General features: G+C 61.4%; 44 protein-coding genes and 3 tRNA genes. 25 read left to right on the top strand and 22 right to left on the bottom strand.

Annotated elements, in window-relative coordinates:
• Both Q8L50_RS05210 and Q8L50_RS05205 read left to right on the top strand, forming a co-directional pair.
• Positions 1–113, top strand: a 113-nt coding sequence (locus Q8L50_RS05210) for a transposase (protein WP_305347601.1), incomplete at its 5' end; no start/stop codon positions are given.
• A 66-nt stretch (positions 114–179) separates the two neighbouring features.
• The gene (locus Q8L50_RS05205; RefSeq protein WP_305347598.1) at positions 180–776 is read left to right on the top strand and encodes a hypothetical protein; all 597 of its coding nucleotides are present in this window, start codon (positions 180–182) and stop codon (positions 774–776) included.
• A 106-nt stretch (positions 777–882) separates the two neighbouring features.
• Here Q8L50_RS05205 and Q8L50_RS05200 read toward each other — a convergent pair whose 3' ends face one another.
• The 3 genes from Q8L50_RS05200 to lexA form a co-directional block, all read right to left on the bottom strand.
• Complete coding sequence (locus Q8L50_RS05200) at positions 883–1,890, bottom strand: D-2-hydroxyacid dehydrogenase family protein (protein WP_305347597.1); 1,008 nt, start codon at positions 1,888–1,890, stop codon at positions 883–885.
• A gap of 139 nt (positions 1,891–2,029) precedes the next feature.
• Entirely contained in the window at positions 2,030–2,479 is a 450-nt protein-coding gene (locus Q8L50_RS05195) for a hypothetical protein (protein ID WP_305347596.1), read from the bottom strand.
• 145 nt (positions 2,480–2,624) lie between these two features.
• Complete coding sequence (gene lexA / locus Q8L50_RS05190; RefSeq protein WP_305347595.1) at positions 2,625–3,314, bottom strand: transcriptional repressor LexA; 690 nt, start codon at positions 3,312–3,314, stop codon at positions 2,625–2,627.
• A gap of 138 nt (positions 3,315–3,452) precedes the next feature.
• Between lexA and Q8L50_RS05185 the strand changes: the two genes are divergently transcribed.
• From Q8L50_RS05185 to Q8L50_RS05175, 3 genes are read left to right on the top strand one after another with little or no spacing between them, the layout of a single operon-like run.
• The gene (locus Q8L50_RS05185; RefSeq protein ID WP_305347594.1) at positions 3,453–4,424 is read left to right on the top strand and encodes an asparaginase; all 972 of its coding nucleotides are present in this window, start codon (positions 3,453–3,455) and stop codon (positions 4,422–4,424) included.
• A gap of 11 nt (positions 4,425–4,435) precedes the next feature.
• Positions 4,436–4,855 (top strand): hypothetical protein, encoded by a 420-nt coding sequence (locus tag Q8L50_RS05180; RefSeq protein ID WP_305347593.1) that lies wholly within the window; start codon positions 4,436–4,438, stop codon positions 4,853–4,855.
• A gap of 11 nt (positions 4,856–4,866) precedes the next feature.
• Positions 4,867–5,346 carry a DUF6152 family protein gene (locus Q8L50_RS05175; RefSeq protein ID WP_305347592.1) on the top strand — a complete coding sequence of 160 codons (480 nt, stop codon included), beginning with the start codon at positions 4,867–4,869 and terminating at the stop codon, positions 5,344–5,346.
• A gap of 63 nt (positions 5,347–5,409) precedes the next feature.
• Here Q8L50_RS05175 and adk read toward each other — a convergent pair whose 3' ends face one another.
• From adk to Q8L50_RS05145, 6 genes are all read right to left on the bottom strand, one after another.
• Positions 5,410–6,066: an adenylate kinase gene (gene adk / locus Q8L50_RS05170; RefSeq protein WP_305347591.1), complete on the bottom strand. Its 657-nt coding sequence runs from the start codon at positions 6,064–6,066 to the stop codon at positions 5,410–5,412.
• Positions 6,067–6,175: 109 nt separating this feature from the next.
• Positions 6,176–6,934, bottom strand: coding sequence for a 3-deoxy-manno-octulosonate cytidylyltransferase (kdsB, locus tag Q8L50_RS05165; RefSeq protein WP_305347590.1), 759 nt, complete (start codon positions 6,932–6,934; stop codon positions 6,176–6,178).
• Positions 6,935–6,980: 46 nt separating this feature from the next.
• A complete protein-coding gene (locus tag Q8L50_RS05160; RefSeq protein ID WP_305347589.1) occupies positions 6,981–7,163 on the bottom strand; it encodes a Trm112 family protein in 183 nt (60 codons plus the stop codon).
• The gene (lpxK, locus tag Q8L50_RS05155; RefSeq protein WP_305347588.1) at positions 7,144–8,184 is read right to left on the bottom strand and encodes a tetraacyldisaccharide 4'-kinase; all 1,041 of its coding nucleotides are present in this window, start codon (positions 8,182–8,184) and stop codon (positions 7,144–7,146) included. The genes Q8L50_RS05160 and lpxK overlap by 20 nt, the downstream gene beginning before the upstream one ends.
• Positions 8,185–8,186: 2 nt before the next feature.
• Positions 8,187–8,615, bottom strand: a complete 429-nt coding sequence (locus Q8L50_RS05150; RefSeq protein ID WP_305347587.1) for a biopolymer transporter ExbD — start codon at positions 8,613–8,615, stop codon at positions 8,187–8,189.
• Positions 8,616–8,700: 85 nt separating this feature from the next.
• Positions 8,701–9,339, bottom strand: a complete 639-nt coding sequence (locus Q8L50_RS05145) for a MotA/TolQ/ExbB proton channel family protein (protein ID WP_305347586.1) — start codon at positions 9,337–9,339, stop codon at positions 8,701–8,703.
• A gap of 339 nt (positions 9,340–9,678) precedes the next feature.
• On the opposite strand from Q8L50_RS05145, the gene xseA reads away from it, so the two are divergent.
• Both xseA and Q8L50_RS05135 read left to right on the top strand, forming a co-directional pair.
• On the top strand, positions 9,679–10,974 hold the full coding sequence (xseA, locus tag Q8L50_RS05140; RefSeq protein ID WP_305347585.1) for an exodeoxyribonuclease VII large subunit: 1,296 nt from the start codon (positions 9,679–9,681) through the stop codon (positions 10,972–10,974).
• An 81-nt stretch (positions 10,975–11,055) separates the two neighbouring features.
• Positions 11,056–11,637, top strand: a complete 582-nt coding sequence (locus tag Q8L50_RS05135; protein ID WP_305347584.1) for a superoxide dismutase — start codon at positions 11,056–11,058, stop codon at positions 11,635–11,637.
• Between the two features lie 75 nt (positions 11,638–11,712).
• Here the strand turns inward: Q8L50_RS05135 and Q8L50_RS05130 are convergent, their stop codons facing one another.
• Both Q8L50_RS05130 and Q8L50_RS05125 read right to left on the bottom strand, forming a co-directional pair.
• A complete protein-coding gene (locus Q8L50_RS05130; RefSeq protein WP_305347583.1) occupies positions 11,713–12,198 on the bottom strand; it encodes a DUF192 domain-containing protein in 486 nt (161 codons plus the stop codon).
• Positions 12,199–12,291: 93 nt separating this feature from the next.
• Positions 12,292–12,648 (bottom strand): cell envelope biogenesis protein TolA, encoded by a 357-nt coding sequence (locus Q8L50_RS05125; RefSeq protein WP_305347582.1) that lies wholly within the window; start codon positions 12,646–12,648, stop codon positions 12,292–12,294.
• A 205-nt stretch (positions 12,649–12,853) separates the two neighbouring features.
• On the opposite strand from Q8L50_RS05125, the gene icd reads away from it, so the two are divergent.
• From icd to Q8L50_RS05095, 6 genes are all read left to right on the top strand, one after another.
• A complete protein-coding gene (icd, locus tag Q8L50_RS05120) occupies positions 12,854–14,107 on the top strand; it encodes an NADP-dependent isocitrate dehydrogenase (protein WP_305347581.1) in 1,254 nt (417 codons plus the stop codon).
• 195 nt (positions 14,108–14,302) lie between these two features.
• Complete coding sequence (gene clpS, locus Q8L50_RS05115) at positions 14,303–14,671, top strand: ATP-dependent Clp protease adapter ClpS (RefSeq protein WP_305347580.1); 369 nt, start codon at positions 14,303–14,305, stop codon at positions 14,669–14,671.
• A gap of 82 nt (positions 14,672–14,753) precedes the next feature.
• Entirely contained in the window at positions 14,754–17,090 is a 2,337-nt protein-coding gene (gene clpA, locus Q8L50_RS05110) for an ATP-dependent Clp protease ATP-binding subunit ClpA (RefSeq protein ID WP_305347579.1), read from the top strand.
• A gap of 163 nt (positions 17,091–17,253) precedes the next feature.
• The gene (sbcB, locus tag Q8L50_RS05105; protein WP_305347578.1) at positions 17,254–18,723 is read left to right on the top strand and encodes an exodeoxyribonuclease I; all 1,470 of its coding nucleotides are present in this window, start codon (positions 17,254–17,256) and stop codon (positions 18,721–18,723) included.
• A 58-nt stretch (positions 18,724–18,781) separates the two neighbouring features.
• Positions 18,782–19,489 carry a DNA polymerase III subunit epsilon gene (gene dnaQ, locus Q8L50_RS05100; protein WP_305347577.1) on the top strand — a complete coding sequence of 236 codons (708 nt, stop codon included), beginning with the start codon at positions 18,782–18,784 and terminating at the stop codon, positions 19,487–19,489.
• A gap of 33 nt (positions 19,490–19,522) precedes the next feature.
• Positions 19,523–19,597: transfer RNA gene (locus Q8L50_RS05095), tRNA-Val, on the top strand.
• Positions 19,598–19,668: 71 nt separating this feature from the next.
• Here Q8L50_RS05095 and Q8L50_RS05090 read toward each other — a convergent pair.
• Positions 19,669–20,451, bottom strand: coding sequence for a 3-hydroxybutyrate dehydrogenase (locus tag Q8L50_RS05090; protein ID WP_305347576.1), 783 nt, complete (start codon positions 20,449–20,451; stop codon positions 19,669–19,671).
• Between the two features lie 97 nt (positions 20,452–20,548).
• Between Q8L50_RS05090 and Q8L50_RS05085 the strand changes: the two genes are divergently transcribed.
• The 5 genes from Q8L50_RS05085 to rimO all read left to right on the top strand — a co-directional run bounded on the left by Q8L50_RS05085 (position 20,549) and on the right by rimO (position 26,100).
• Positions 20,549–21,448 carry an alpha/beta fold hydrolase gene (locus tag Q8L50_RS05085; RefSeq protein ID WP_305347575.1) on the top strand — a complete coding sequence of 300 codons (900 nt, stop codon included), beginning with the start codon at positions 20,549–20,551 and terminating at the stop codon, positions 21,446–21,448.
• A 26-nt stretch (positions 21,449–21,474) separates the two neighbouring features.
• Positions 21,475–23,730, top strand: coding sequence for a bifunctional (p)ppGpp synthetase/guanosine-3',5'-bis(diphosphate) 3'-pyrophosphohydrolase (locus Q8L50_RS05080; protein ID WP_305347574.1), 2,256 nt, complete (start codon positions 21,475–21,477; stop codon positions 23,728–23,730).
• A 71-nt stretch (positions 23,731–23,801) separates the two neighbouring features.
• Positions 23,802–23,878: transfer RNA gene (locus Q8L50_RS05075), tRNA-Val, on the top strand.
• 212 nt (positions 23,879–24,090) lie between these two features.
• Positions 24,091–24,627 (top strand): polyhydroxyalkanoate synthesis repressor PhaR, encoded by a 537-nt coding sequence (gene phaR, locus Q8L50_RS05070; RefSeq protein ID WP_305347600.1) that lies wholly within the window; start codon positions 24,091–24,093, stop codon positions 24,625–24,627.
• A gap of 63 nt (positions 24,628–24,690) precedes the next feature.
• A complete protein-coding gene (gene rimO, locus Q8L50_RS05065) occupies positions 24,691–26,100 on the top strand; it encodes a 30S ribosomal protein S12 methylthiotransferase RimO (protein ID WP_305347573.1) in 1,410 nt (469 codons plus the stop codon).
• A 102-nt stretch (positions 26,101–26,202) separates the two neighbouring features.
• Here the strand turns inward: rimO and Q8L50_RS05060 are convergent.
• Positions 26,203–26,287, bottom strand: a tRNA-Leu gene (locus Q8L50_RS05060).
• A 278-nt stretch (positions 26,288–26,565) separates the two neighbouring features.
• Between Q8L50_RS05060 and rnr the strand changes: the two genes are divergently transcribed.
• Together rnr and Q8L50_RS05050 are read left to right on the top strand one after the other, a co-directional pair.
• Positions 26,566–28,863, top strand: coding sequence for a ribonuclease R (rnr, locus tag Q8L50_RS05055; protein ID WP_370869752.1), 2,298 nt, complete (start codon positions 26,566–26,568; stop codon positions 28,861–28,863).
• 11 nt (positions 28,864–28,874) lie between these two features.
• Complete coding sequence (locus Q8L50_RS05050) at positions 28,875–29,423, top strand: YggT family protein (protein ID WP_305347572.1); 549 nt, start codon at positions 28,875–28,877, stop codon at positions 29,421–29,423.
• Here the strand turns inward: Q8L50_RS05050 and Q8L50_RS05045 are convergent.
• Both Q8L50_RS05045 and Q8L50_RS05040 read right to left on the bottom strand, forming a co-directional pair.
• On the bottom strand, positions 29,394–30,959 hold the full coding sequence (locus Q8L50_RS05045) for an NAD(P)H-hydrate dehydratase (RefSeq protein WP_305347571.1): 1,566 nt from the start codon (positions 30,957–30,959) through the stop codon (positions 29,394–29,396). The genes Q8L50_RS05050 and Q8L50_RS05045 overlap by 30 nt on opposite strands.
• A 101-nt stretch (positions 30,960–31,060) precedes the next feature.
• Positions 31,061–31,447 carry a M15 family metallopeptidase gene (locus tag Q8L50_RS05040; RefSeq protein ID WP_305347570.1) on the bottom strand — a complete coding sequence of 129 codons (387 nt, stop codon included), beginning with the start codon at positions 31,445–31,447 and terminating at the stop codon, positions 31,061–31,063.
• A gap of 98 nt (positions 31,448–31,545) precedes the next feature.
• Between Q8L50_RS05040 and Q8L50_RS05035 the strand changes: the two genes are divergently transcribed.
• A complete protein-coding gene (locus Q8L50_RS05035) occupies positions 31,546–31,800 on the top strand; it encodes a hypothetical protein (RefSeq protein WP_305347569.1) in 255 nt (84 codons plus the stop codon).
• Between the two features lie 43 nt (positions 31,801–31,843).
• Positions 31,844–32,395 (top strand): hemerythrin domain-containing protein, encoded by a 552-nt coding sequence (locus tag Q8L50_RS05030; protein ID WP_305347568.1) that lies wholly within the window; start codon positions 31,844–31,846, stop codon positions 32,393–32,395.
• 100 nt (positions 32,396–32,495) lie between these two features.
• On the opposite strand, the gene Q8L50_RS05025 is transcribed toward Q8L50_RS05030, so the two are convergent.
• The 7 genes from Q8L50_RS05025 to dapC all read right to left on the bottom strand — a co-directional run bounded on the left by Q8L50_RS05025 (position 32,496) and on the right by dapC (position 40,456).
• Complete coding sequence (locus tag Q8L50_RS05025; RefSeq protein WP_305347567.1) at positions 32,496–32,999, bottom strand: hypothetical protein; 504 nt, start codon at positions 32,997–32,999, stop codon at positions 32,496–32,498.
• 58 nt (positions 33,000–33,057) lie between these two features.
• Positions 33,058–35,079 carry an ABC-F family ATP-binding cassette domain-containing protein gene (locus Q8L50_RS05020; protein ID WP_305347566.1) on the bottom strand — a complete coding sequence of 674 codons (2,022 nt, stop codon included), beginning with the start codon at positions 35,077–35,079 and terminating at the stop codon, positions 33,058–33,060.
• Positions 35,080–35,144: 65 nt separating this feature from the next.
• Positions 35,145–36,035: a 50S ribosomal protein L3 N(5)-glutamine methyltransferase gene (gene prmB / locus Q8L50_RS05015; protein ID WP_305347565.1), complete on the bottom strand. Its 891-nt coding sequence runs from the start codon at positions 36,033–36,035 to the stop codon at positions 35,145–35,147.
• Positions 36,032–37,225 carry a succinyl-diaminopimelate desuccinylase gene (dapE, locus tag Q8L50_RS05010; protein WP_305347564.1) on the bottom strand — a complete coding sequence of 398 codons (1,194 nt, stop codon included), beginning with the start codon at positions 37,223–37,225 and terminating at the stop codon, positions 36,032–36,034. Before dapE ends, prmB begins: the two co-directional genes overlap by 4 nt.
• A gap of 2 nt (positions 37,226–37,227) precedes the next feature.
• Entirely contained in the window at positions 37,228–38,373 is a 1,146-nt protein-coding gene (locus Q8L50_RS05005; protein WP_305347563.1) for a PilT/PilU family type 4a pilus ATPase, read from the bottom strand.
• Between the two features lie 45 nt (positions 38,374–38,418).
• Complete coding sequence (gene dapD / locus Q8L50_RS05000; RefSeq protein WP_305347562.1) at positions 38,419–39,246, bottom strand: 2,3,4,5-tetrahydropyridine-2,6-dicarboxylate N-succinyltransferase; 828 nt, start codon at positions 39,244–39,246, stop codon at positions 38,419–38,421.
• 10 nt (positions 39,247–39,256) lie between these two features.
• Entirely contained in the window at positions 39,257–40,456 is a 1,200-nt protein-coding gene (dapC, locus tag Q8L50_RS04995; protein ID WP_305347561.1) for a succinyldiaminopimelate transaminase, read from the bottom strand.
• Positions 40,457–40,792: 336 nt separating this feature from the next.
• Between dapC and smc the strand changes: the two genes are divergently transcribed.
• The 3 genes from smc to ligA all read left to right on the top strand — a co-directional run.
• The gene (gene smc / locus Q8L50_RS04990) at positions 40,793–44,326 is read left to right on the top strand and encodes a chromosome segregation protein SMC (protein WP_305347560.1); all 3,534 of its coding nucleotides are present in this window, start codon (positions 40,793–40,795) and stop codon (positions 44,324–44,326) included.
• 17 nt (positions 44,327–44,343) lie between these two features.
• Positions 44,344–45,399 (top strand): cell division protein ZipA C-terminal FtsZ-binding domain-containing protein, encoded by a 1,056-nt coding sequence (locus Q8L50_RS04985; RefSeq protein ID WP_305347559.1) that lies wholly within the window; start codon positions 44,344–44,346, stop codon positions 45,397–45,399.
• Between the two features lie 18 nt (positions 45,400–45,417).
• On the top strand, positions 45,418–46,925 hold a 1,508-nt coding region (gene ligA, locus Q8L50_RS04980), incomplete at its 3' end, for an NAD-dependent DNA ligase LigA (RefSeq protein WP_305347558.1).

Below are 46,925 nucleotides of genomic sequence, written 5' to 3'. Positions count from 1 at the left end.
TCAACAGCGCCATCCAACTCATCAAGGCCAATGCCCGTGGGTTCCGTAATTTCACCAACTACCGGGCAAGAATTTTGTTTCATTGTGGCAAGTTGAATTTGGCGATGGCCTAGAAATTCACAGTGAATTCAACGAAGCTCCTCAAGATGCATGTTGCACCGTTCCGGAGCTTTGGAGGTGTGGCCGCAGGCACCAAGGCTTACGCGGCCGTGTTGCTTCGGGTGCAGGCCGTCTGGCCAACCCGGCAGGTTTTTCATGTGCTTGAAGATGCCCTGTTTCGCGACCCCGGCAACCCGGCGGAGGTGCTGACGCTCGAAGAGTACCGCGAACTGCTGCTGCTTCATGCCGTAGGTCGGGAAATCATTGACAGTGAAGCAGGACCGAGCGGTGCCGATGCGGTTACGCGAGGCGCTGAACTTGCGATGCAGCCACGCTCTTCGCCGCGCCTCGGGCTGGACATCGACCTGAGTCAGCTTTCTGGCGACGATGCGCGATCTGCCAGACCTTCGCCCCAGGATGCCCGAGCGGGGGCTTCTGCCAGAGAGCGCGAGTCGCGGCGCAGTCTGGACAGAAGCGAAACGCAGTCCGGGCTGGCCGACCTGTTGCATACCGCCAGGCGCAAGGAGAGTGAACGCGCCGGGGCGGCTTCGATTTCCGCGCCGCTGTATATGCCGCGCAACTCAAAGCGACCGACGGGCCTGGATTCGCTGGTGGACTTTGACGACTACGACACCGGCTACAGGCCGGATGACCTGGACCGGCCTGGCCGGACATAAGCCCTCGCGGATTTTGGCGGTCTGGCCCGGTGAGCCTGCCGGACACCAGGATGATCCAAAACCCGCAAAACCCGCAAAACCCGCAAAAGCGGCTCAGCGCCGCCCGTCAGCGCCTGACCTGCAGGGCGCCGGGGTTGACGATGTTGGTCGGTGTGCCCTTGATGAAATTGACCACATTGTCAAACGCAGAGCCAAAATACATCTCATAACTCTCCTGCTCGACATAGCCGATGTGCGGTGTACAGATGCAGTTTTCCAGCCGCAGCAGTGCGTGGCCTTGCAGGATGGGCTCGGACTCGAACACATCCACTGCGGCCAGTCCGGGGCGACCGCGGTTCAGTCCCGCTATCAGGGCTTCGGGCTCCAGCAGCTCTGCGCGTGAGGTATTGACCAGGATGGACGATGTTTTCATGCGCGACAGGTCCTCCAGCGTGACAACGCCCCGGGTCTCTTCCTGCAGCCTCAGGTGCAGGCTCAAAATGTCACTGTCCTGAAAAAATTCGTTTTTGGACAGAGCGACCTCATAACCATCGGCCTGGGCGCGGGCGCGCGAGGCCTGGCTGCCCCAGACCAGCACCCGCATGCCAAAAGCCCGCCCGTAAGCCGCTACGAGCTGACCGATCTTGCCGTAGCTCCAGATACCCAGGGTTTTACCCTTGAGTACCGATCCGACACCAAAATTGGCCGGCATGGACGCATTTTTCAGCCCGGCCTGCTGCCAGGCGCCATGTTTGAGATGCGATACGTAGTGTGGAATGCGGCGCGCGGCCGCCATGATCAACGCCCAGGTCAGTTCTGCCGGTGCTATCGGTGAACCAGCCCCTTCGGCCACCACGATGCCGCGTTCGGTACAGGCTGCCACATCCACATGGGCGCCAACGCGGCCCGTCTGGGCAATCATCTTCAGGCGCGGCAGTTTTTCTATCAGCTGGCGGTGCAAAGGAGTCCGTTCGCGGATCAGCACCACTACGTCAGCGTCCTTGAGTCGCACGGAAAGCTGGCCGATGCCCTTGACGGTATTGGTGTAAACCTTGGCTTGGTAAGCATCGAGTTTGGCTGAACAAGCCAGCTTGCGCACCGCATCCTGATAATCGTCAAGGATCACAATATTCATGCCGATATTGTGCCTGCAAGTTCTGCCAACGCCCGCCACAAGAATGGTCGCATAGCGGCAACATGTACCGGAAAGCAACCGGGGCATCTGCCGCCAAAGGGCGAAGTGCCGCGCGCGGTGATGGCCTGCTCACCCGCGCTCAACCAGGCTGTGCAAGCGATTCCTTCTGGGCCATGCGCTCCAGTTCGGCACAGACATCGGCCATGCGGCCTGAAATCACCATGCGTCCGGCGCATGACGGGCTGATGCCCGCTTCAAACTCACGAACCACCTTGAGGCGCCGCGGTGAGCTTGCCTTTAGCACCGTTTGGCAATGTTTCTGGCCGTTGGCCGTTGCGTGGATTGCGTGAACTGCTACGGTTTTTATGGAAAGTGGCGGTGTCGCAGGTGCGCCGGATACGCCAGGCGCGAGACGTTGTGCTGCTACAGCGAGCATAAAAGGGACGGGCACCGGTGTCGGCGGAGCCGGGCGAAACCGCGCGGCTATCGATTGCCAGACAGTACGAACTGCCGCAAGGCTGCTGCCAGCACTGCTTGCGGTGGTGATGGCCCCGATGGCGGCTGAACGTGAAAAAACGGCGATTCCCATGAGAACTCCTGATAGAGGTAACACAGGCAGGATTGCAAACAGAACATCCGCCACAGCAGGGTGTTGGTCCACGCGACCAAACGCCCGCCACCTGCTGCACGGAAAGACCTTCGGCGGATTCCCCTGGTGGGGCTCCCTGTATGGCTTACATCAGCATGGTGTTGCGGATCAGGCCGACCGCAAGGCCCTCGATCTCGAAGGCTTCTCCGGGTTCAACCACGATGGTTTTGAAATCCGGGTTTTCAGGCAGCAGCTCAATGAGGTTTTTGGTGCGGCGAAAACGCTTGACCGTGACCTCATCACCAAGGCGTGCCACCACAATCTGGCCATTTTTGGCCTCTTTGCTTTGCTGCACGGCCAGCAGGTCTCCGTCCATGATGCCGGCGTCACGCATGCTCATGCCGCGTACCTTGAGCAGGTAGTCGGGCTGGCGCTGGAACAGGCTGCTTTCGAAGTAATAAGTGCGGTCTACATGCTCCTGCGCGAGAATGGGGCTGCCAGCAGCAACCCGCCCCACCAGCGGCAGGGCGAGTTGGGCCAGGCTTTGCAAGGGCAGGGAAAACTGTTTGATACGGGACTCGTGGATGGAGCGCAGGGTATCGCTGCGCAGGCGAATGCCGCGCGAGGTACCGCTGACCAGTTCGATCACGCCTTTGCGGGCCAGTGCCTGCAAATGCTCCTCGGCTGCATTGGCCGATTTGAAACCCAGCTCGTTGGCAATTTCCGCGCGGGTCGGGGGCGCACCTGTGCGGGCGATGGCGCTCTGGATCAGCTCGAGGATTTGCTGCTGGCGCGCGGTGAGTTTGGGCATTTCGGGGAAAACGTTGAAGTTCATGGCGGTGACTCCTTGGGGTAACACAGCGGACTTGCAAACTGGAACAAGGCAAATTCGGGGCAGCTGTTTTAATATCCAGTAGCTGTATTTTCATCCAGTTTTTTGCCGAACGCAAGAAAAATTGAGAAGGAGGTGTGAATGGACAGGAAAAAGATCGTGGTTCTGGGTACCGGCGGCACGATCGCAGGCACCGCTGCAAGTGCTTCAGATCACCTTGGCTACACCGCTGCGCAGTTGGGCGTAGTCCAGCTGGTGGCGGCGGTCCCGGCACTGGCCGCCGGCCCCTGGGAGTTGTTAACGGAGCAGCTGGCCCAGGTCGACAGCAAGGACATGGACTTTGACATCTGGGCGCGTCTGGTGCGGCGGGTCAGCCATCATCTGGCCCAGGCCGATGTGCAAGGCATGGTCATCACCCACGGCACCGACACGCTGGAGGAAACCGCCTGGTTTTTGCAGGCCCTTTTGGGCCCGGACAAACCAGTAGTGCTGACCTGTGCCATGCGCCCCGCCACCGCGCTGGCGCCGGACGGGCCGCAAAACCTGCTGGATGCAGTGGCTGTTGCGTCGCATCCGGGTGCGTGCGGAGTACTGGCCGTCTGCGCCGGGGTCGTGCACGGCGCCAGAGAGGTGCAGAAGGTGCATACCTACAGGCTTGACGCCTTCAGCTCCGGCGATGCCGGGCCACTGGCCTATGTCGAGAACGGCGGTTTGCGTTTGTTGCGAAATTGGCCTGCAGCCCCTGCTGGGCAAGCGCAAACAGCTATGAAAAACATAGCAAATTTGGGAGAGAAGCGGCGCTGGCCGCGGGTGGACATCGTTTTGAGCCACGCGGGCGCGGACGGGGCGGTGGTGCGTGCGCTGGTGGCCGACGGGGTGAGGGGTCTGGTGGTGGCGGGTACCGGCAACGGCTCGCTGCACCATGCACTGGAGTCGGCACTGCTGCAGGCGCAGGCGGCGGGCGTCAAGGTGGTACGTGCTACCCGCTGCCTGGAAGGACGGGTTCTGTCCAGTCCGGATGACGCGCTGGCGGACTCGCAAGGCCTGAGCCCGGTGAAGGCACGGATCAGCCTGCTGCTGGAGTTGCTGGCCGCGTCAGACGCTCCGGCTTGACGACTTTGAGCATGTTTGCAGCCCTGCGCTCTCACCTGTGGGCCTATCCGGCGCTGGAGATCGTGCACATTTGCGGCATTGCCTTGCTGCTGGGCAATCTGGTGCTGCTGGAACTGCGGGTTTTTGGTCTGGGCGCGGCCTTGCCGGTCCGGGCCCTGGCGCGCCTGAGCCTGGGACTGGCGGCGGTCGGGTTTTCGATCGCTGCGGCGTCCGGGCTGTTGATGTTTGCGTCGCAGCCGGCCGAACTGCTCGCGAATCGCGCTTTCACCCTGAAGATGCTGCTGTTATTGGCGGCAGCGTGTAATGCAGGCTGGTTCCATGGCCGCGCGTCGCTGGACAAGCTCGATGGACTGGCGCGTGCGCAAATGGTGCTGTCCACCCTGATCTGGCTTGCCGTGCTCGCCTGTGGCCGCTGGATCGCCTACCTGTGAGGAGTTGACGAATGAAACGACGCGATCTGATCAAGTCTTCGCTGGCGCTGTCTGGCGCCAGTGTGCTGCCTGCGGCCCTGGCCCACCATGGCTGGAGCAGTTTTGACCAGGAACGGCCCATCTACCTGGAGGGCAGGGTGGCTAAATCCACTTGGCAAAACCCGCATGCAGAGCTGGAAATTGACCTGCCCGCCGGGTTGAAGTTGCCGCCCGATCTGGCCCAGCGTGCGCTGCCGGCCCAGACCGCGCCGATTGACGGCAAGGCCCTGCTGGCGAAAGCGGTTTTACCCACCCGCAAGGACACGCGCTGGGAGATAGAGCTGGCGCCGCTGACGCGCCTTCAGGCCTGGAAGGTGGCTGAGATCAAAGCCGGGACGCAGATCGCCGTGCTGGGTTTTACGCTGACGGGCGAGAAGGGCGAGGCGGTGTTACGTGCCGAATATCTGTTTGTGGACGGCAAGGTTTACGGCTTGCGGTCCAGCCCGGCCTGAATCTCCGGCACCACGCAAAAGGCCGTCCATGGACGGCCTTTTTGCATGCGGCCTGCAGCCGATTCAGCTCGACAGCGCCTCAAACGCCCGGCTGGTGATTTCATCGACGCCGCCCATGCCACTGATGGCGCGGTATTGCGGCGCGGCGCCGGGTGCCGCCTTGGCCCAGCTGGAGTAATAGTCCACCAGCGGACGCGTCTGCGCGCTGTAGACCTCCAGCCGCTTGCGCACCGTTTCTTCCTTGTCGTCTTCGCGCTGAATCAGCGGCTCGCCGGTCACGTCGTCCACGCCTTCGGCCCTGGGCGGGTTGAACTTGACGTGGTAGGTGCGGCCCGAGGCTGGATGTGAGCGGCGCCCGCTCATGCGCTCGATGATGGCCTCGAAAGGCACGTCGATTTCCAGCACGTAATCAAGCTTGACGCCTGCGGCTTTCATCGCATCGGCTTGCGGCAGCGTGCGCGGAAAACCGTCAAACAGAAAACCTTTGGCGCAGTCGGGCTGGGCGATACGGTCTTTTACCAGGTTGATGATCAGCTCGTCGCCCACCAGGCCGCCGGAGTCCATGATTTTTTTGGCTTCAATGCCCAGAGGCGTGCCTGCCTTGACCGCAGCGCGCAACATGTCACCGGTGGAAATCTGGGGAATCCCGTATTTTTGGCAAATAAAGGTGGCTTGCGTCCCTTTGCCTGCGCCGGGCGCGCCCAACAAAATCAGTCTCATGGATGTCCTCGAATTCTTGTGACTTTGGCGGAGGGTCTGGCAGCTGTCCTTGCTGGCCCGCCACACCGTATTTTGGGCTTGAGGATAGCATGCGTCCCTCTGTCAGGGCTTACAGAAACATCGCGCGCACCCGCTCCAGGTCCTCCGGGGTATCGACGCCGGGGCCGGGAGCGTGGGCGCTGATATGCACCGCAATCCGGTGGCCGTGCCAGAGCGCGCGCAGTTGTTCAAGCGATTCGAGCTGCTCCAGAGGCGCCTGCGGCAGCGCCGGAAATTGCCGCAAAAACCCGGCGCGGTAGCCGTAAATGCCCACATGCCGCAGCGGTGCTGGCAAGCCGCTACCGCCTTGCCACCAGGCCTGGTTCGCATGGTCGCGCGCTGCGGGAATGGCCGAGCGGCTGAAATACAGGGCGGTGTGGCGTGCGTCCAGTACCACTTTGACGATGTTGGGGTTGCGCAGGTCTTCCAGCGTGTCAATGGCGTGGGCGGCGGTGCTCATGGCGCAGTCGCCGCGCTGCTGCAGCAGGTTGGCCACCGCATCAATCAGGGCCGGGTCTATCAGCGGCTCGTCGCCCTGCACATTGACCACATATTCCGAGTCTTCCAGACCCAGCAATTCGCAGGCCTCGGCCAGCCGGTCGCTGCCGCTTGCGTGGTCTGCGCGCGTGCGCACCGTCGCCACACCGAAACTGGCGCAGGCGTCCATGACCTGCTGGCTGTCGGTGGCCACTACCGCGCGCGAAGCGCTGCTCAGCAGCGCCCGCTGCGCAACCCGCACCACCATGGGTACGCCGACGATGTCGGCCAGCGGTTTGTTGGGCAGGCGGGTGGAGGCAAGGCGTGCCGGAATCAGGACGGTAAAACTCATGGCGGCAGCGCCGCAGCCCGGGTTTCGCGTCTGGAAAATAGCAGCTTCACCGGCCTAGTTCCTCGTCTGTGAGTGTCCGCGCCTCGACTTCCAGCATCACCGGCAGGCCGTCACGTATCGGGTAGGCCAGGCGCGCGCTGCGCGATACCAGTTCCTGTTTGTCGCGGTCATAGGTCAAGGGGCCTTTGGTCACGGGGCAGACCAGGAGTTCAAGCAGTTTGGTGTCCATGCGGCGATGGTAATGGAGAAAGGAGGGGCGTCAGCAAGGCGTCCAGAGCTGAAAAAAATGCCGGCTCGGGGGAAAACTCCAGCGGCACGGCCAACACGTTGGGCTGCTTCGAAAACAGCTTTATCGCATCTTTTTCGGTACAAATCACGGTGTATCCCTTGTCCGCCTTGCGTGGGTAGCTATCAAAAGAGTAGTGATCGGGAAGCGCGCGGGTTTCGGCCAGAAGCAGTCCGCGTGCCCTGAGCATGGCAAAAAAGGCCTCGGGTTTGGCGATACCAGCGAGCGCCAGCAGGGGCTGGCCTGCCAGGCTTGCCAACGGCACGCGGCTGCCGTCCTCACGCCGCGCGTCGTCTGCCAGGCGCCGTGTGGAACTGAACCCTTCAAAAGCCGAGTGTTCGCCGGTGTGCAGCACCAGGTCGAGGCCGCAGCCGCCTGCACGGCCGCTGCGCTGCAGACGTTGCGGCCAGGGCTCACGCAAGGGGCCAGCCGGCAACAGCCAGCCGTTGCCCGCGCCACGCTCGTCAAAAACTGCAATTTCAATGTCGCGGTGCAAGGCGTAATGCTGCAGGCCATCGTCAGAAACAATCACCTGCACCGCTGGGTGTTTGGCGAGCAGTGCCTGCGCTGCGTCGGCCCGCCGCTGTGCTACAAAAACAGGAGCGCCTGTCGCACGGGCTATAAGGGCTGGTTCGTCGCCAGACTGCTCAATGGGGGTGTCCGGCAAGACCTGCTGGCAGGCCTGGCCGGTACGGCCATAACCGCGTGAAATCACGCCCGCGCTGATGCCCCGAGCCTGCAGGTGCTTGACCAGCGCGATCACCGCTGGCGTTTTGCCAGCGCCCCCCGCCACCACGTTGCCCACCATCACTACAGGGGCGCGCACGCGCGTTGATTTGAGAAAATTGCTGCGGTACAAAAACCGGCGCAAAGCGGTGAGCAGGGCAAACAGTTGCGCCGCTGGCCACAGCAGGCAGGCCGCCGCGCCGCGCCGCAGCCAGGCCCGCTGCAGACACTGGGCCACGTTTACCGGGCGCCGGCCTGGGCCGCGCTCTGGGTGGCAAAGGTGATCTGGGTCAGGCCGCTGCGCCTGGCCGCTTCCATCACGGTGATCACCGACTGGTGGGTGGCGCTGGCGTCGGCGCTGATGATGATCACGCTGTCCTTGCCGGCCTTGGCAGCGGCCGTCATGGCACTGCTCAGGGCCTCGATACTTCGGCCCTCAACCGGCATCTTGCCGACCATGTAGCGGCCATCGCTGCTGACCGCCACGATCACTTCCTTCGGGTAGTCGCGCTGCTGGTCCGCGTCGGCGACCGGCAGCTTGATCTGCAATTCGGTGAATTTGCTGTAGGTGGTGGACAACATCAAAAAGATCAGGACCACCAGCAACACGTCGATAAAGGGGATCAGGTTGATCTCTGGCTCGTCCCTCGAGGTACCGCGAAAGTTCATGATGTGCGCAGCGCCGGGCCGCGCCCTGCAAGCACGGCCGCCCGGATGGGGAGCGGTTTACGCGAAGCGACGATCGAGGGGGTCATCATTTTCTCAGGGTGTGCAGATGGCGCACAAAACGCTCTGATGCAATTTCCATGGTCAGCAGAAAGCCGTCCACCCGGGCGCGGAAATAGCGCCAGAAAATCAACGACGGAATCGCGACAATCAGGCCAAACGCCGTGTTGTACAGCGCAATCGAAATACCCTGCGCCAGCTGCGCCGGGTTGCCACCCGAGGCGCTGGCGACACCACCGCTGCCAGCCTGCGAGCCAAAAATTTCAATCATGCCAATCACGGTGCCCAGTAGCCCCAGCAGGGGCGCTGCTGAAGCGATGGTGGCCAGCGCCGCCAGGTAACGCTCCAGCGTGTGGGCGGCCCGCCGGCCGGCGCCTTCCAGGGTAGAACGCAGGTCGTCCTCGCTGATGCGCGGGTTGACGTTGAGCGCGCGAAAACCACTGGCCAGCACCTGACCGAGCAGGGAGTTTTGCTCCAGATGCGCCACCACGTCCGGCGCCGGAACAGAGTTACGCGACACGGTGATGGCTTCGTCAAGAAGTTGGGCCGGCGCTATCTTGGAGGTTTTAAGGCTGCTAAAACGCTCGATCACCAATGCCAGAGCCAATACCGAGCAGGCAATCAAGGGCCAGATCGGCCAGCCTGCGGCTTGTATGATGGAAAACAAGAAAAATCTCCTGGCAAATAGTTGCTCTGGATTATGGCCTACACACCGGCGCAATCCCTTCCACTCGCTTGTCTCGTGACCACATCCGGCACAGTGCCGCATGTAGGACGTAACTCACAGAAGATGTGGATAACTTTGTGGGCAAGTACCCGGCTACAGGCCGCCAGACCGCGCCAAATGGACACTGTGACAAAATGATGAAAATTTGGGCAGATTAAAGTTGTTATAAATCAATGACTTACACGAATTCATCTTACTTTCCGCAGCAAACCACGGGTTTGACCCAGTCGGCACGCCCGTCTGTGGAGTATTACACCCGCGTTATGAGGGGTTTCTTCGATGTATGAAACCGCCGTCGCTCAGGAGAGCCCGCCTGCAGGTCCGCGGGTGTGGCCCGTCGGCTCGTTGCTGCGGGCCATTGCAGACAGCCTGGAGGCCCGTTTTAATCCGGTGGCTGTCAAAGGCGAAATCAGCGGCTTTGCGCGTGCTGCCAGTGGACATTGTTACTTTTCGCTGAAAGACGAGCAGGGTCAGGTCCGTTGTGCCATGTTCCGCCGCGCTGCCGGCTTGCTGGACTTCGTGCCGCGCGATGGCCTACTTGTCGAAGTGCGCGGTCGGCTCGGAGTTTATGAGCCGCGCGGTGAACTGCAGATGGTCGCCGAGTCGATGCGCCAGGCCGGTCAAGGCAACTTGTTTGAGCAGTTTTTGCTGTTGAAGGGCCGACTGGATGCCGAGGGCTTGTTTGACGCCGGGCGCAAACGGGGTCTGCCATTGTTTCCGCGCGCCATCGGGGTGGTCACTTCGCTGGGTGCAGCCGCGCTGCACGACGTAGTGACCGCATTGCAGCGCCGTACACCGCACATTCCGGTGTTGATTTACCCCGCCAGCGTCCAGGGCGCACAGGCTCCGGGGGAGTTGTGCCATGCCCTGCGTCAGGCCAATCAGCGCGCCGAGGTGGATGTGTTGCTGCTGGTTCGCGGCGGGGGAGCGCTGGAAGACCTGTGGGCTTTCAACGATGAACAACTGGCGCGACTGATTGTGGCCGCGCCGATGCCCGTGGTGTCAGGCGTGGGTCATGAGACCGACTTCACGATTGCCGACTTCTGCGCCGACCTGCGCGCGCCTACCCCCACCGCAGCAGCAGAAATGTGCGCCCAGCCGCAAAGCGCTTGGCAGGGCATCCTGGCGCTGGCCCGGGACCGCATGCAGGACGGCGTGCAGAGACAGTTGCAGGCGCATCAGCAACGACTCGACCGGGCCGCGTCCAGCGTCAGCCGGCCTTCTCATCCGGTCACGCGCCAGCGGGCCCGGCTGGCCGCCCAGGCCCAGCGCCTGCGATATGCGCTTCGGTCTGGCGTGCAGCAGCAAAAGACCACCCTGCACAGTTTTTCTCTGGCGCTTCCGCGGGCCCTGGCAGCGGCGCTGCAGCGGCACGAGCGTCAGTTGGAGCGCGCGCAACTGCGGCTGGCGCCTCTGGACCCCCACCTGGTGCTGCAACGCGGGTACGCCTGGCTGGCTGACCTGCAAGGCCGGGCTGTTACCCGCGCGTCCAGCACCGAGCCCGGCCAGGCACTGCGCGCTACCCTTGCCGATGGCGAGGTCGATTTGACGGTTTCTGCGCCGCGGCTGATTTAGTTTTTACAATGGTCGGTGGAACCGGCTTGACGCCTTCTCTTTTTTTGCTTCATCAACACAACACCCCACGAGGAAAACTCCATGGAACACAAGCTCCCACCGCTGCCCTACGCGATTGACGCGCTGGCTCCCCATTACAGCCAGGAGGCCTTCGAATACCACCACGGCAAGCACCACAATGCCTATGTGGTCAACCTCAACAACCTGCAAAAAGGCACCGAATTTGAGGCCATGACGCTGGAAGAGATCGTGAAAAAATCCAGTGGTGGTGTTTACAACAACGCGGCCCAGATCTGGAACCACACTTTTTTCTGGAGCTGCATGAAGCCCGCAGGCGGTGGCGAGCCCTCTGGTGCGCTGGCTGCGGCGATCAATGCCAAGTTTGGTTCGTTTGCGGCTTTCAAGGAAGCCTTTGTGAAGTCGGCAGTCGGCAACTTTGGGTCCGGCTGGACCTGGCTGGTGAAAAAGGCCGATGGGTCTGTGGATATCGTCAACACCGGCCCGGCCGGAACGCCGCTGACCACTGCCGACAAGGCGCTGATGACGGTGGACGTATGGGAGCACGCCTACTACATCGACTACCGCAACCAGCGCCCGAAGTTTGTCGAGACATTTTTGTCTAACCTGGTGAACTGGTCGTTTGCCGAAGCCAATTTCGCCTGATCCCTGGCACCCATGAAAAAGCCGACTTCAAGTCGGCTTTTTTGTGGTCAATCCCGAAAGCGCGGGTGCTCCACCCTAACGCGCCTTGTCAAACGGCGGGCCTTTGAGCTTGTCGCCCGCCTTGATGCGTTTTTTGGCGAACCAGCCCACATTCATTTCCAGCACATATCGCACCGGTTTTTCCGAGCAATGCGAGTCGGTGACCAGTGGCTTCATGTCGGCCAGATTCACAATAGTACCGTCGTCGGCGATAAAGGCAGCCGTCAAGGGTATCAACGTGTTTTTCATCCAGAAACACTGCTTGCCGGCTTGCTCAAAGACAAACAACATGCCTTCGCTGGCGGGCATTTCCTTTCGAAACATCAGGCCGATCTGCCGCTGCTCGGGCTGCAGGGCCACTTGCGCATCGATCTGGTGCATGCCCACGGACAGCTTGACACGCGGCAGGTTCATTTGCGGGCTTTCCTGCGCCATGGCGGTCACAAAGGCCGTGAAGGAAAAAGCCGATGCGCAGAGCAGCTTGAAGGCGGTGCGGCGGCCAGAGTCGGATTTCAGGAGCATGGAGTCACCAAGGGTCGGTCAGTTGGAAAACCAGCATATACGACGGTCATAAAAAATGCCCGCGTGGCGGGCATTTTGGTCCAGCGCGAAGAATTACTTCTTGGCAGCAGCGGCTTTGTCTTCTTTGGCTTTCTTGGCGGCAGCAGCTTTTTCTTCCTTGGCCTTTTTGGCGGCAGCGGCCTTTTCAGCTTTTGCGGCTTTGGCAGCAGCGGCTTTTTCTTCCTTGGCTTTCTTGGCAGCAGCGGCTTTTTCAGCTTTCATGGCTTTGGCGTCAGCCTTGGCAGCTGGGGCGGCAGGCGTTGCTGCGACAGCAGGCGTTGCTGGTGTTGCGGGCATGGCAGCAGGCGCAGCCGGCTTGGAAGCGGCGCCCATAGGAGCACCAGCGTGCGAAGCGGCAAAAGCACCTGCGGAGAAGAGGCCAGCGATCAAAACAGCGAGGATCTTGTTCATTTGAAATTTCCTTGAGAATGTTATTGAAAAAGTACCCCGAGTTTTTCGGAGGCCCTACCGTAACGAGGCCGCTTCGCAAGCGGTTGACACACGCGCTGCAAAAACTTTTCATGAAATCTTTTGCGGCTAGAATTTAGGGGTTATTACCTAAACCGCGCCGGGCAGCCTGTCTGCCTTTTCCAGCGCATACCGGAGACTTCGCTACATGTACCAGCACATCAAGGTGCCCGCCCAGGGTCAGAAAATCACCGTCAATGCCGACAATTCACTCAATGTGCCGGACGAGCCGGTCATTCCGTTCATTGAAGGCGACGGTACGGGCGCGGACATCACGCCGGTCATGCTCAAGGTCGTCGATGCTGCGGTCGCCAAAGCCTATGGCGGCAAGAAAAAAATCCACTGGATGGAAGTTTATGCCGGTGAAAAGTCGACCAAGGTGTATGGCCCGGATGTCTGGTTGCCTGAGGAAACCCTGCATGCGGTCAAGGACTATGTGGTCTCCATCAAGGGCCCGCTGACCACGCCGGTCGGTGGTGGCATTCGCTCGCTCAATGTCGCCTTGCGCCAGGAACTGGACCTCTACGTCTGCCTGCGCCCGATCCAGTACTTTGCAGGCGTGCCGTCGCCGGTGAAAGAGCCGCACAAGACCAACATGGTGATTTTCCGCGAGAACTCGGAAGACATCTACGCCGGCATCGAGTTTGAGGCCGAGTCCGACAAGGCCAAAAAACTCATCAAGTTCCTGCAGGACGAGATGGGTGTGAAGAAAATCCGCTTCCCCAACACTTCCGGCATCGGCATCAAACCGGTCTCGCGAGAAGGCACGGAGCGTCTTGTGCGCAAGGCCATCCAGTACACCATCGACAACGACAAGCCCAGCCTGACCATCGTGCACAAGGGCAACATCATGAAGTTCACCGAAGGTGGCTTCCGGGACTGGGCTTACGCGCTGGCCGCGAGGGAATTTGGCGCGGTGGAGATCGACGGCGGTCCATGGATGAAGTTCAAAAACCCGAAAACCGGCAAGGAAATCACCGTCAAGGATTCGATCGCCGACGCTTTCCTGCAGCAAATCCTGTTGCGTCCGGCCGAATACAGCGTGATTGCCACCCTGAATCTGAACGGCGACTACGTGTCCGATGCCCTGGCAGCCCAGGTCGGCGGCATCGGAATCGCCCCGGGCGCGAACCTGAGCGACACCATCGCGATGTTTGAAGCCACGCACGGGACCGCGCCCAAATACGCCGGCAAGGATTACGTCAACCCGGGCTCGGAAATCCTGTCTGCGGAGATGATGCTGCGCCACATGGGCTGGATAGAAGCCGCGGACCTGATCATCAGTTCGATGGAAAAGTCGATAGCGTCCAAGAAAGTCACCTACGACTTCGCGCGTCTCATGGAAGGCGCCACACAGGTCAGTTGCTCCGGCTTCGGTCAGGTCATGATCGATCACATGTAAAAGGAGGCTCTGGCGAGGCGCTGGGCGACCCGCCGGACAAGCTGTCAAGCCGCCGCAGGCACTGCCGGGCGGCTTTTTTCGTGGCCTTTTGCATGTGAAACCCAAAAGTCAACTGGATGTGATTGATTGTCGCGTCCCCGCCACCAATTTCCCCGTCAGACACACCGGACTATTGCGGTGGCTAGAATGAATTCCATGGCAAGCAAACCTCCCAGGTCTCCCTCGATTCCCAAGGCGCCGGTCTTCAAGCCGGACGACGCCAACGGCGGGGATTCGGTCGTGCTGGAGCGACGACCCCAGAAGACAAAACCGCCTCAAATGTTCCAGGTGGTGCTGCTCAACGACGACTACACACCCATGGAGTTTGTCGTCGAGGTGATTCAGGAATTTTTCAACAAGGATCGCGAAACTGCCACCCAGATCATGCTGAAGATCCACCTGGACGGCAAAGGTGTTTGCGGCGTGTTTTCCAAGGATGTGGCTTCCACCAAGGTCGATCAGGTCACGGAAGCGGCGCGAAAAAATGGTCACCCGCTGCAGTGTGTGTGCGAGCCCATTGAATAATGGAAAAAACAGCCCATATCGACTTGAAGAGTTACACAATGCAAGTATCAGAGACCCCAGCAGCAAGCCGAAAGGAAAAGCAATGATTGCCCAGGAATTAGAAGTCAGCTTGCACATGGCCTTTGTTGAGGCCCGGCAGCAGCGCCACGAATTCATCACCGTAGAACACCTGCTGCTCGCTTTGCTGGACAACCCGAGCGCGGCCGAAGTGCTGCGCGCGTGCTCCGCCAATATTGATGACCTGCGCAAGTCGCTTGCCAACTTCATCAAGGACAACACGCCGCAGGTGGCAGGCAGCGACGATGTAGACACCCAACCTACGCTGGGCTTCCAGCGTGTGATCCAGCGCGCCATCATGCATGTGCAGTCTACAGGCAACGGCAAGAAAGAAGTGACCGGCGCCAACGTGCTGGTCGCTATCTTTGGCGAAAAAGACTCGCACGCTGTGTATTACCTGCACCAGCAGGGCGTGACACGTCTGGACGTTGTCAATTTCATCGCCCACGGTATCAAGAAAAGCGATCCGCCAGAGCCGACCAAAACCGGTGAAAGCGCCGCAGAAAACGAAGAGGGTGGCGAGAAGAACGAAAAAGCCTCACCGCTGGAGCAGTACACCCAGAACCTGAATCAGCTCGCCAAAGAGGGCAAGATCGATCCGTTGATTGGCCGCCACTACGAGGTCGAGCGGGTGATCCAGATCCTCTGCCGCCGCCGCAAAAACAACCCCCTGCTGGTTGGCGAGGCCGGTGTGGGCAAAACCGCGATTGCCGAGGGCCTGGCCTGGCGCATCACGCAAAAAGACGTGCCGGACATACTCGCCGAAGCGCAGGTCTATTCGCTCGACATGGGCGCGCTGCTGGCTGGCACCAAATACCGTGGCGACTTCGAGCAGCGCCTCAAAGGCGTGCTGAAAGCGCTCAAAGACAAGCCCAACGGCATTTTGTTCATTGACGAAATCCACACCCTGATCGGTGCCGGTGCGGCCTCGGGCGGCACGCTGGATGCGTCCAACCTGCTCAAGCCGGCGCTCAGCTCTGGCCAGCTCAAATGTATTGGTGCCACCACTTTCACCGAATACAGGGGCATCTTCGAGAAAGACGCCGCCCTGTCTCGCCGCTTCCAGAAGGTCGACGTGGTCGAGCCGACGGTGCAGGAGACTGTGGACATCCTCAAGGGCCTCAAATCCCGTTTTGAAGAGCACCACAGTGTCAAGTACGCCGTCGCAGCCTTGCAGGCTGCGGCCGAGCTCAGCGCCAAATACATCAATGACCGCCATTTGCCCGACAAGGCGATTGACGTGATTGACGAGGCCGGTGCGGCCCAGCGAATTTTGCCTGCGTCCAAGCGCAAGAAAATCATCACCAAGGCCGAGGTGGAAGAGATCGTGGCCAAGATTGCCCGTATTCCACCGGCCAATGTGTCGAACGACGATCGCGGCAAGCTCAAGACACTCGAACGCGACCTCAAAAGCGTGGTGTTCGGGCAGGACAAGGCGCTCGACGTGCTGGCGTCTGCCGTCAAGATGGCGCGCTCCGGCCTGGGCAAGGACGACAAGCCTATTGGTTCTTTCCTGTTCTCCGGCCCCACGGGCGTCGGCAAGACGGAGGCGGCCAAGCAGCTGGCCTACATCATGGGCATTGAGTTGATCCGCTTTGACATGTCCGAGTACATGGAACGCCATGCGGTGAGCCGCTTGATTGGTGCGCCTCCCGGATATGTGGGCTTTGACCAAGGCGGGCTGCTGACCGAGGCTGTCACCAAAAAGCCGCATTGCGTGCTGCTGCTTGACGAGATCGAAAAAGCCCACCCTGACATCTTCAACGTGTTGCTGCAGGTCATGGACCACGGCACGCTGACAGACAACAACGGGCGCAAGGCCGATTTCCGCAATGTGATCATCGTCATGACGACCAATGCCGGTGCCGAGACCATGAACAAGGCGACGATTGGTTTCACGAACCCGCGCGAAGCAGGCGACGAGATGGCCGACATCAAGCGCCTGTTCACGCCCGAGTTCCGCAACCGCCTCGACGCAACTGTCAGCTTCAAGGCGCTCGACGAAACCGTCATCCTGCGTGTGGTCGACAAGTTCCTGCTCCAGCTCGAAACCCAGCTGGCCGAGAAGAAGGTGGACGTGACCTTCACCGACACGCTGCGCAAGTACCTCGGTAAAAAAGGCTTCGATCCACTGATGGGTGCACGCCCGATGCAACGCCTGATCCAGGACACCATCCGCCGCGCACTGGCCGACGAGTTGCTGTTCGGACGCTTGATCGATGGCGGCCGCTTGACGGTGGACATGAAAGTCACGACCGATGAAAAAGGTGTGGAAAACGGCGAGGTCGTGCTCGACATCCAGCCGCTGCCGAAGAAAGAGGGCAAAGCCAAGCCCGAACCGGAAGAGGCCACCGCCGACTGAGTGCTGCCGAATTTTTTTGAGCTTTGAGCAAAAAGGCCGGTAGCATGGCGCTGCCGGCCTTTTTTTGCGTTCGATTTGCTATCCTAATAATAGCTGCTTACGCATGTCAGATAAGGGCTGGAGGCCGATTTCATACATAACATGGACAGACCAGCACCCACCCATGGCGACACACACCTTTCTTTGGCACGATTACGAAACCTTCGGCCTGAACACGCGCCGGGATAGACCGGCGCAGTTTGCCGGTATTCGCACCGACGCCGAGCTCAACGAAATCGGCGAGCCGCTGATGCTGTATTGCCAGCCAGCCAGCGACTACCTGCCTGACCCGGCGTCCTGCCTGATCACCGGCATCACGCCTCAGCTGTGCCTTGAGCGCGGCCTGCCCGAACACAGCTTCGCGGCGCGCATTGAAGCCGTGCTGGCCGCGCCCGGCACCATCGGCGTCGGCTACAACACCATACGTTTTGACGACGAGGTGACGCGTCACCTGTTGTGGCGCAATTTGATCGACCCGTATGCGCGCGAGTGGCAAAACGACTGTGGCCGCTGGGACCTGCTCGATGTGGTGCGCATGGCCTATGCCTTGCGGCCAGAAGGTATTCAATGGCCCATGAAACCGGACGAGCGCCGGCCAGGTGAAGCCGAGGCTTTGCGTCCCAGCTTCAAGCTCGAAGATCTGGCGCGCGCCAATGGCCTGTTGCACGAGGCGGCACACGATGCATTGTCAGACGTGCGTGCCACCATTGCGCTGGCCAGACTGATCCGTCAGGTCCAGCCCAAGCTGTTCGACTTCTGTCTGGGTTTGCACAAGAAAGACCGCGTGGCCGCCGAGCTGGGGCTGCCCACCAGCCCGCAGACGGCGCAGCCGTTTTTGCATGTGTCGGGCATGTTCCCGCCCGAGCGCGGTTGCATGGCCGTGATGTGGCCGCTGGCCATGCACCCCTCGAACAAAAACGAGTTGCTGGCCTGGGACCTGGCGCACGACCCCGCGGAGTTGCCGCTCCTCGACGTAGTCACTTTGCGCCAGCGCCTGTTCAGCAAAACCGCTGAGCTGCCCGAAGGTGTGACGCGCCTGCCACTCAAGTCGGTGCACCTGAACAAGTCACCGATGGTGGTACGCAAGCTGGGCACCCTGAGCGATGTGATGGCGGCCAAGTGGGGCATAGATATTCAAGCCGCGCTGCGTAACGCCGAAAAAGCTGCCGGTCTGCCCGACATGAGCGCGATCTGGCCCGAGGTGTTTGCGCGTCCCAAAGAGCGCACGTCCGATGTGGACGAAGACCTGTACGGCGGCTTCATCAACAACGCTGATCGGCGTCGACTGAATCAGCTGCGCGCGCTGCCACCCGCAGAGCTGGCGCATAGCCGCACAGGCTTTGATGATGAACGGCTGGAAGAGCTGATGTTCCGTTACCGCGCCCGCAATTTCCCGGATACCCTGTCGCCTGAACACATGGAGCGCTGGGAAGCCCATCGCGCGGCGCGCCTGCTGGAAGGTGAAAACGGAGCACGCAATGTCGATGCCTTTCTGGCTGAGTTGGATGTGTTGTCCGAAACTGCGGACCCGCGCGGGCAAAAAGTGCTTCAGACGCTTTACGAGTACGCCGAGGTGCTTGCGCCAGAGATTTAGCAGTCTTTCGGATTTGGACCGGCAAAAACGGTGCGATTCCTATCCCTACAATGCAGCCATGCGCCAAATTTTTCTGGATACTGAAACCACCGGTCTGTCCGCTGAAAACGGCGACCGCATCATCGAAATCGGCTGCGTTGAACTGCTGGGCCGCAAGCTCACCGGCAGCAACAAACACTTCTACCTGAACCCCGAGCGCGACAGCCATGAGGACGCGCTCAAGGTGCACGGCATCAGCAACGAGTTCCTGCGCGACAAGCCGAAGTTTGCGGCCATTGCCGATGAACTGCTGGCCTACCTGCAGGGCGCCGAGGTGATCATCCACAACGCACCTTTTGACATCAGCTTCCTGAACAAGGAGCTTGAGCTGATAGGGCGCGAGCCGATCACCCGCTCCATAGCCAAGGTGACTGACAGTCTGATGATGGCCAAGGAGCTGTTCCCGGGAAAACGCAATTCACTGGACGCGCTGTGTGACCGTCTTGATGTGGACAACTCGGGCCGTACCCTGCACGGCGCGCTGCTTGATGCAGAGCTGCTGGCCGACGTGTACATCAACCTCACGCGGGGCCAGAATTCGCTGGTGATGGAGGAGGGAAGCAGCTCGCAGGAGGGCGGTAGCACTGTTCTTATCGACTTGCGCCAGTTCGATCTGCCGCTGCTGTGCGCCAATGAGCAAGAGCTTGCGGCCCACGAAGTGCTGCTGGCCGACATCGACAAAAGCAGCAAAGGCAAAACTGTCTGGCGCGCGCTGGCCGATGCCTGACAAAACCCCTTATAATCTGAGGCTGACCACATAGGGCGGTTAGCTCAGGGGTAGAGCACTGCATTCACACTGCAGGGGTCGCAAGTTCGAAACTTGCACCGCCCACCAGATTCAAGCCCCAAGTTGCTTTGACTTGGGGCTTTTTCTTTGCATGGTCTTCTTGCAGCGGCGCTGTTGGATTACTGCGCGGCCCAGCCGCCATCCATGTTCCACGCGACACCGCGAACGTTGTTGCCAGCTGAGGAGCAGAAAAATACCGCCAGCGCGCCCAGTTCTTCCGGGGTTGTGAATTGCATCGATGGCTCTTTCTCCCCTAGCAGCAACTGTGTGGCCTGCTCGTTGGAGATGCCGCCAGCCGCTGCCTTGGCATCCACCTGCTTTTGCACCAGCGGCGTCAGTACCCAGCCGGGGCAAATGGCGTTGCAGGTCACGCCGGTGGTGGCGTTCTCGAGTGCCGTGACTTTGGTCAGCCCCACAATGCCGTGTTTGGCGGCCACATAGGCAGATTTTTCAGCCGATCCGACCAGGCCGTGAACCGAGGCAACGTTGATGATGCGGCCCCAGCCTTTGCCCCCATTGGCTGCCTGCATGGCAGGCAGTGCCAGGCGCGTGGCGTGGAAGGCGCTGCTGAGGTTGATGGCAATCACCGCATCCCAGCGCTCTACTGGAAAATTCTCTATCTTCGCCACATGCTGGATCCCCGCGTTGTTGACCAGGATGTCCACCTGGCCAAACTGTGCAGCGGCAAACTTCATCATGTCTTCAATCTCGGCCGGCTTACTCATGTCTGCGCCGTGATAGGCCACCTTCACGCCCATGGCCGCGATGGCCGCTTTCGGGCTTTCCACGTCCCCAAAACCGTTGAGCACGATGTTGGCACCCTGCGCTGCGAGCGAAGTTGCAATGCCCAGACCGATACCGCTGGTGGAGCCCGTGACGAGAGCAGTTTTGCCTTTGAGCATGAATTTTCCTCCGGATGATTTACGATGCCATGAAGCGCTTTCAAAAACGCCGTGTCCTGTTCGCAATTATCAGCCTTCAACCTGCTTTCGTTTGTCCATGACTGAACCTACGCTGAACTACGTATCCTGCCCCGATGTTTCGGGTGGGCACCGCATGGCCTATTGGCAGTGGGGTGACCCCGCCAATCCGCATGTGGTGATGTGTGTTCATGGCCTGTCGCGCCAGGGCCGGGATTTTGACGTGCTGGCCCGATATCTCTGTGACGATGTGCGCGTCGTCTGCCCCGATGTGGTGGGCCGTGGCCGGAGCGACTGGCTCCAGGACCCCATGGGTTATCAGATTCCGCAATACGCTGCTGACATGCTGGTCCTGCTGGCGCACCTGCAGCAGCAGTCCCCCATCGCCACCCTGGATTGGGTGGGCACCAGCATGGGCGGCCTGATCGGCATGGCGATAGCTGGCCAGCCCGGGTTGCCTCTACCGCAGCCAGTCCATAAACTGGTTCTCAACGATGTGGGGCCGGTCGTCGAATGGCAGGCGATCATGCGGATTGCGGCATATCTCGGCAAGGCGGGGCAATTTGCATCAGTGCAACATGCCGCCGATGCGATGTGGGCCATATCAACCAGTTTTGGCCCCCACACCCCTGAACAATGGCTCGCATTGTCGCGTCCGATGCTCAAGCCTGTGCCCGGCGCGCTCAATGGTGCGGTGATGTTGCATTACGACCCGGCCATCGCGGTGCCGGTTCGTGCAGTCACCGAGGCCTCGGCACGCGAGGGGGAAGTCCTGCTGTGGCAGCTGTATGACAACATCCAGGCGCAGACGCTGATTCTGCGTGGTGCCAATTCTGATTTGCTCAGCCATGCTACGGCGCAGGCCATGGCGCAGCGTGGGCCCAAGGCGCGCGTGATTGAGTTTGAAGGTGTGGGGCACGCGCCCACGCTGGTTGCCATGGACCAGGTCAGCACCGTGGGTGATTTCCTGCTTGTCTGACCTCCCGTGTTGAAATGCCACCCGTCATGAAAAATGCCGGCGCCGGTCCCGGTGCCCCCCTGGCCGGTTCCAGCGCGACCATCGTCAGGGCGACGGCCGACAGCCTGCCGGACCAGCCGCAGGCCCTGGCCCGCGCCCGGGCTTTTGCAGAACCCCTCATCGCCAGTGAAATGCTGGACACTGGCGAGAATATCCTCGCCCATGCGGATGCGGTGGCCGCCATCCTCAAGGCGATTGGCGGCTCAGAGGCAATGCAGGCAGCTACCTATCTGGTGTATGCCTGCGCGCACCTGAACAAGCCGCAAGAGGTGATTGCCAAGGCCTTTGGCCCCAACTTTGCGGCACTGGCGATCGAGACCACCAAGCTGGTCCATGTGCAGAAGCAGGCGCGTGCCGTCGATGCGCGCGTGAAGCTCGAAGACGCTGCCGCACAGACCGAAAACGTGCGCAAGATGCTGTTGGCGTTTTCACGCGATCTGCGTGTGGTGATGCTCAGGCTGGCGTCCCGCCTGCAAACCCTTCGTTACTTTGCGGCGATCCGGGAGCCGGCGCCGCTGGCCGTGGCGCAGGAATCCCTGCAGGTGTTTGCGCCCCTGGCCAATCGGCTGGGTATCTGGCAGATCAAGTGGGAAATGGAGGACCTGTCGTTTCGCTTTCTGGAGCCGGAAACCTACAAGCGAATAGCACGCTTGCTGGACCAGAAGCGGGTAGAGCGCGAGGGCTTCATGGAGGGCCTGCGCGCGCAGCTTGAAGGCGAGCTCAACAAAAACGGCATCGCAGCGCTGGTGCAGGGCAGGCCCAAACATATTTACAGCATTGTGAAAAAGATGCGCGGCAAGTCACTCGACTTCGAGCAGGTCTTCGATATCCGCGCCTTGCGCGTGATTGCCGCAGACGTGAAAGGTTGTTATGCGGCGCTCGGCTTTGTGCATTCGAACTTCGAGCCGGTGGATGGTGAATTTGATGACTACATCGCCAAACCCAAATCCAATGGTTACCAGTCGCTGCACACCGTGGTGCGTGATACCGGCCAGCGCGCCGTAGAAATCCAGATTCGCACCCAGGCCATGCATGACCATGCAGAGCACGGGGTGGCGGCGCACTGGGCTTACAAGGAAGCGGGTGCAAAAGGTTATGCCGGCGTTTCGGCCAGCAGCGAATACGACGCCAAAATTGCCGTGTTGCGGCAGTTGCTTGCCTGGGAGCGAGAATTGTCGGGCCCGGTATCTGCGAAAGCGCGTGAAGGCGACGAGGGCTTGTTTGAAGACCGTATTTACGTGCTCACGCCCGATGCTGCGGTGGTTGAACTTCCGCAGGGCGCCACCGCGCTGGATTTTGCCTACAGCGTCCACACCAGCTTGGGCCATCGCTGCCGGGGTGCGCGTATTGACGGCGCCATGGTGCCGCTGAACACGGCGCTGCAAAACGGACAGACGGTGGAAGTTGTGACCACCAAAGAGGGTGGTCCCTCGCGAGACTGGCTCAATCCCGATCTGGGTTTTCTGGCAAGCCACCGCGCGCGTTCAAAAGTACGCGCCTGGTTCAACGCGCAGGCCATGGCGCAAACCGTGGCGCGCGGCCGGGAGGCGGTGGAAAAACTTCTTCAGCGCGAAGGCAAAACCGCGATGAAACTCGAAGATGTGGCGGCGCAGCTGGGTTTCAAAAGTGCCGACGATCTTTTTGAAGTGGTTGGCAAAGACGAGCTGTCGCTGCGCACCATAGAGAACCTGCTCAACCCGCCCCCCGCAGCACCCACGCAGGACGACTATGTCCTGGCTAAAAAACCGCGCCAGCCGGACAAGGCGTCCGAACGCGCGCGCAAAGGTGGTGTGCTGGTGGTCGGGATTGATTCCTTGTTGACACAACTGGCCCGATGCTGCAAGCCGGCACCACCAGATGCCATTCTGGGGTTCGTCACAAAGGGCAAAGGTGTGAGTATCCACCGCAGCGATTGCAGCAATTTTCGCAACATGGCGGGCGGTAGCCCTGATCGTGTGATCGAGGTGGAGTGGAGCCGGCCCAAAAGCAGCGATGGACTGGTTTTTCCTGTGGATGTGTCGGTGGAAGCGGCAGACCGGCAGGGATTGCTGCGCGATATTTCCGAGGTGTTTGCCAGAGAAAAGATGAATGTCATCGGTGTCCAGACCACCTCGGTCAAGGACAACCGGGGCGGTACGGCCTGGATGACATTTACCGTGGAGGTTGCTGATTCAGGCCGCCTGGCCCAGGTGCTGGCTTTAGTCGCCGGTGTCGGCGGCGTGCGCTCGGCACGCAGGCGTTGAGGACTGATCGGTGTGAATGAAGGTCGGGTTCATGTTTTGCTCTGCTACAATTGAGAGGTCGAACAGTCCTTAGGCGCGTAGCTCAGCTGGTTAGAGCACCACCTTGACATGGTGGGGGTCGTTGGTTCGAGTCCAATCGCGCCTACCAATTTCCGGAAATTGTTTTCCCTTCACCTGTCGTCCACAGGGTTCGCACAGGGTAAACCAAGGGGATTGCGGGCATGCATACTTTCTAGAATGTGATCATGACCGGTGCACAGTCATGGTCAGTCATTCACAGGAGTTCGCGCAGTGTCAAAAAGCAAGTCCAGCAGCCAGTCCACGGGCCATACCCCTGACCCGGCGGCCAGTGCCGACAAGGTGGCCGGCACTCGTGCCGGCAATGGCAAGGCTGCGTCACCGCGGGTCATCAAAAAATATCCGAATCGCCGCCTCTACGACACCGATACATCGTCCTACATCACGCTCACCGAAGTCAAACAACTGGTCATGGACAGCACCGATTTTGTCGTTCGCGATGCCAAGACCAATGAAGACCTGACGCGCAGCATCATGCTGCAGATCATTCTGGAAGAAGAAACCGGCGGCGCACCCATGTTTACCGAAGCCGTTCTCGGAAACATCATCCGTTTTTACGGCAATGCGATGCAAAGTTTCATGGGTATGTACCTGGAAAAAAATGTCCAGTCCTTCATGGATCTTCAACTCAAGATGTCCGAGCAGTCCAAGGCATTGACGCCGGAAGCCTGGGCCCAGTTCATCAATGCGCAGTCGCCGACCATGCAGGGCATGATGGGTAGCTATGTCGAGCAGTCAAAAACCGTGTTCACGCAGATGCAGGAGCAGATGCAAAAGCAAAGCGAACAGATGCTGGCAGCTCTGGGCCTCAAACGCTGACGTCCCATCGGGCTTCATGGGGTGTCGGCTCCGCGCGGCACGCCGCTCTGAGACAATAGGGGCATGAGCCAAGCCCTAGCCACCCCGGTGTCATCCACCAAAAATTCCGCACCCCGCGTCGGTTTTGTCAGCCTCGGCTGCCCGAAAGCCCTGACCGATTCCGAGCTGATCCTCACGCAACTCAATGCCGAGGGTTACCAGACCTCCAAAACCTTTGAGGGCGCCGATCTGGTGATCGTCAACACCTGCGGCTTCATTGACGACGCCGTCAGGGAGAGCCTGGACACGATTGGCGAAGCGCTGGCTGAAAATGGCCGGGTCATTGTCACCGGCTGCCTGGGTGCAAAGGCCGGTGAGGGCGGAGGCAACCTGGTGCGGCAGATGCACCCCAGCGTGCTTGCGGTGACCGGGCCGCATGCCACGCAGGAAGTGATGGACGCGGTGCACCTGAACCTGCCTAAACCGCACGACCCCTTTGTCGATCTGGTGCCCAATTCCTTTGGTATCGCCGGCATCAAGCTTACGCCGCGCCATTATGCGTACCTGAAGATCAGCGAAGGCTGCAACCACCGTTGCACGTTCTGCATCATCCCCTCCATGCGCGGCGACCTGGTGTCGCGGCCGATTGGCGATGTGCTCAATGAAGCAGGCGCGCTGTTTGAAGGCGGCGTCAGGGAGCTGCTGGTGATCAGCCAGGACACCTCCGCGAATGGTGTCGATGTCAAATACCGCACCGGTTTCTGGGACGGCAAACCGGTCAAGACGCGCATGCTGGAACTGGTGCAGGCGCTGGGCGACATCGCCGAACCTTATGGCGCCTGGGTACGACTGCATTACGTCTACCCCTACCCGAGCGTCGACGATGTGATCGGGCTGATGGCTACCGGCAAGGTTCTTCCTTATCTGGATGTGCCCTTGCAGCACAGTCACCCGGATGTTCTCAAGCGCATGAAGCGACCCGCCAGCGGAGAAAAAAACCTGGAGCGTATTGCACGCTGGCGTGAGATGTGCCCTGAAATTGTCATCCGCAGTACCTTCATTGCCGGCTTTCCAGGTGAAACGGAAGCCGAGTTTGAGCATCTGCTCGATTTCATGCGTGAAGCGAAGATAGACCGGGCGGGTTGTTTTGCCTACAGCCCGGTGGACGGTGCGACGGCCAATGGCCTTGCCGGCATGTTGCCGCTGGAACTGCGTGAAGAACGTCGGGCACGTTTCATGGAAGTTGCCGAAGCTGTGTCTGCCGCGAAGTTGCAGCAGCGTGTTGGCAAGACAATGCAGGTGCTGGTCGATTCGGCGCCTGGCATGGGCAAAAAAGGTGGCGTGGGCCGCAGTTATGCCGATGCCCCGGAAATTGATGGCGTCGTGAAACTGCTGCCGCCTGAAAAAATCAGCAAGACCCTGAAAGTCGGTGAGTTCACACGGGCGCGTATTGTGGGTACGCAGGGCCATGATCTGGTGGCCGTGCCGGTCTGAAAATTTGCATCAGAACCGGCTGCGCAAGCTGCGCCGAAAACAAAAAGGCCACTGGATGTACAGCGGCCTTTCGATTGCCAGTTTTACTGGACTGGATGTATCTGGTGCCCGGGAGAGAACTCGAATCTCCACATCTTGCGATACACGGACCTGAACCGTGCGCGTCTACCAATTCCGCCACCCGGGCACAGCCAGCAGTGTACCATTACAAAATCGATTTTCTGAGCCGAATTCCAAAAAATTACCGCGTGATGCAAGCCGTGAAACGCTGGATACCGCCCTGCAGAAAGCATCAACCGCGCGCTGCCATGCAGCGCCGTTCTGGACGCTTCAAGCACCCAAAGACCCCACGAATTCAGGCGCAGTTTTTGCACCGTTTCCTGAATTCCTGAACCCTCGTTAACCATCTCAAAAAAAGAGAGATTTCTTATCAAAACAAGTACACACAGCAGCCCGGGCGCCGGCCTGCTTGCCGAATTCGAAGGCACTGTCTCGGGTCACCGTGATGGCCATGGCTTCGTCCAGCGTGATGACGGGGAAGCCGACATCTATCTGCCGCCCAATGAAATGCGCGCCGTGCTGCACAAGGACCGCGTCAAGGCGCGGATTGTGCGGCACGACCGCAAAAATCGCCCCGAGGGGCGCGTGACGGAAATCATTGAACGTTCCACCAACCCCATCATCGGCCGGCTGTTGCAGGAGAGCGGTGTCTGGCTGGTGGCGCCTGAAGACAAGCGTTATGGCCAGGACGTGCTGGTGCCCAAGGGCGCCACCGGTTCTGCCAAACCAGGGCAGATCGTCGTGGTTGAGCTGACCGAGCCGCCCGCGCTGTTCGGGCAACCTGTTGGACGGGTCAAGGAGGTGCTGGGGGAGATTGACGACCCTGGCATGGAGATTGAAATTGCCGTGCGTAAATACGGTGTACCGCACGAGTTCAGTGATGCCGCACTGGCACTTGCACGTACCTTGCCCGATTCAGTGCGACCGCAAGACAAAAAACACCGCATTGATCTGACCGACGTGCCGTTGGTCACCATCGACGGCGAGGATGCGCGCGACTTTGATGATGCGGTTTATTGCGAGCCGGCCAAGGTCGGGCGTGGCAAAGGCTGGCGCCTGCTGGTCGCGATTGCCGATGTCAGCCACTATGTCGAAACCGGCAGCGCCATCGACGTCGACGCCTATGACCGGGCCACCAGTGTTTATTTTCCGCGCCGCGTGATTCCCATGTTGCCGGAAAAGTTGTCCAACGGACTGTGTTCGCTCAATCCGAATGTGGAACGTTTGTGTATGGTCTGCGACATGCTGGTCACCGCCAAAGGCGATGTACACGCCTACCAGTTTTACCCGGCGGTGATGTTCAGCCACGCGCGTTTTACCTACACCGAGGTGGCAGCCGTGCTGGCCAATACCCGTGGCCCTGAAGCGGCGCAGCGCAAGGCGCTGGTGCCGCACCTGCTGGACCTGCATGACGTGTACCAGGCACTGCTCAAGGAGCGCGGGGTGCGCGGCGCGGTGGATTTTGAAACCACCGAGACGCAGATCGTCTGCGACGAGGCCGGACGCATCGAGAAGATTGTTCCGCGCACACGCAACGTGGCGCATCGCTTGATTGAAGAGGCCATGCTGGCCGCCAACGTCTGCTCGGCGGACTACATTGCACAAAGCAAACATGTGGGCCTGTTCCGTGTGCATGAGGGGCCAACCCCCGAGAAGAAGGACATGCTGCGCAATTACCTCAAGGCGATCGGCCTGGGCATGAGCATCAGCGATGACCCGACGCCGGGCGAGTTTCAACAGATTGCGGTGGCCACCAAGGACCGGCAGGATGCGCAGCAGATTCATTCCATGCTGCTGCGCTCCATGCAGCAGGCGATTTACACGCCCATGAACAGCGGCCACTTTGGCCTGGCCTACGAGGCCTACACCCACTTCACCAGCCCGATCCGGCGCTACCCCGATCTGCTGGTGCACCGCGTGATCAAGGCGGTGCTGAACAAAAGCAAGTACGAATTGCCGATTCTGCCGACACCGGGTGAGGCAGAGGCCAAACTGTCCAAGCGACTCGCCTCGCGGGTCAAGGATCCTGACCAGAAGCCCAAAAAAGCCAGTGTGGACCAATTGGCCTGGATGGCTGCTGGCCTGCATTGCAGCGCCAATGAGCGACGCGCCGATGAGGCCAGCCGCGATGTGGAAGCCTGGCTCAAGTGCAAATACATGCGTGAGCATCTGGGCGAAGAGTTTGGCGGTGTGGTCACTGCAGCCACCAATTTCGGTATTTTTGTCACGCTTGACGCAATGTATGTCGAGGGACTGGTACACATTACCGAACTCGGTGGCGAATACTTCCGCTTTGACGAGGCACGCCAGGAGCTGCGTGGCGAGCGCACCGGCATTCGTTACGCCATCGGTACGCGGGTGCGGGTTCAGGTCAGCCGGGTCGATCTGGACGGCCGAAAAATCGATTTCCGCCTGGTGCGCGAGGGCGAAGAGCTGCTGACACGCGCAATGAAGGACAAGGCCGGCGGCCGGGGTTCCGACCTTCCCGATCAGGAAAGGTCGTCGCAGCGGACGCCTGGCGAGCAGCGCGAGCGTGGCGGCGCCCGCGGCGACAAGCGCGCCGGGGAGCGTAGTACCGGTGGGCGCGGTGGTGCCCCGGCCGCAGGCAGGGCGCAGAAATCCCCGATCCAGGCGCTGAAGGCGGCGGTCAAGAAGTCGGCGGCCAGCGCCGGGCGCAAGCAAAGCAAGAAACCAAGGCGCTAGCCCGAGCCATCATGCTGATCCGTATCCTGTCTTTTCTGCTCGACACCCTGTTTTTTGTGCTGATTGGGTCAGCGCTGCTGCGGGCCTGGATGAACTTCCTGCGCATCAACATGCGTGCCCAGCCGGGCCTCTTTGTCATGGCGGTGAGCGACTGGCTCGTCAAGCCTTTGCGCCGGGTTTTACCCAAATCGGTGGCGCAATCGCGCGTGGATTGGGCCAGCCTGCTGGCCGCCTTGCTGCTTGCGCTGCTGTACGCGGTATTGTGGGCCGCCCTCGCGGGCGCCTTGCTGAATCTGGTGGCCGAGATGCTGCCTGTGCTTTTGCTGGCAGGCCTGAAGATGCTGATACGGGTGGCCTTGCAACTCGCTTTTGCAGTGGTACTGGTGTACGCGCTTTTGTCCTGGCTGCAACCGGGCTCTGCCATCTACGGCCTGCTGGGCCGGCTGGCCGAGCCCTTGTTGGCGCCGCTGCGGCGCTTCATCCCGGCAATTGGCGGCATAGACCTGTCTGCGCTGGTGCTGATCCTGTTGCTACAAATTGGCTTGATGGTTTTGGGCTAACCGACCTGCTGTCAGGACCTGTCCCGGGTGGAACAGCGGCCAATCGTCGGCCAGCTGGCCGTGCTGGAAAACGGCGTTGCAGGCCGCCTCCAATGCAGTCTGGCCGCCGGCCAGCAAAGCCCCCAGCATGCCCGCCAGCACATCCCCAGTACCTGCCGTGGCCAGCCGCGCGTTGCCTGTCGCGTTGACCAGCGCGATCTGGCCCGGGGCGGCTATCACGGTGCCCGAGCCCTTGAGCACTACGACGCACTGGAATTGTTCGGCCAGCTGGCGCGCGGCATGAAAACGGTCGGCCTGCACAGCGCCAGCACTGCTGCCCAGCAGGCGCGCTGCTTCCAGCGGGTGCGGCGTCAACACCGTGCGGTAGGCGCGACCCCGGCGGGCGCGCAACTGGGCCTGCAACTGGCAATCCCGGCTGATCGCGTTCAGCGCGTCGGCGTCCAGCACGGCTGCAGCCGCGCTGGACAAGACCCGGGGCAGCACCGCGGCTATTGCATCTCCGCCGCCACAGCCAGACACCACCACCTGGTTCTTGAAGTCCAGGGCGGCAGGGCTTCGGAACATCAGCTCCGGCTGCTGCGGATCGACCGTTAAACCCGCTTGCCCCAGCAGGGCCACAAACACCCGGCCCGCCCCGGCATGCAGCGCGGCCCGTCCGGCCAGCAGTGCAGCCCCGGCCATATGGGTCGAAGAACCAGATTCTCCGCCCAGGATGGCGACGTCGCCAAAACTGCCTTTGTGGCTGGCATGAAGGGCATGGTCCCGGCTGCGCGGATTCACACGGTCCCGGCCCAGCAGCCAGGCGCGGGGTGCGGGTGCTGGCGCAGGCGTGTCGCCAAGGGCCATGCCCAGATCATCCCACCAGATCTGACCGGTCAGGTCGCGCCCCGCGCCAGTGAACAAGCCGGGCTTCAGGGTCAAAAATGTCAAGGTAAAGCGGGCTCCAACCGTTTGTTGTTGGGCGTGAGCAGCTACTGATTCAATAGCAGATTCAACAACAAGGTCAGTGCCTGTATCCGCATCGAGCAAGCTCGGAATGTCCAGTGCGAGCACAGGCTGAGAGCTGCCGCGCAGCAGCGCCAGCCAGTGTGCGAGCGCATCAGAGCGGGTCCCTGCCTCGGCTGTTCGTGGCGCAGCGCCTATGCCCAGCAAAGCGTCCAGGGCGAAGTCGAAGTCGGCGGGCGGCACGTCTGCAAACGTGACCCCGGCTGCCTGCGCCCTGGCGCGCGAAGACAGGGCGTCGGCCGGAACCCGGGCGTTGGCATGCGCGCCCAGCCAGGTCACGGTCACGTTTTTCCCCCATTGGTGCAGATGGATCGCGGCTTCCAGGCCGTCGCCGCCATTGTTGCCCTGCCCGCAGGCTATCCAGATGTGCTGCGCATGCGGCGCCAGCGCCAGGCTCAGACGGGCAGCCGCTAGGCCGGCGCGCTGCATCAGGGTGTGGGCGGGCAGCGTGGCTCCCGCTGTCTGCTCAAAATGCCGCGTAGCGGCAATGTCGTAAAGCGGCAGGCTGATTGCGCGGGAGATGGCTTGCATGCTCCGATTGTGCGGCCTAGCTAGGGGTAGCTTGTCCTGGTCAGCTCGAAGTGGGGTCCATTTATGAACGCGCGCAGGTTGACCGCCTTGCGCCTGGCCACCTACCGCGCCACCCGGTCCTCGGTTGATTCGCTGGACGCGGTGAAGTCGATGTCCCATGCGCCGCCCCAGCGCAGCGGTATCTTTAGCTCTTGCGTCGCTACCCGCACCCCATCGGCAATCATGTATATCGGCTCCCATTCCCAGCGCAGCTTGTCGTTGATATAGGGCGCCAGGCCCACAGCGTGGCCTGTCTGGTGGCGTGAATCCAGTGTCTGGCTGGCACCCTTGGCCACCAGTCGCTGCTGATCGGCCAGCGTGCGTATGCCGTCGTGCACACTGAAATCCTGCGCGGTCAGGACGATGGCCCTTTGCACTACGGCGACCAGATCGGCATGGACACCGTCGAGTTCGCGAAGCGAGGTTGTTCCCAGTTTGAATGGACCCATGATGGCTCCCGGAGTGGATACTTTTGTGCGCCTAGTGGGGGCTGATGCACAAGCCCGGCGTATTGGAACGCGGGCCCGCCCGGACTGTCGTCCCATAATTGCAGGAGGTGTTGGGGGAGGGCGGTGGTGCTGGCCAGACCTCGATTTACACCGAGGCCAATCCGCGCTGGATGCCGTTTCGGGACATGCTGCCCAACCCGACGGCGCGGCTGATCCGCGCGGCCTGCCAGACCGGCAAGGTAGCCAGCAATCAGGAGTCCGGCCGGGTGTGGCCGGCCCTGCCGAGCTTCGGCGGCCAGTCTTTCCAGACCAAGCCGGCAAAACAGCTGCGGCCGCAAGCGCCACTTTCTTGATGTGGGTCAAGCTGTGCGCGCCATCTGCCCCTACATTGAGGGCATGAGTACCGATCCCGCCGCGTCTGACATGGATACCAGCAATGGACCGCTGACCAGCTTCTCACAATGCCATGTGGGCATCCTGTCGCAGTTGCAGGCCTTCGAGGAACTGCCGGTCTTGCAGGCGGCTGCGGTCCGGGCCCGGACAGTTGCTGCGCAGACACTGAGCTTGTTCAGGGAGGCGGTGTTTGTACATCACGCGGACGAGGAAAACGAGCTGTTTCCCGCCGTGTTGCGCAGTGCGGTTGCAGGGCCGGAGGCGGACAAGGTACGCGCCATCATCCGGCGGCTGACCGAGGAGCACCGCATGATAGAGGCGCGCTGGAAAAGCCTGGAGCCGGCCGTCAGGGCGGTGGCCAAAGCCAGCGCGTCTGATCTGGACACGGCTGCGGTGCAGGAGCTGGCACAGGCCTACACAGCCCATGCCCGCTTCGAAGAAGAGCAGTTTCTGCCTTTGGCTCAAACCATCCTGAGCCGCAATGGCAATCACATGGAAGCACTGGGCCTGTCTCTGCATCTTCGGCACGCACCGCAACCCATGGCGCATATCTAGGAGCCAAGTAGCCTGTCTGCCCCTGGAATCGCCGGTTGCAAGGAAGACCGGGAATTCACAGGATCAAAACCGCGGTCCCACCGGGGGTATTGGCTTGTAGTTAACCGGCATACCCAAGAAGTGGCACCTCCAGCTGTGCCTGCTGCGCCACGCGGATGCAGTCCTTCATGTGTTCTTCACCCAGGTAGCGAATCGCGGCATACCCGACACTGGCGGCGACGATCTGCCCGGCGAAGGGCACGTATTTGGCGAGCTGCTTGGTGGTCAATCGCATGCCGATTTTGGTGGCAGCCTTGAGGATCAGGTCTCTGGAGATGAATTTTCCGATCAACACCGAGCCGACGACAGTAACAGCTTTTTGTACCTGGTCGCGTTTTTTGGGGTCGAGCTGGTCGAGCTGTTGCGGCGTCAGGCCGAACTCCTTGTTGATCTCGGGGATCAGCCGGGACAACATGGCGGCATCCACCGCCCAGTCCAGGCCGGGCACCGGCACGGCGCTGGCGGCAGCAGCGACCACAGCGCGCTTGTGCAGCAGTTTGCGGCTGCGGGTGACGGCGGCAGAGAGGGCTGCGTCATCAGCAGCCATTTGGAGGGCGGTGGGCATGAAAGTCACTTTAACGCGAAATGCCAGGCAGCGTTAGGGTCGTCAGCCCAAGTGCTTGTCAGGCAGTGGCGGTTTCGATCTGCTCGGTCAATTCCAGCCAGCGTTCTTCCAGTGTGCCCAGCTCGCCGTCGATGGTTTTGAGGCGCTTGCCGGTTTGGGCCAGCTCCAGCGCGGCGGTGGTACTGGCCAGTCTGGCCTGCAACTGGTCACGCTCGGTGGCAAGGCCCTGCATCTGCTGGTCAATTTTTTCCAGCTCCTTGCGCAACGGTTTGGTGCTGTCGGACTGCTGCTGGCGGCGTTGCGCATCGACCTTCCTGTCGACTGGTTTTTTAGTATCAAAACTGCCACCAGCCCTTGCCGGCTGTGCGGAAACAGCTGCGTTTTTGATAGCGTCCGGAGCCGGCGCGGGGGCACTGCCGGCTTTTTTGGCTTCTTCGCGCTGACGCTTCGCGTAATCGAGCAGGTATTTCTGGTAGTCGTCCAGGTCGCCGTCAAATGGCGCAACACCGCCCTGGGACACCATCCAGAACTCGTCGCACACCGCACGCAGCAAGGCCCGGTCGTGGCTGACCAGCATGACCGTGCCTTCAAACTCGTTGAGCGCCATCGACAGTGCCTCGCGCGTGGCCAGGTCCAGGTGGTTGGTCGGCTCGTCAAGCAGCAGAAGGTTGGGGCGTTGCCAGACGATCATGCACAGCACCAGCCGGGCTTTTTCGCCGCCGCTCATGCTGCCGACGGACTGCTTGACCATGTCGCCGCTGAAGTTGAAGTTGCCCAGGAAACTGCGCAGGTCCTGCTCACGCGTCGGCTGGTTGCCCATCTTGCCGGCTGCGGCGACTTCCTTGACCAGGCGGATCATGTGCTCCAGCGGGTTGTCGGCAGGGCGTAGCACGTCGAGCTCCTGCTGCGCAAAGTAACCAATGTTCAGGCCCTTGCCTTCGGTCATCTCGCCACTGATGGGGGCCAGGGCCCGCGCAATCGTCTTGACCACGGTCGATTTGCCCTGGCCGTTGGCGCCCAGGATGCCGATGCGCTGGCCGGCCAGCACCGACTTGCTGACGTTCTGCACGATGGTGGTGGGCGGCGTGCCTTCGGGCGCATCTTCTGGCGCGGGGTAGCCGAAGTAGGCGTTCTGCATAGACAGCATGGGGTTGGGCAGATTTGCCGGTTCCTTGAACTCGAAGGTGAAATCGGCCTCGGCCAGCAGCGGCGCGATTTTCTCCATGCGGTCCAGCGCCTTGACCCGGCTTTGCGCCTGCTTGGCCTTGCTGGCCTTGGCCTTGAAGCGCGCAATGAATTTCTGCAGGTGCGCGATCTTGTCCTGCTGCTTGGAATAGGCGCCTTGTTGCAGGGCCATCTGTTCGGCGCGCAGGTCCTCGAACTTGCTGTAGTTGCCGCCGTAACGCGTGAGTTTGGCGCGTTCGATGTGCACCGTGACGTCGGTCACGGCGTCAAGAAATTCGCGGTCATGGCTGATGACCAGCATGGTGCCCTGGTAACGCTGCAACCAGGCCTCCAGCCAGACCAGCGCGTCCAAATCCAGGTGATTGGTGGGTTCGTCGAGCAGCAGCAGGTCGGACGGGCACATCAGCGCGCGCGCAAGCTGCAAACGCATGCGCCAGCCGCCGGAAAAGCTGTTGACCGGGTTGTCCAGTTCGCTGACCTTGAAACCGAGGCCGAGGATCAACGCCTGGGCGCGCGCCTGCGCATCGTGCGCACCGGCGTCGTAGAGCTCCATGTAGGCATGGGCCATGCGGTCGCCGTCGCCGCTTTCTTCGGAGGCAGTGACCTCGGCCTGTGCGGCCAGCAGCACCACGTCGCCCTCGATCACATAGTCGGTGGCGCTTTGCTCGGTTTCGGGCATGTCCTGGGCGACCTGCGCCATGCGCCACTGGGCGGGGATGTAAAACTCGCCACCGTCCTCGTGCAGCGTGCCGTTGAGCATGGCAAACAGCGAGGACTTGCCCGCGCCATTGCGCCCCACAAGGCCTATTTTTTCGCCGGGGTTCATGCTGACAGACGCGCTGTCGAGAATCACTTTGGCGCCGCGACGCAGCACCACGTTTTTAAGGGTAATCATTTAAAACAGACAAATTGTTCGGCATTCGCAGCCGTGAGAGCCAGCACGCAGGTTTCAGGCCAAACTCAGGCCAGTTGCTGGCGCGTGAGCAGCAAAACCTGGTCAGGGCCTGCGCTGGTCTCGAACCACAGGGGTTCCAGCTCGGGAAAGGCGCGTTCAAAATTCTCGCGCTCGTTGCCGATTTCCAGCACCAAAACGGCATTTTCGCTCATATGGGCGGCTGCGTTTAGAAAAAGGCTTCTGATGAAGTCCATGCCGTCTTCGCCACCGGCCAGGGCCAGCGCAGGCTCGGCCCGGAATTCAGCCGGCAGCGCGGCCATGGTGGCGGCGTTGACATAGGGCGGGTTGCACAGAATCAGGTCATACAGGCCGCGGCAGGCGGCCAGCCCGTCGGAGGTAATCAGCGTGATGCGCTGCTGCAGCTCGTGCACGTCCACATTGATTTTCGCCACGGCCAGCGCGTCGGTGCTGATGTCGGCGGCATCCACAGCCACGTCCGGGTACGCCATGGCGGCGAGGATGGCCAGACTGCCATTGCCGGTGCACAGGTCCAGCACCCGGTGGGTAGATTCGCTGAGCCAGGGGTCTATGCTTTCATCGACCAGCAGTTCGGCAATCAGCGAGCGCGGAATGATCACGCGTTCATCGACATAAAAAGGAACGCCCTGCAGCCAGGCTTCGTGCGTGAGGTAGGCGGCGGGCTTGCGGGTGCTGATGCGTGCTTCCAGAAGGATAGCAACCTTTTCAACGTCGGCGGGAGTTACAGGCGTATTTTCCTCTTCATCGAGCTCGTCCAGCGGCAGGCCCAGGCGCCACAGCACCAGCCAGGCGGCTTCGTCAAAAGCGGTCAGCGTGCCCTGGCCAAAACCATCGGCCAGGGTCAGGCCGGCGGCCTCGAGGCGGTCGGCCCAGTGTTCGACCAGCGCGATGACTGTCGTCGGTTGCGCGGCGCTCACAGAGCGGCCAGGCGCTCCAGCACGCCTTTGTAGATGTTTTTCAGCGGGTCCAGCGAACTGACCAACACGTGTTCGTCGATCTTGTGGATGGAAGCGTTGATGGGACCGAATTCGATCAACTGCGGGCAGATGCTGGCGATAAAACGCCCGTCACTGGTGCCGCCGGTGGTGGACAGCTCAGTCACCACGCCGGTCTCGGCCTGGATGGACTCACTCACGGCCTGGACCAGCGCGCCAGGCGTGGTCAGAAAGGGCTGGCCGCCCAGTGTCCACGTCAGGCTGTAGTCCAGCTTGTGCTTGTTCAGAATGGCTTCAAGCCGGGTTTTCAGGCTGTCAGCTGTCGACTCGGTGGAAAAACGGAAGTTGAAGTCCACCACCAGTTCGCCCGGGATGATGTTGGAAGCGCCGGTGCCGCCGTGCACATTCGAGACCTGCCAACTGGTTGCCGGGAAAAACGCGTTACCGGCATCCCACTGGGTCGCCACCAGCTCGGCCAGGGCCGGTGCAAAGCGGTGGATCGGGTTGTCGGCCAGGTGCGGGTAGGCGATGTGGCCCTGCACCCCTTTGACGGCGAGCTTGCCGCTCAGCGTGCCGCGCCGGCCATTTTTGATCATGTCGCCGAGCTGGTCCACAGAAGTCGGCTCGCCGACGATGCAATAGTCCAGCACCTCGCCGCGCGCCTTGAGCTGCTGCACCACCACGGCGGTGCCGTCCACTGACGGACCTTCCTCGTCGCTGGTGATGAGAAAAGCGATGGACAGATTCGGTTGCGGGTTGGACGCCAGAAATTCCTCGACAGCGACCACCATGGCGGCAATCGAGGTCTTCATGTCGGCCGCGCCGCGGCCGTACAACACGCCGTCCCGGTGGCTGGGTGTGAAGGGCGGGCTGGTCCACTGCTCGAGCGGGCCGGTCGGCACCACATCGGTGTGGCCGGCGAAGACGAGGGTCCGGGGTGCTATTGAATCAGGAGCTGTCTGCGCAAGCCCGGGAAGGGCCGCAGGGCTAAAACCCTTGAATTTGGCCCACAGGTTGGTGACCCGGAAGTGTTCTGGCCCACTGACAACGGTTTCGCATTCAAAACCCAGCGCTTGCAGCCGGGCGACGAGGATGGTCTGGCAGCCGGCGTCCTCGGGTGTGACCGATGGGCGCGAAATCAGTTGCTCAGCGAGTTGCAGCGTTCTCGACATGCTCAGTGCTTGACGTCCAGCGTGATTTCGGTGAACGATGGCTCGTCATCCGGGTCCTCTTCAGGCTCTTCCGCCTTGGCGGCCGCCGCAAAGTCGTTCTCCAGGCGCCACATCAGGTTGGTGGGTGAGTCCGAGTACAGCAGGCCTTCCTTGCGCGTCACAGAGCCGTCCACAATCAGTCTCGCAATGTCCTGCTCAAAGGTTTGTGATCCTTCGGCCATGGATTTTTCCATGGCTTCCTTGACGCCGGAAAAATCGCCCTTTTCGATCAACTCGGAAATCAGTTTGGTGTTGAGCATGACCTCGACCGCCGGCGCGCGGCCACCGGCCTGGGTGCGCAGCAGGCGCTGCGACACAATCGCCTTCATCGCCGCGCCCAGGTCGCCCAGCATGGTGTTGCGCACCTCGACCGGGTAAAAACTCAGGATGCGATTCAGCGCCTGGTAGCTGTTGTTGGCATGCATGGTGGCCAGGCACAGGTGGCCCGACTGCGCATAGGCAATCGCGGCCGACATGGTTTCGCGGTCGCGTATCTCGCCAATCAAAATCACGTCAGGCGCCTGGCGCAGCGCGTTTTTCAGCGCCACTTGCAGGGACTGGGTGTCGCTGCCAACCTCACGCTGGTTCACCACCGATTTTTTGTTGGTGAACAAAAACTCCACCGGGTCTTCAATCGTCAAAATATGGCCGGGCGCCTTGGCGTTGCGGTGGTCCATCATGGCCGCCAGGGTGGTGCTTTTGCCGGCGCCGGTGGCGCCCACCATCAGCAGAAGGCCGCGTTTTTCCATGATCAGGCTGGATAGTATGGGCGGCACCTTCAGGCTCTCCAGCGCCGGGATTTCTGTCGGCACAAAGCGGATCACGGCCGCATAGGTGCTGCGCTGCCTGAACGCGCTGATGCGGAAGTTGCCGACACCCGCCACGGGAAAAGCCATGTTGAGCTCACCGAGCTCTTCCAGCTCCTCAATACGGGCAGGTGGCAACACCTCGGCCAGCAGGTTGCGCGGCGCGTCGGCCGGCAGGACCTGGTTGTTGATAGGTACGGCCTCGCCATTGATCTTGATCAGCGCCGGGGAGTTGGCAGACAGGTAAACGTCAGAGGCCTTTTTTTCGGCCATCAAACGCAGGATTCGTTCCATCGTGCTCAAGGTTGCGCCTTTCGGTGCCGGGGTAGGTGCTTCAGCCATCGGAGATTAATCGCGCAGCAGGTCGTTCAGGCTGGTCGTGGCGCGGGTTTTGGCGTCCACCTTCTTGACGATGACCGCGCAGTAGAGGGAGTATTTGCCGCCAGCCTTGGGCAGATTGCCCGAGACCACCACAGAACCTGCTGGAATGCGGCCATAGGTCACTGTGTCCGCTTCGCGGTCGTAAATCGGCGTGCTCTGGCCGATGTACACACCCATGGAAATGACCGAGTTTTCCTCCACAATCACGCCCTCGACCACTTCCGAGCGGGCGCCGATGAAACAGTTGTCTTCAATGATGGTGGGATTCGCCTGCAATGGCTCCAGCACTCCGCCGAGGCCGACGCCACCCGACAGGTGCACGTTTTTTCCGACCTGCGCGCAACTGCCCACTGTGGCCCATGCATCGACCATGGTGCCTTCATCCACATAAGCGCCGATGTTCACATAACTGGGCATCAAAATCGCACCCTTGGCGATATAGCTGCCACGGCGCGCCACCGCAGGCGGCACCACGCGCACGCCGCTGGCTTTCATCTCCTGCTCGCTCAGGTGCGAAAATTTGGTCGGCACCTTGTCAAAAAATCCCAGGTCACCGGCGCGCATCAGCACGTTGTCTTTCAGGCGAAAGCTCAACAGTACGGCCTTCTTGATCCACTGGTGCGTGGTCCACTGGCCCACACCCTGGCGCGTGGCCACACGCAGGCGGCCGCCATTGAGCTCGGAGATGGTGTGTTCCACCGCGTCCTGAATTTCCTTCGAAGCAGCTTGCGGCGACAGATTTGCGCGGTCGTCCCAGGCGGCGTTGATGATGCTTTGCAGTTGGTCTTGGTTCATTTTTGGAAGGTCAGGTGGATTGAATAAATTGAACAATTCTCTGGGCGGCTTCTACACATTCAGCGGTTTCGGCCACCAGCGCCATGCGGATACGGCCAGCGCCGGGGTTGTGGCCCTGGGCCTCACGGGCCAGGTAACTGCCGGGCAACACCACGACATTGTAAAGAGCGAGCAACTCGCGCGAGAAAGCGGCGTCGTCGCCGGCAAACCGGTCCGGGATCTTTGCCCACAGATAGAAGCCGGCATCCGGCAAAGCCACGTCCATCACAGCGGCCAGCAGCGGTGTGACTTTGGTGAACTTTTCGCGGTACAGGGCGCGGTTCGCGATGACGTGGGCTTCATCGTCCCAGGCGGCGATGCTGGCGGCCTGCACGATGGGGCTCATCGCGCTGCCGTGGTAGGTGCGGTAAAGCAAAAACGGCTTGATCATGGCCGCATCACCGGCCACGAAACCACTGCGCATGCCGGGCACATTGCTGCGCTTGGACAGGCTGGTCAGCGCGATGATGTTTTTGAAATCGTGGCGGCCCAGTTGCGCGGCGGCCTGCAGGCCACCCAGCGGCGCTTCGTCGCGGAAGTAAATCTCGCTGTAACACTCATCCGAGGCGATCACAAAGCCATAGCGGTCGCTCAGTTCAAACAGCAGTTTCCATTCGTCCAGGCCCATCACCGCGCCGGTCGGGTTGCCGGGTGAGCAGACAAACAGCAATTGCGTTTTTTCCCAGACGGCTTGCGGCACGGCGGCCCAGTCCACCGCAAAGTTGCGTGCCGGGTCGCTGGGGGCAAACCAGGTGTCGGCGCCGGCCAGCAGTGCCGCGCCTTCGTAGATTTGATAAAACGGATTGGGGCTGACCACCGTGGCGCCGGGCTGGGTGGGGTCGATCACCGTCTGGGCCAATGCAAACAAGGCTTCGCGCGAACCGTTTACAGGCAGGATTTGCGTCAGCGGGTCTATCGCCAGGCCGTAGCGGCGCTGCATCCAGCCGGCCATGGCCTGGCGCAATTTCGGCTCACCTGCCGTAGCCGGGTAACTGGCCAGGCCAGACAAACTCTGGGTCAAGGCGGCCTTGATCAGTTCCGGCGTCGCGTGTCTGGGCTCGCCAATGCCCAGGCTGATGGGTCGATAGGCGGGGTTGGGGGTGACACCGGCATGCAGTTGTCGCAGCCGCTCAAAAGGGTAGGGCTGCAGGCGTTTCAACAGAGGATTCATGGCCCGGATTATCCAGTGTGTGCGCTGCGGCAATTGCCGCATCAGTCGCATGATGTGTGGGTTGCTATAAACTTTATAGCTGCTCACGCTTTCTGGATATGGGCTGGAGGCCGATTTGATGCAGAAACCAGCAGCAGACAGGGGTTGAGGGCTGGATCGGGCAGGGCGGGTGCGTGGCGCCGCTGCCCCGGTCACCCTTTTTTACAGCGGCCAGCCCGCCCGCCTCGGGTAACATTGCAGGCTCTGCATTGCTGGAAGCAGGTTCTGCGCCCTTTAAAAGCGCTATAGAAATCAACGGCTTAGCTTCAAAGCACCAAGAAAAAAACAGGGTCTGCCGTGCGTCTCAATTCGATCAAGTTAGCCGGGTTCAAGTCGTTTGCTGAACCCACCAATTTTGTGTTGCCTGGTCAACTGGTCGGCGTGGTCGGCCCCAACGGTTGTGGCAAGTCCAACATCATGGACGCGGTGCGCTGGGTGCTGGGAGAAAGCCGGGCTTCCGAGCTGCGCGGCGAGTCCATGCAGGACGTGATTTTCAACGGCACCAACCTGCGCAAACCGGCCAGCCGCTCCAGCGTCGAGCTGGTGTTCGACAACGCCGACCACCGCGCCGGCGGCCAGTGGGGCCAGTTTGCCGAAATCGCCGTCAAACGTGTGCTGACGCGCGACGGCACCAGCAGCTACTACATCAACAACCAGCCGGTGCGCCGGCGGGACGTGCAGGATGTGTTTCTTGGCACCGGCCTGGGCCCGCGCGCTTACGCCATCATCGGCCAGGGCACGATCAGCCGCATCATCGAATCCAAGCCTGAAGAGCTGCGCCTGTTTCTGGAGGAAGCCGCCGGCGTCTCCAAGTACAAAGAGCGCCGGCGCGAAACCGCCAATCGCCTGAGTGACACGCGCGAGAACCTGACCCGGGTCGAGGACATCCTGCGCGAGCTCAATGCCAACCTCGACAAGCTCGAAAAGCAGGCCGAGGTGGCGCTGCGCTATAACGCCCTGCATGCCGATGCCACGCTCAAGCAGCAGCAGCTGTGGTTTCTCAAACGCGCCGAGAGCGAGGCCGACCAGGCCAAAGTCGAGGCCGATGCTGAAAAATCGGTCAACGACCTCGAAAGCCGCATCGCCGATTTGCGCCACATAGAGGCCGATCTGGAGACCATCCGCCAGGCGCACTACGGCGCAGGCGATCAGGTCAACCAGGCACAGGGCAAGCTGTACGAGGCCAGCGCCGAAGTAGGCCGGCTGGAGGCCGAAATCCGGTTTGTGGTTGAAGGCCGACAGCGCGTCGAGCAGCGCCTGCAACAGCTCAAGGAGCAGACCGCGCAGTGGGCTGCCCGCAAGGACGACGCGGCGCTGGAAACCGAAAACCTCGCCGCCCAGGCGCTGCAGGCCGAAGAGCAGTCCGAGCTGCTGGCCGCGCAAAGCGAAGACCAGTCCGGTCAGTTGCCGGCGCTGGAAGAGGCGCTGCGCGCCGCGCAGTCCAAAGCCAATGAGCAGCGCGCCAGCGTCGGCCAGGTGCAGCAGCAAATTCAGGTGCTGGCCGCCGACCAGCGCAATATCGAAGAACAATCGCGCGCCCTGGGTCTGCGGCATGAGCGGCTCAGTGCAGACAAAAATGCGCTGAATGCCCCTGATGAAGCGCGGCTGGTCAACCTCAACACCCAGTTCACTGCGGCCAAGGAAGCCCAGGAAGAAGCCGAAGCGCGTCTGCACGAGCTGACCGACAGCGTGCCGCTGCTCGACGAAGACAGGCGCAACAAGCAGCAGGCCGTCAATACCGAGTCCGCGAAGCAGGCCGACCTGTCGGCGCGTCTGGAGGCGCTCAAGGCGCTGCAGGAAAAAGTCAAGACCGACGGCAAGCTCAAGCCCTGGCTGGCCAAACACGGGCTCGACAGCCTGCAGGGCCTGTGGAGCCGCATCCACATCGAGCAGGGCTGGGAGAACGCCCTTGAAGCCGCGCTGCGTGAACGCCTGGGCGCACTGGAAGTCAGCCGGCTGGACATGGTGCGCGGTTTTGCCGGCACCGACGGCCAGGGCACGCCCCCGGCCAAACTCTCGTTCTATTCGCCGCCAACAGCTGCCGCGCCCGCCAAGGCTTCAGGTACCGGACTGAAACCGCTCTCCGATTTCCTGCGCCTGGGTGATGCCAGCCAGGCCGCGCTGTTGGGCGACTGGTTGCATGGCTGCCTGACCGCCGCCAACCTGGACGAAGCGCTGGCTGCGCGTCAGCAGTTGCAGGCCGGTGAAGTGATCTACGTCAAAACAGGTCACGCCGTCACGCATTACAGCGTGAGTTTTTACGCCCAGGACTCCGAGCAGGCCGGTCTGCTGGCGCGCGCCCAGGAAATCGAAAACCTCGAAAAACAATTGCGCGGCCAAGCGCTGATCAGCGATGAGGCACGCAGCGCGTCGATTCGCGCTGAAGCCGCTTATGCCGATGCCGCCCAGCGCCTGGCCACGGCCCGTCGTGAAACCGCCGAAGGCCAAAGCCGTACGCATGAACTGCAGGTTGAAGTACTGCGTCTGACACAACTGGCCGAGCAAACCCGCGCACGCAGCGAGCAGATTGCCGGCGATCTGGCCGAGATCGATGCGCAAATGAATGATTTGCAGGAACGCAAGGTCACCGCCGAGGCGCGCTTTGAAGAGCTCGACATGCAGCTGGCCGATAGCCAGGAGCGCCACGCCCAGCTCGATGACCGTGTGATCGAAGCCGAGCGCAAGCTCAATGAATCGCGCGAGCAGCAGCGTGCCCTGGAACGGCAGTCGCAGGAAGCCCGGTTTGCGCTGAGAAGCCTGGCCTCGCGCCGTGACGAGCTGGCCCGGTCCATCGCCATTGCAGCGCAGCAGGCCGCGTCAATTGCGCAAGAAGAGCAACGCGCCCAGGAAGAACTGGCGCGCCTGACCGATGCCGCCGCGCAGGCCGGCCTGCAAAGCGCGCTGGCCGTCAAACTCGAGCGCGAGGCTGATCTGGGCGCCAAACGCAGCCATTACGACGACCTGACCACCAAGCTGCGCGCCAGCGACGAGCGCCGCCTGCAGCTCGAGCGTGAACTCGAGCCGCTGCGCCAGCGCATCACCGAGTTCCAGCTGAAAGAGCAGGCCGCGCGCCTGGGCTTCGAGCAGTACGCGCAGTTGCTGACCGATGCCCAGGCCGACCTGGCCACGATCGAGCAATCCATCCAGACTGGCAATGTGCGCCTGACCGGCCTGCAGGGCGAGATCGACCGCATCAACCGCGAGATCCAGTCGCTGGGGGCGGTGAATCTGGCCGCCCTCGACGAACTCGCCAGCGCACGCGAACGCAAGCAGTTCCTCGACGCGCAGTCGGCCGACCTCAACGAAGCCATGAACACGCTGGAAGATGCGATCAAGAAAATCGACGCAGAAACGCGCGACCTGCTGTCCTCGACCTTCGAGACGGTCAATCGCCATTTTGGCGAGATGTTCCCGCGCCTGTTTGGTGGCGGTAATGCCAAGCTGATGATGACTGGTGAGGAAATTCTTGACGCCGGCGTTCAGGTGCTGGCGCAGCCGCCCGGCAAGAAGAATCAGACCATCCATCTGCTGTCGGGTGGCGAAAAGGCGCTCACGGCAATTGCGCTGGTGTTTGCGATCTTCCAGCTCAACCCCGCGCCTTTCTGCCTGCTCGACGAGGTCGATGCGCCGCTGGACGATGCCAACACCGAGCGTTATGCCAAGCTGGTGAGCAGTATGAGCAAGGAAACGCAGTTCCTCTTCATCAGCCACAACAAGATTGCCATGGAAATGGCCGAACAACTGATAGGCGTGACCATGCAGGAGCAGGGCGTGTCGCGCATCGTTGCGGTGGACATGGAGGCCGCGTTGGGCTTCGTGGAAGCAGCCTGAACCACAGACACAGATAGATGAGCTCACTTCAAATCAGTTTGGCGATCATCGGCGGCCTGGTCCTTGCCATCGTGGTCGCCCATGGCGCCTGGTCGGCGCGCAAAAACCTGCCCCGCCAGCCGGAGCCCAGCCCGCTTGCAGCTGGGCCAGCGGGTGACCTGCCTGCAGGCGCGCTGCCCGAAAGGCTGGAGCCGGAGTTTGACCAGGACTCCGGTCTGGATGTATTGACGGCGCTGACGGTGCCCGAAAAAAAGCCGGGGCTGGATGCCCTGATCGACGTCCTCGCCCCGGTTGCCGTGGACGCGCCTGTGTCGGGCGAGGCCGCGCTGGCCGCCATGCCGGGTTCCCGCCGTGCCGGCAGCAAGCCCTTCGCCATCGAAGGGCGCAACGCCCTGACCAGCAGCTGGGAAACCCCGGTGCCAGGCCAGCGTTACAGCGCCTTCCAGGCCGGGGTGCAATTGGCCAACCGCACGGGTGCGCTCAACCAGATCGAGTTTTCGGAATTTGTCATGAAGGCGCAGGCTTTTGCCGATGCGATTGACGGCCAGCCTGAGTTTCCAGACATGCTGGAAGAGGTCGCGCGTGCCCGCGAACTTGACCAGTTTGCCAGCGCCCACGACGCGCAATTGAGCTTTACCCTGCGCGCCAGGAACACCGCCTGGAGCCCCGGTTATGTACAACAAAGTGCCGCCAAGCAGGGCTTTGTCGCCGGTTCCATTCCCGGGCGCATGGTGCTGCCCGCCGACGGCGCGGGTCATGCACCGATTCTGGGTCTGGCCTTTGATACCCAGGCCGCGATGGCAGAAGACCCCGAGCAGACCGCCTTGCGCGAGCTGACCTTGTCGCTGGATGTGCCGCAGGTGGCTCGCGCCGAGCAACCCTTTGTCCGTATGTGCGAGGCTGCGATCTCCCTTGCCGCGAGCATGGACGGCGTGATCATCGATGACCAGGGCCAGCCGATACGCCCCGAAGCCATGGAAGTCATTCACACCGATCTGGAGCAGCTCTACAACACCCTGGACGGGCGCGACATGCCGGCCGGCTCGGCGCTGGGCCGGCGCCTGTTCAGTTGAGTTTTTTTCCTCTTCCCCATGGCCACCCCTGACCTGTTTGCGTCGCCCGGGCCGTCGCCTGCCGAACGCGTCGCGGCGCTGCGTACCGAATTGCACCAGCACGCCCACCGTTATTACGTGCTGGACGAGCCGACCATTGCTGATGCCGCGTACGACCGGCTGTTCCAGGAGCTGCAGGAGCTGGAGGCGCTGCACCCGGAACTGGCAAGCCCGGATTCGCCGACGGTGCGTGTCGGCGGCAAGGCGCTGGACCAGTTCGCCAGCGTGCGCCATGCCGTGTCCATGCTCAGCATCCGTACCGAGACCGACACCGAGGCGACTGGCGCGCAGAACTTCGACACCCGCGTACGCAAGGAGTTGGGCCTGACGGAGTCTGATCCCCCAGTGGAATACGTCGCTGAATTGAAGTTCGACGGCCTGGCCATGAACCTGCGTTATGAAATGGGCGTGCTGGTGCAGGCGGCCACGCGCGGCGATGGCGAAGTCGGCGAGGACGTGACCCAGAACATCCAGACCATCCGGCAGATTCCTTTGCGCTTGCCGAAAGACGTGCCGGCGGTGCTGGAGGTGCGTGGCGAGGTTTACATGCGGCGCGACGATTTCGAATCACTCAACGAAAAACAGCGCGAAAAGATCGCCCAGGGTGCCAAAGGCGAAAAAACCTTTGTGAATCCGCGCAATGCTGCTGCTGGCGCGGTGCGGCAGCTTGATCCCGGAATTTCCGCCCAGCGCCCGCTGAGCTTTTTTGCCTACGGCCTGGGCGAGGTCACGCCTGAGGAAGAGTGTGGCCCGCAGTTTGAGACCCACTACCAGCTGCTGCTGACCCTCAAAACATGGGGATTTCCGGTTGCAGCCCTTACCCAGACTGCGCAGGGCGCTCATGAATTAATAGCGTTTCACGAGAAGATCGCGCGCGAGCGCCACCAGTTGCCCTACGACATCGACGGCGTGGTCTACAAGGTCAACAGCCTGGCGCTACAGAAAAAGCTGGGTTTTGTCACGCGCGAGCCGCGCTGGGCGGTGGCGCACAAATACCCGGCGCAGGAGCAGATGACGACCGTGCTGGCGATTGACGTCCAGGTGGGGCGTACCGGCAAACTCACCCCGGTGGCCAAACTGGCGCCAGTGTTTGTGGGCGGCGTGACGGTGACCAACGCCACTCTGCACAACGAGGACGAGGCCAGGCGCAAGGATGTGCGGGTGGGGGATACCGTCATCGTGCGCCGTGCGGGCGATGTGATCCCGGAAGTCGTCAGTGTTGTTCTTCCTGTCGTTCCTCCTGAGTCTGTCGAAGGGAATTTAGACCCGTCCGAGGCTCAGCCCGAACGGGGCGCAATATTCACCATGCCGCGGACTTGCCCGGTATGTGGTTCCGACGCCGTCCGTGAAGAAGGCGAAGCCGACTACCGTTGCACCGGTGGCCTTTTCTGCGGCGCCCAGCGCAAGGAAGCCATCCTGCATTACGCCCACCGGCGTGCGGTGGAGGTCGAAGGCCTGGGCGACAAACTGGTTGAGCAGATGGTCGA

Origin of the sequence: Polaromonas sp., from assembly GCF_030680935.1 — a bacterium.
Lineage (GTDB): Bacteria > Pseudomonadota > Gammaproteobacteria > Burkholderiales > Burkholderiaceae_C > Polaromonas.
This window is presented reverse-complemented; position numbering and strand designations above follow the sequence as displayed.

Bases quoted from the DNA above. Each gene is read 5' to 3' on its own strand.
- xseA (WP_305347585.1), top strand. From the start codon at position 9,679: ATGTATGAAACCGCCGTCGCTCAGGAGAGCCCGCCTGCAGGTCCGCGG.
- Q8L50_RS05160 (WP_305347589.1), bottom strand. From the start codon at position 7,163: ATGGACACCAAACTGCTTGAACTCCTGGTCTGCCCCGTGACCAAAGGC.
- Q8L50_RS05150 (WP_305347587.1), bottom strand. From the start codon at position 8,615: ATGAACTTTCGCGGTACCTCGAGGGACGAGCCAGAGATCAACCTGATC.
- Q8L50_RS05090 (WP_305347576.1), bottom strand. From the start codon at position 20,451: ATGCTCAAAGGCAAAACTGCTCTCGTCACGGGCTCCACCAGCGGTATC.
- Q8L50_RS05045 (WP_305347571.1), bottom strand. From the start codon at position 30,959: ATGCAAGCCATCTCCCGCGCAATCAGCCTGCCGCTTTACGACATTGCC.
- Q8L50_RS05040 (WP_305347570.1), bottom strand. From the start codon at position 31,447: ATGGGTCCATTCAAACTGGGAACAACCTCGCTTCGCGAACTCGACGGT.
- Q8L50_RS05030 (WP_305347568.1), top strand. From the start codon at position 31,844: ATGAGTACCGATCCCGCCGCGTCTGACATGGATACCAGCAATGGACCG.
- Q8L50_RS05180 (WP_305347593.1), top strand. From the start codon at position 4,436: ATGTTTGCAGCCCTGCGCTCTCACCTGTGGGCCTATCCGGCGCTGGAG.
- dapE (WP_305347564.1), bottom strand. From the start codon at position 37,225: ATGTCGAGAACGCTGCAACTCGCTGAGCAACTGATTTCGCGCCCATCG.
- rimO (WP_305347573.1), top strand. From the start codon at position 24,691: ATGAGCCAAGCCCTAGCCACCCCGGTGTCATCCACCAAAAATTCCGCA.
- adk (WP_305347591.1), bottom strand. From the start codon at position 6,066: ATGAGACTGATTTTGTTGGGCGCGCCCGGCGCAGGCAAAGGGACGCAA.
- Q8L50_RS04985 (WP_305347559.1), top strand. From the start codon at position 44,344: ATGAGCTCACTTCAAATCAGTTTGGCGATCATCGGCGGCCTGGTCCTT.
- Q8L50_RS05200 (WP_305347597.1), bottom strand. From the start codon at position 1,890: ATGAATATTGTGATCCTTGACGATTATCAGGATGCGGTGCGCAAGCTG.
- Q8L50_RS05080 (WP_305347574.1), top strand. From the start codon at position 21,475: ATGAAAAATGCCGGCGCCGGTCCCGGTGCCCCCCTGGCCGGTTCCAGC.
- Q8L50_RS05020 (WP_305347566.1), bottom strand. From the start codon at position 35,079: ATGATTACCCTTAAAAACGTGGTGCTGCGTCGCGGCGCCAAAGTGATT.
- icd (WP_305347581.1), top strand. From the start codon at position 12,854: ATGTACCAGCACATCAAGGTGCCCGCCCAGGGTCAGAAAATCACCGTC.
- Q8L50_RS05050 (WP_305347572.1), top strand. From the start codon at position 28,875: ATGCTGATCCGTATCCTGTCTTTTCTGCTCGACACCCTGTTTTTTGTG.
- Q8L50_RS05025 (WP_305347567.1), bottom strand. From the start codon at position 32,999: ATGCCCACCGCCCTCCAAATGGCTGCTGATGACGCAGCCCTCTCTGCC.
- sbcB (WP_305347578.1), top strand. From the start codon at position 17,254: ATGGCGACACACACCTTTCTTTGGCACGATTACGAAACCTTCGGCCTG.
- Q8L50_RS05125 (WP_305347582.1), bottom strand. From the start codon at position 12,648: ATGAACAAGATCCTCGCTGTTTTGATCGCTGGCCTCTTCTCCGCAGGT.
- Q8L50_RS05135 (WP_305347584.1), top strand. From the start codon at position 11,056: ATGGAACACAAGCTCCCACCGCTGCCCTACGCGATTGACGCGCTGGCT.
- lexA (WP_305347595.1), bottom strand. From the start codon at position 3,314: ATGAACTTCAACGTTTTCCCCGAAATGCCCAAACTCACCGCGCGCCAG.
- clpA (WP_305347579.1), top strand. From the start codon at position 14,754: ATGATTGCCCAGGAATTAGAAGTCAGCTTGCACATGGCCTTTGTTGAG.
- kdsB (WP_305347590.1), bottom strand. From the start codon at position 6,934: ATGAGTTTTACCGTCCTGATTCCGGCACGCCTTGCCTCCACCCGCCTG.
- dapC (WP_305347561.1), bottom strand. From the start codon at position 40,456: ATGAATCCTCTGTTGAAACGCCTGCAGCCCTACCCTTTTGAGCGGCTG.
- Q8L50_RS05185 (WP_305347594.1), top strand. From the start codon at position 3,453: ATGGACAGGAAAAAGATCGTGGTTCTGGGTACCGGCGGCACGATCGCA.
- Q8L50_RS05085 (WP_305347575.1), top strand. From the start codon at position 20,549: ATGACTGAACCTACGCTGAACTACGTATCCTGCCCCGATGTTTCGGGT.
- Q8L50_RS05195 (WP_305347596.1), bottom strand. From the start codon at position 2,479: ATGGGAATCGCCGTTTTTTCACGTTCAGCCGCCATCGGGGCCATCACC.
- Q8L50_RS05175 (WP_305347592.1), top strand. From the start codon at position 4,867: ATGAAACGACGCGATCTGATCAAGTCTTCGCTGGCGCTGTCTGGCGCC.
- dapD (WP_305347562.1), bottom strand. From the start codon at position 39,246: ATGAACCAAGACCAACTGCAAAGCATCATCAACGCCGCCTGGGACGAC.
- Q8L50_RS05130 (WP_305347583.1), bottom strand. From the start codon at position 12,198: ATGCTCCTGAAATCCGACTCTGGCCGCCGCACCGCCTTCAAGCTGCTC.
- dnaQ (WP_305347577.1), top strand. From the start codon at position 18,782: ATGCGCCAAATTTTTCTGGATACTGAAACCACCGGTCTGTCCGCTGAA.
- clpS (WP_305347580.1), top strand. From the start codon at position 14,303: ATGGCAAGCAAACCTCCCAGGTCTCCCTCGATTCCCAAGGCGCCGGTC.